Origin of the sequence: Bacteroides sp. DH3716P (assembly GCF_025914115.1) — a bacterium.
In the GTDB taxonomy this organism is placed as follows: Bacteria; Bacteroidota; Bacteroidia; order Bacteroidales; family Bacteroidaceae; genus Bacteroides; species Bacteroides ovatus.
On sequence record NZ_CP083673.1, the window covers coordinates 614,378 to 672,048 of the forward strand.

Here is a 57,671-nt window from a genome sequence, read left to right on the forward strand (position 1 = left end):
TATAAGCTAGCCGGCAAAGATAAGCATAACTTTTAAATAATGAGGAATTTGCATATCACAGCAGGATGAAAGTGGAAATTTGGTGCTGAAAAGTGGAAAAAGAGACAAATGAGTACAAACAGGGGATTATTTCGTCTTTCTCTTAGTGAAGAAGTGAATTATATAATCTATAATATATATCAGAAGAATGAAAAATACCAGATTATTCATGTTTGCGGCATGCACACTTTTTTTGGCAGCGTGTGGCAGGCAAACCGTGAAGATTATGACTCCGCCGGATGCGTCAAATCGTGTTCTGTTTGGTGCGGAGCAGTTACAGACTACCTTGGATAAAGCCGGTTATCAGGTAATGATGCAACAGGGAGACACGACATTCTCCGATCCCGAAATCAAAACGATTCTCTTGACGGAAGTAAATGACACGACGCTCAAGAAAGAAGGTTTTCATATTTCGACGACGGGCAATCTGACCAGAGTGTCCGGCAGGGATGGGAGTGGTGTCATTTACGGATGCCGTGAACTGATTGACCGTGTGAATGATTCGGATGGTAAGTTGAACTTCCCGGAGGAACTGAAAGACGGTCCTGAAATGGTATTGCGTGGTGCATGTGTAGGATTACAGAAGATGACCTACCTGCCGGGACATGGTGTATACGAATATCCGTATACGCCGGAAAGTTTCCCCTGGTTTTATGATAAAGAACAGTGGATTAAATACTTGGATATGCTGGTTGCCAACCGCATGAATTCACTGTACCTTTGGAATGGCCATCCGTTTGCGTCATTGGTGAAACTGGAAGATTATCCGTTTGCACTGGAAGTAGATGAAGAAACTTTCAAAATGAACGAAGAAATGTTCTCTTTCCTCACAGAAGAAGCGGACAAACGCGGTATCTTTGTCATACAGATGTTTTATAATATCATTCTTTCCAAACCTTTTGCTGAACATTACGGACTGAAAACACAGGACCGTAACCGTCCCATTACTCCTCTGATTGCCGATTATACACGCAAGAGTATTGCCGCTTTCATTGAAAAGTATCCCAATGTAGGATTACTGGTTTGTCTGGGTGAAGCGATGTGTACAGTGGAGGACGATGTGGAATGGTTTACCAAAACAATAATTCCGGGAGTGAAAGACGGATTACAGGCATTGGGACGTACGGATGAACCGCCTCTTTTGTTGCGTGCGCACGACACGGACTGCAAACTGGTGATGGATGCTGCTTTGCCGCTCTATAAGAATCTTTATACGATGCATAAGTACAATGGTGAATCGTTGACTACCTACGAACCTCGTGGCCCCTGGTCGAAAATTCATACGGATTTGAGTTCGTTGGGTTCCATTCATATCAGTAACGTACATATCCTGGCAAATTTGGAACCGTTTCGCTGGGGTTCTCCAGATTTCGTACAAAAGGCGGTCACTGCCATGCACAATGTACACGGTGCCAATGCGTTACACCTTTATCCGCAGGCTTCATATTGGGATTGGCCTTATACGGCGGACAAATTACCGAACAATGAACGCGAATTCCAGTTGGATCGTGATTGGATCTGGTATCAGACCTGGGGACGCTATGCGTGGAACTGCCACCGCGACCGTACAGATGAAATGGGTTACTGGAACCATCAGTTGGGCAAGTTCTACGGAACCTCTGACGAAAACGCAAGTAATATCCGTGTAGCATACGAAGAAAGCGGGGAAATTGCTCCGAAGTTGTTACGTCGTTTCGGTATCACAGAGGGAAATCGCCAAACGTTATTACTGGGTATGTTTATGAGTCAGCTTGTCAATCCGTACAAATATACGATTTATCCGGGATTCTATGAAAGCTGCGGACCAGAAGGAGAGAAGCTGATAGAGTATGTAGAAAAAGAATGGAAAAAGCAACCTCATGTAGGTGAAATGCCTTTGGATATTGTTGCTCAAGTAATAGAACATGGAGATAAAGCAGTAGCGGCTATTGATAAAGCAGCAGGTTCCGTCTCTTCAAATAAGGATGAATTTGCACGTTTGCAGAATGATATGCATTGTTATCGTGAATTTGCGTATGCGTTCAACCTGAAAGTGAAAGCTGCCAAACTGGTATTGGATTATCAATGGGGAAAAGAGATTAAGAATCTTGAAGAAGCTATTCCTTTGATGGAACAAAGCCTAGAGCACTATCGCAAATTGGTGGAACTGACGGACGAACATTACTTGTATGCCAACAGTATGCAGACTGCCCAACGTCGTATTCCTATCGGTGGAGATGATGGAAAGAACAAGACATGGAAAGAACTGCTGGTACACTATGAGAAGGAATTGGAGAATTTCAAAGCCAACCTCGCTTTGTTGAAAGAAAAACAGAATGGAAACGCAGTGACTGAAACTGTCGAGATTGCTGCCTGGACTCCTGCAAACGTGAAACTGATCTCTAATTATCCGACAGTGAAAGTAGATGAGGGTATTTCTTTATTTGTGGATGTTCCAGGTAAGATAGAAGCAGTAGCTCCGGAATTGAAAGGAATGAAGGCGCTCCGCTTTAATGGAAATGAGCAGAGAGAGAAAGGCACAAGCATCACTTTCGAAACGGATGCTCCGGTGAAATTGTTAGTCGCTTATTTCAAAGACGACCAGAAAAAGTATGCAAAAGCTCCGAAACTGGAAATCGATGCGTCAGCCAATGATTACGGTCAGGCGGAACCTGTATTGACGAATGCTGTCCGTATCAATGGAATGCCTTTGGCAAATGTGCATGCATATAGTTTTCCGGCTGGAAAGCATACGTTGATGTTACCCAAAGGCTATCTGCAAGTGTTGGGATTCACGGCTGCAGAAACGAAAGTGCGTAATGCTGGGCTTGCCGGGGATGAAGAAACGATGGATTGGTTGTTTTATTAATGAGAATTTATATTTCACCACAGAGGACACGGAGGACACAGAGTTCTTCTCTCTCTTTTCCGCAAGTAAAACAGAGCGATACATACGATTATAAATACGTAAGACTCTTTGTTACTCTATAGTGGATAAAAATAATAAACCTCTGCGTCCTCCGTGTCCTCTGTGGTGAAATATTAAGTATTAAACGATTAGAAAAAGTATCATGAAGAAGTTATTGCTGGCAGTTTTTAGTATAGCCACCACTTTCTCTCTATATGCGCAACGGGAAGTTCCGCAAGAACGAATGGAGCAGATTTACGAGGAAGTAAAGACACCATACAAGTACGGGCTCGCAGTTGCCCCGGCAGACAATTATCATAAGATTGATTGTCCTACCGTTTTTCGCCAGGGAGACAAGTGGCTGATGACTTATGTGGTTTACAACGGTAAAGGTGGAACCGATGGTCGTGGTTACGAAACGTGGATAGCAGAAAGTGATAATTTGCTCGAATGGCGCACTTTGGGACGGGTTCTTTCTTATCGGGATGGAAAATGGGACTGCAATCAGCGTGGCGGATTTCCTGCATTGCCGGATATGGAATGGGGTGGAAGCTATGAGCTTCAGACTTATAAAGGTCGCCATTGGATGACTTATATCGGTGGTGAAGGAACGGGCTACGAAGCTGTAAAAGCTCCGCTTTATGTCGGACTGGCATGGACGAAAGGAGATATTTCTACGGCACATGAATGGGAATCTCTGGACAAACCAATTTTGAGCATCCATGATAAAGATGCCCAATGGTGGGAAAAACTGACTCAATATAAGAGTACCGTTTATTGGGATAAAGATAAAACATTGGGAGCTCCGTTTGTGATGTATTACAACGCGGGCGGGCGTCATCCGGAAACGGATTTAAAGGGCGAACGTATCGGCATTGCGCTTTCCAAAGATATGAAAACATGGAAACGCTACTCCGGAAATCCGGTCTTTGCGCATGAAGCAGATGGAACCATAACAGGAGATGCGCATATCCAAAAGATGGGAGATGTGTATGTGATGTTTTACTTCTCTGCTTTTGAACCTTCGCGTAAATATAAAGCATTCAATACATTTGCCGCCAGCTATGATTTGGTGAACTGGACCGACTGGAAAGGGGCCGACCTGATTATCCCCTCCAAGAACTACGATGAACTGTTTGCTCATAAGAGCTATGTGGTGAAACATGACGGAGTGGTTTATCATTTCTATTGTGCGGTAAACAACGCAGAGCAACGTGGCATTGCCATTGCTACCAGTAAGCCGATGGGACGTTCGGCTGTCCGTTTCCCGAAACCGGAAATCAAGAACCGCCGGCAGATCACTACATTGAATGAGGGTTGGAAAACCTGGATTACAGAGGCAACTCACTTGAAAGGTAATTTTATGATGCCTGCAAAAATAGTGAATATTCCTCATAATTGGGACGATTATTATGGATACCGTCAGTTGACACATGGAAACCTGCATAGAACAGCTATGTATGTGAAAGATTTCACGGCAGATGTAAAATCCGGGAAACGGTATTTCCTTCGTTTTGACGGAGTGGGTACATACGCCACCATTACAGTGAACGGAAAGAATTTCGGTCGCCACCCCATAGGGCGCACCACATTGACTTTGGATGTCACAGATGAATTAAAACAGGGAGTAAATCGCTTGGAAGTGAAAGCCGAGCATCCTGAAATGATCGCCGATATGCCTTGGGTATGCGGGGGATGTTCATCGGAATGGGGATTCAGTGAAGGTTCCCAGCCGTTAGGTATCTTCCGTCCTGTGGTATTGGAAGTTACAGATGAGATTCGCATAGAACCTTTCGGTGTACATATTTGGAATGACGAAAAAGCTGCTAACGTATTTGTTGAAACAGAGATAAAAAATTATAGTAAAACAACAGAAACGGTAGAGTTAGTCAATAAACTAAGCAATGCCGATGGAAAACAAGTTTTCCGTTTGGTTGAGAAAGTTACTTTAGCTCCGGGAGAAATGAAAGTGATTCGCCAGCAGGCTCCTGTTGAGAATCCTGTCTTGTGGAATACGGAAAATCCGTATCTCTATAAATTGGCTAGCATGATTAAGCGTGATACGAAGACGACGGATGAAATTTCGACACCCTTCGGTATTCGTACCATTAGCTGGCCGGTAAAACGAAACGATGGAGACGGACGTTTTTACCTGAATGGGAAGCCCGTGTTTATCAATGGAGTATGCGAGTATGAGCATCAGTTCGGACAAAGCCATGCGTTCAGTAATGAACAGGTTGCCGCAAGGGTAAAACAGATACGTGCAGCCGGTTTCAATGCGTTCCGGGATGCTCATCAGCCCCATCATCTCGATTATCAGAAGTACTGGGATGAAGAGGGGATCTTGTTTTGGACACAATTTTCCGCCCACGTGTGGTATGACACTCCGGAGTTTCGTGAGAACTTTAAAAAGTTGCTTCGCCAATGGGTGAAAGAACGTCGTAATTCTCCGTCAGTGGTGATGTGGGGATTGCAGAATGAAAGCACTTTGCCTCGTGAGTTTGCACAAGAGTGCAGTGACCTTATCCGGGAGATGGACCCGACTGCCAAGACAATGCGTGTCATAACAACCTGTAATGGTGGCGAGGGTACAGACTGGAATGTGATTCAAAATTGGAGTGGTACGTATGGAGGAGATGTGACGAAATACGGCCGTGAACTCTCTCAAGCGAATCAATTATTGAATGGGGAATATGGAGCGTGGAGAAGCATCGGTCTGCATACGGAACCAGGGGATTTTCAAGTGAACGGAGTGTGGAGTGAAGACCGCATGTGTCAGTTGATGGAAACTAAAATTCGTTTGGCAGAAAAGGCAAAAGATAGTGTTTGCGGACAATTCCAGTGGATATACAGCAGTCATGATAATCCCGGACGTCGTCAGCCAGATGAAGCGTATCGCAAAATAGATAAAGTAGGTCCGTTCAATTATAAAGGATTGGTTACTCCATGGGAAGAACCGTTGGATGTATATTATATGTATCGTGCCAACTATGTTCCGGCTGCAAAAGATCCGATGGTTTACCTGGTATCACATACATGGGCCAACCGTTTTGAAAAAGGACGTCGCCGTGCCACTATCGAGGCTTACAGCAATTGTGATTCTGTATTGCTATATAATGATCTGACAAATGAAAAGGCAACCTTCCTCGGACGTAAAAAGAACAACGGAACAGGCACTCATTTTATGTGGGAAAACCGGGATATTCGTTATAATGTGCTTCGTGCTGTAGGATATTATAAAGGTAAACCGGTAGCAGAAGACCTGATCCTATTGAATGGTCTGGAGCAAGCCCCTAACTTCAAACTTCTTTATCAGGATGATAAAAAGATATTGAAAGGAGAGGCAGGATATAATTATCTGTATCGTCTCAACTGTGGAGGGGATGATTATACAGATAGCTTCGGACAGCTCTGGTTGCAGGACAATACGAATTATTCCCGTTCATGGGCGGAGAATTTCAAGGATCTGAATCCTTATCTTGCCAGTCAACGTACCACCAATGATCCGATTCATGGCACTCGTGACTGGACGTTATTCCAACATTTCCGCTTCGGACGTCACCAACTGGAATATCGTTTCCCTGTGGCAGACGGAACATATCGTATTGAACTGTATTTCACAGAGCCGTGGCATGGTACGGGCGGAAGCGCTTCTACCGACTGTGAAGGACTGCGCATATTCGATGTTGCCGTGAATGATTCTGTTGTATTAGATGATTTGGATATTTGGGCTGAAAGTGGTCATGACGGAGTGTGTAAAAAGATAGTATATACCACAGTGAAAGGTGGAATGTTGAAAATTCATTTCCCGGAAGTGAAAGCAGGACAAGCCTTGATTTCAGGCATTGCTATTGCCAGCACAGATCAGGAACTGAAACCGAAGATATTCCCTGCATCCGGTTGGAGCTGGGAAAAGGCGGATAAAGAAGTGATGGAAAAGACTCCGAAAGAGTTGCTTCCGGAAGATAAAAATGCTCGTGTCAGTATATCATACGAAGCGGAAATGGCTGTACTGAAAGGCAAATTCCAAAAGAAAGAACATCGAAAACAGATCGGAGTGTTTTTTGGTAAAGGAAAAGGCAACAGCATTGAATGGAATGTTTCTACCGGGTTGGCACAAGTGTACGCGCTTCGCTTTAAATATATGAACACTACCGGAAAGCCAATACCTGTCTTGATGAAATTCATTGATTCAAAAGGAGTGGTATTGAAAGAGGACATATTGAACTTCCCGGAAACACCGGATAAATGGAAGATGATGAGCACCACTACCGGAACCTTTATCAATGCCGGACATTACAAAGTATTACTTTCGGCAGAAAATATGGACGGTCTGGCATTCGATGCATTGGATGTTCAATAAGTTTTTTAGAAAAACACACATATAAACAGAAAAATAAAAGCGGGACATTAAGAAGTTTGAATATACTTCCGGTGTCCTGCTTTTCATATTTTGATACTTTCTTATAAATAAAATATAGATGTTATTTTTTTAAGATTCGATGTTCTGATTTTAATTATTCGAGGGAGAAACTTCAAATAATCCCTATATTTGAAATCAAAAACAAAATAACACAATGGAGAGTGATTTACCTAATTTTGATTTGCCGTCTGATTATATTGTTGGAGAAGGGTATGGGATAAATTTATTAAAAAGGTATAAAAACTTTCCTTGCAGGGTAAAAGCCGGTTTTTTCATTCTTTGTGTAAAAGGGATAATGCAAACGACAATCAATGGGAATCTTCAAAATATTGGTGAAAATGATTTGATAACCTTACCGCCCGGATATTTTATGGAAATTCTTGATTTTTCACCGGATATTCATATCTATTATGCCGGGTTCTCATCCGAATTCATAGAGGGTATAAATCTAATGAAGTCTACAGAACATCTTCTCCCTATAATTATGGAAAATCCGATAATAAGATTATCTCCATTGCAGGCTTGCAGTTATAAAATGTTCTATGAATCGTCAATTCTTTCGTATGCTTCTCCAAAAACATTGGCAAACAAGGAAATAGTAAAGGCGGTTCTTACCATGTTCCTTCAGGGAGCCACTGAAATTTATAAAATGCAAAATAACTTGTATTTATCTTCCCAGTCAAGAAAGTACGAGATTTATCAGGATTTTTTGCAATTGGTCATGAAATATTATACTAGTCATCACGGAACCTCTTTTTATGCCGAACATCTAGGGCTTAGTTTGCCGCATTTCTGTTCAACAATAAAAAAGGTTGCAGGCAACACTCCTTTGGAAGTCATAGCTTCCATTATTCTGATGGATGCCAAATCCCGGTTGAAGTCAACCAATGAGCCGGTGAAGAATATTGCCTTATCTTTGGGATTTAATAATATCTCTTTCTTCAATAAGTTTTTTAAGCAACATACGGGTGTTACCCCACAGGAATACAGGGGGCATTAAACTTCCACCAGCTGTTTCTCGAGTGGTAATGTAACGGTAAAACGGCTGCCTCTTCCTACTTCCGATACAACAGAAATACTCCCTTGCAGATGTTCTACAATCGTTTTGCAGATAGAGAGTCCCAACCCCGTACCCTGCTTGAAAGTATTGACTTTATAGAAACGGTCGAATATTTCTTTCTGGCATTCTTGGGGAATACCTTCCCCCGTGTCCTCCACAAACAGACAAACTGAATCGTCATTTTCCGGATTAACCATAAAACCAAAATGAATATATCCTTCTTCTGTAAATTTCCGGGCATTATTTATGAAATTGCATATTACTTGTTTCAAGCGTGTAGCGTCAGTAGTTATGTAAATATCATCATCCGGCAAGATTGCTTTTATTTCGATTTCCGGCACATTTTTCACGACCTGCTCTTTCTCTATATCCTTCATTATGGATTTGAGGGAGTAATTGGAATAAGTAAACTTGATAGTGTTTGATTCAATCTTGGACAAATCAAGTATATCGTCAATCAATCGTACTAAATGTTCGCTATTGATGCTGATTAGTCGCACGAAATCGGCACGTTCCTCTTCACTTAACTCATCATAAGTAGAACCTATAACATCAGAAAAGCCGACTATTGCATTCAGCGGCGTACGGATTTCATGACTCATGTTGGCTAAAAATGCCATTTTAAGACGATCGCTTTCTTCTGCTTTTTTACGTGCCTCGATTAAGGTGTTTTCTATGTCTTTATATTCCTGAATACTCAAGCAGATTCCCACTAACCGATAGGGATGACCGGATATGTTTGCAATATAAGTAGACTGCCCTTCAAACCATTCCCAAGTACCATCCCCCCGGCGCAAACGGAATGGAACTGTTTTGTCAAAAGTTGTATTACCACTAAGTTGTACAACAAAGGCGTCAGCCATAGTTTGCCGATCGTCCGGATGAATCATATTCACATATTCCTCCATTGTCAAAGTATTATTCTCTCCGGCTGGAATACCTAAATGTTCAAAATAACGATCATCAAGAGTAAATTCACTACGGCTTATGTCATAATACCAGGGGTATATCCTAGTTCTTTGCAAGGCTGTATTTAATATATATTCTTGTGTCAGTTCCACTGTAATATTACGGAAAAAGAACAAGATGATTTTTTCGCCCTCTTCATTTTCCATTGTAGCAAATTCTCCTCTTATCGGGAATTGTGTATAGTCAACTTGTTCCTGCATAAATGTATGTTCAGGCAGTGAGTATACTTTTTTGCCCTGATGAATTTCTTCCAAAATGGTCGAGAGTATATCTTCTTTCTTATTTAACAGCTTGAATATCTTGTTGGTCGGAAGAGGCATCATCGCATTGACTGACGAATGTACATGGAGTTCCGTAAGAGCTTGCTGATTCAGTTGTATGACTTCTCTATTTATATCCAATATGATAACTCCGTCAGGCAGAATATTCAGCAAATCATCATTGTAGAGTGTTTGTCCGTTCGCTTCCATATTTTGTTATTTTTCGTTCAATGTACAAGATAATAATTAAATTCATAACAAAGAAAGCCATTTTACTGAAGAAAACATTATTTCAACAAACCTTTTGTACCTGTTTATACAGCTATTTTAATTTGCAACACATTGAATGTTAATACGATATTCCTTTTTTAAGATTCGATACTCATTTATTAAGCCTTATTCCGTTTATTTGCCAGTCATTTTTTTCTGTTCCTTCAGTGAAATTGAATGATTGCACAGAAGAAGACAACGGTTCGAATGTGAGTGAAAATTCTGCTTCGCCGCTTTCAGGCAAATAAAAGTGCTCACCGGGGTTAATCCCATCTGCTTTCTTTAAGGTATACGTTTTACCTTTCTCATCTACCAATCTACAATTCGGGCTGACTCGTATCCAGTATTTGGGTATGTAATATGCATAGAAATGAACGATAGTGGCTGTGTCAGTCAATTCTACCTGCTTCACTTCAAGAATATCGGTATTGGTTGATTCAAAACTTGGATGGTTAACGACTTTTCTATTGGTGTCCCCGGTGATACTCATCTCACGCTTTGGCGCATCCAAATATCTACGCATCTTTAATTTCAGGCTGCCTTTACCATAGCCCGACCACATTTTCATGATTTTGCCTTCGGGAGAGATAAGAACATAATTGGGAATACCTCGAACTCCATATTTAGCGTATAATCCGGCTGTTTGTTTTAAGTCATTTAAATTCTGCCAGGTCATTTCATGTTTTGCCGAAGCTGCCTTCCACCTGCTTTTCGTATCGGAGCTTAGACTAATGATAGTAAGACGCTCTTTATATTGTTCTTGAATCTCTTTCATCTCTGGTAAAGCCATAATGCAAGGACCGCAACCGCTACTCCAGAAATCAAGCAATATATATTTTCCATTGAAATCAGTCAGATGATGAATCTTTCCATCCAAATCGAAAAGTTCGGTATCTGCCATTTTATCTCCCTCTTTCACAACTGTAGGCGGGAAAAGATTAACTGTAATTTCCTGTCCTGTTATAGAAGTTTTTTGTGCTTCATTCATTCTATTATACAAAGCCAGTGTTTCATCTTTATAAGAGAAATTTGGATTGTACTTCACCGACATGCTCAATTTATATAGCCTGTCCATCCAAATGTTTGATACAGGAAGTTCCTGCATCAGTTTCATTTCACGTTTGCTGATTAAAGCTGAAATACTGTCTTCTTTCGCACGTAGAGCCTTCCGTTCGGCTTCCGGGGCAGAACGCAGACTTCTTGCTTTGATAGACAAACGTTGATACTCATCCCATAAATCGTGTGAATCTTCAATAAACCTATTATATTCTATTTGTTCCTTTACAGGGCTGTCTACTGTCCACGTATGTATCAAGGTATTCGTTCCGGTTACTTTGATTCTTGCATTAGGAGTTGCATAAATCTCCAGCGACATGGAAGGAAAATCATCATTACGGGTACACATTAGAGATAATTTGTCTAAACCATCTTCTCCGGCATTTCGTTTGAAGAAGAAAGTACCGTTTTGTATGGTATCCATGGCTACTGTACTTCCTACATTTCCGTCAAGTAGAAAAAGAGAAACAAGAGTTCCATCCTTTACACCTTCCACTTTACCTTCAATCGTATACTCGTGTTGTGCTTGTGAAACGAGACTGCCTAATAAAAAGAGGCTGCTAAATAGTAGTTTTTTCATCATCATAATATTAGAAGTAATTATACGCCACAAGGTAAAGCTTTTCTTTATAGAGTGTTACTCCTTTTATTGTTCTTTAATATTTCTGTAAAAGAAAGGGGTACAAAATGCCCTTTCGTTCGTCTACTTGATATGAAGAAAAAAGAACGAATGAAAATATATACTTTACTGCTTGGCGCATTGTTTGTAAGTCCTACACAGGCACAAACAATGCATGATTGGGAGAATCATCATGTTCTCCAGATCAACCGTGAACCGGCAAGAGCTACTTTTACCCCTTTCTCTGTACAGAAAGGAGACGGCTCAATCTCTTTAGACGGAACCTGGAAATTCCGTTGGACTCCCGTTCCCAATGAAAGAGTCGTGAACTTTTATCAGATAAATTTTGATGATAAAGATTGGACGGATTTTCCTGTTCCCGCCAACTGGGAAGTGAACGGATATGGCACGCCTATCTATGTTTCAGCAGGCTATCCGTTTAAAATAGATCCTCCACGGGTGATGGGAGAACCGAGAACTGACTATACCACGTATAAAGAAAGAAACCCGGTAGGGCAATATCGCCGCACTTTTGTATTGCCGACCGGATGGGAAGTGAATGGACAGACTTTTCTACGGTTTGAGGGCGTAATGAGCGCCTTTTATGTTTGGATCAACGGTGAGCGGGTAGGGTATAGCCAAGGCAGTATGGAACCGAGCGAATTTAATGTCACGAAGTATCTGAAATCCGGAGAAAATCAGATTTCACTGGAAGTCTACCGATATAGTGACGGTTCTTATCTGGAAGATCAGGATTTCTGGCGTTTTGGTGGTATTCATCGTAGTATTCATCTGATACATACGCCGGATATTCATGTCCGTGATTATGCGGTACGTACTCTTCCCGCATCTGCTGGTAATTATAAAGACTTTATTTTGCAGATTGATCCGCAATTTAGTGTATATCGAGGGATGACCGGAAAAGGGTATATTTTACAGGGAGTACTGAAGGATGCTTCAGGCAAAGAAGTTGCCACATTGAAAGGCGATGTGGAAGATATGCTTGATTTGAAGCATAAAGCAAGCCGGATGAATGAATGGTATCCGCAGCGTGGCCCGCGTAAGATGGGACGTTTGTCAGCTATTATAAAATCACCGGAAAGATGGACGGCAGAAACGCCCTATCTCTATAAATTACACTTAACTCTCCAAAATGAAGAAAGAAGAGTCGTAGAACAGATAGAACAGGCCGTGGGCTTCCGCTCTGTAGAAATCAAAAAAGGACAACTGTTAGTGAATGGTAATCCGGTTCGTTTTCGTGGAGTGAACCGTCACGAACATGATCCACGGACGGCACGTGTCATGAGCGAGGAACGAATGTTGCAGGATATTCTTTTAATGAAGCAGGCGAATATAAATGCCGTACGCACCAGCCATTACCCCAATGTCAGTCGTTGGTACGAGCTATGCGACAGCTTGGGATTGTACGTGATGGACGAAGCGGATATAGAAGAACACGGATTGCGTGGCACGCTCGCAAGTACCCCCGACTGGCATGCAGCATTTATGGACCGTGCGGTCCGTATGGCGGAACGTGATAAGAATTATCCATGTATTGTAATGTGGAGCATGGGAAACGAAAGCGGTTACGGACCGAACTTCGCTGCTATTTCGGCATGGCTGCATGATTTCGATCCCACTCGTCCTGTACACTATGAGGGGGCGCAGGGAGTGGACGGAAATCCTGACCCGAAGACGGTCGATGTTATCAGCCGCTTTTATACCCGGGTGAAACAAGAATATTTAAATCCCGGTATTGCAGAAGGAGAGGATAAAGAACGCGCTGAAAATGCACGTTGGGAACGGTTGCTGGAGATTGCGGAGCGTACCAATGACGACCGTCCGGTGATGACGAGTGAATATGCACATTCCATGGGGAATGCATTAGGAAATTTCAAGGAATATTGGGATGAGATATATAGTAATCCCCGTATGCTGGGTGGTTTTATATGGGATTGGGTAGATCAGGGAATCTACAAGACTTTACCCGACGGTCGTACCATGGTGGCTTATGGTGGTGACTTTGGCGATAAGCCGAATTTAAAAGCTTTCTGCTTTAATGGATTGCTGATGAGTGACCGTGAAACTACGCCTAAATATTGGGAGGTAAAGAAGGTATATGCACCAGTTGAACTGAAAATGGAAAATGGGAAGCTGAAAGTGACGAACCGGAACCATCATATCGATTTATCATCTTATCGCTGCTTATGGACATTGTCTGTGGATGGAAAACAGAAAGAACAAGGAGAAATTACATTGCCGGAAATAGCTCCAGGAGAAAGTGGAACAATAGATTTGCCGACTTTCCGTTCATTGAATCCTCTTTCCGATTGCCAACTGAAAGTAAGCATTGTTTTGAAATCGGATGCTCTTTGGGCAAAGGCAGGACATGAAGTGGCCTGGGAACAATTCTGTTTGCAAAAAGGAGATTTAGCTTCTGCTGATTTAATTAATAAAGGAACGCTTCAAGTGGAAGAGGATGATAAATCTTTATTGATTAGCGGACGTGGTTTTTCTGTTCAGTGGGAAAAGAAAGTGAACGGAAGTATGACCTCCCTTATATATAAGAACAAAGAAATGCTGGCTCACTCCGATGATTTTCCGGTTCAGCCTGTCACTCAAGTTTTCCGTGCTCCGACAGATAATGACAAGAGCTTCGGAAACTGGTTGGCTAAAGACTGGAAATTGCATGGAATGGATCATCCGCAGATAAATCTGGAATCTTTCCACCATGAAAAACGTGCAGACGGGGCGGCCATTGTCCGGATTCAAACTAGTAATTTATATAAAGAAGGAAAAGTGGTGACTACTTCTGTCTATACAGTCTTTTCAGATGGAACGATTGATCTGAAAACAACTTTCTTGCCACAAGGAGCTCTTCCTGAAATTCCCCGTTTAGGTATCGCATTCTGTCTGGCGCCTGCTTATGATACATTTACCTGGTATGGCAGAGGACCGCAGGATAACTATCCTGACCGCAAAACATCTGCTATGATAGGGCTTTGGAAAGGAAGCGTTGCAGAACAGTACGTACATTATCCACGTCCGCAGGATAGTGGGAACAAAGAGGAAGTGCATTATCTGACCCTGACCGACAAACAGAATAAAGGTATTCGTGTTGACGCGGTAGAAAACGTATTTTCTGCATCTGCCCTGCATTACACCGTACAGGACATCTATGAAGAAACTCACGATTGTAATTTAAAACCACGTGCGGAAATCATTCTTAGTATGGATGCTGCCGTACTTGGATTAGGAAACAGTAGTTGCGGACCGGGTGTATTGAAGAAATATGCCATAGAGAAAAAAGAACATACGCTGCATATCCGCATCAGTAGTAAACAATGATAGCAATAAATAACTAACACAATTATAAAAGTAACAATGAAAAAAGTAACCACTTTATTATCGACCTTAGCGTTGGCAACTACCCTGGCTGCTCAAAACCTTCCACAAACGGAAAGGCAATATCTCTCCGGTCACGGATGCGACGATATGGTTGAATGGGACTTCTTTTGTACCAACGGACGCAATTCCGGCAAATGGACGAAAATCGGTGTACCTTCCTGTTGGGAATTGCAAGGCTTCGGCACTTATCAGTATGGGATCACTTTCTATGGTAAACCATTTCCTGAAGGCGTTGCCAATGAAAAAGGTATGTATAAGTACGAGTTTGAAGTTCCGGAAAAGTTTCGCGGCAAACAGGTCAGTCTTGTATTTGAAGCTTCAATGACAGATACGGAAGTAAAAGTGAACGGACGCAAAGTTGGTTCCAAACATCAGGGAGCCTTCTATCGTTTTTCATACAACGTCACGGATTTCCTGAAATATGGCAAAAAGAATTTACTGGAAGTCACTGTTGCCAAAGAGAGTGAAAATGCCAGTGTGAACCTTGCCGAACGTCGTGCTGATTATTGGAATTTCGGCGGTATCTTCCGTCCGGTGTTCTTGGAGGTGAAACCAGCCGTAAACCTGCGGCACATTGCCATTGACGCAAAGATGGATGGAACTTTCCGTGCCAACTGCTACACAAATATCTCTAATGACGGAATGAGCATCCGTACACAGATTTTAGATAAAAAAGGGAAAAAGATAACGGAAACCACCGTACCCGTAAAAGCTGGAGGCGACTGGACTTCCCTGCAACTGAATGTATCTAATCCCGCATTATGGACAGCGGAAACTCCGAATCTTTATAAAGCGCAATTCTCTCTATTGGATAAGGCTGGTAAGGTTTTGCATAGTGAAACAGAAAATTTTGGTTTCCGCACGATTGAAGTACGCGAAAGCGACGGACTTTATATAAACGGAGTACGTATCAATGTACGTGGTGTCAATCGTCATAGTTTCCGTCCTGAAAGCGGCCGTACATTAAGTAAAGCGAAGAATATCGAAGACGTTCTTTTGATGAAAAGCATGAATATGAATTCTGTCCGTTTGAGCCATTATCCGGCTGACCCGGAATTTTTGGAAGCCTGTGATTCTCTCGGACTTTATGTGATGGACGAATTGGGAGGCTGGCATGGCAAGTATGATACCCCCACCGGAGTACGTCTGATTGAAGGCATGATAGAACGTGACGTGAATCATCCGTCTATTATTTGGTGGAGTAATGGTAATGAAAAAGGATGGAATACCGAATTGGATGGAGAGTTTCATAAATACGATCCCCAGAAACGTCCGGTTATTCACCCGCAAGGTAATTTCTCCGGTTTTGAAACTATGCATTACCGTTCTTACGGAGAAAGCCAGAACTACATGCGCTTACCGGAAATCTTTATGCCTACGGAATTCTTGCATGGTTTGTACGATGGCGGCCATGGTGCCGGATTATACGATTATTGGGAAATGATGCGCAAGCATCCCCGTTGTATCGGTGGCTTCCTTTGGGTATTGGCAGACGAAGGTGTGAAGCGTGTAGATATGGACGGATTCATTGATAACCAGGGAAACTTTGGAGCAGACGGTATTGTAGGGCCACATCACGAAAAGGAGGGTAGCTACTACACTATCAAGCAGTTATGGAGTCCGGTACAAATCATGAATACTTCTATCGACAAGCAATTTGATGGCAAATTCTCCGTAGAAAACCGTTACGATTATCTGAATCTGAATACTTGCCGTTTCCTTTGGAAGCAAGTAAAATTCCCGCTGGCAACAGATGCGTCCAATGCCGCTATTCAAGTGTTGAAAGAGGGTGAAGTGCAAGGCAGTGACGTGGTTGCTCACTCGGCAGGCATTTTGGATATAAAAACAAATATCCTCCCCAATGCAGACGCCCTCTTTCTGATAGCAATCGACCCATACGGCCATGAACTTTGGCGCTGGACTTTCCCGGTCAACAAACTGAATCAGCAGACAGAACAGCTTTCTCCCTTGTCCAGTCGTCCTGCTTATACAGAGACAGAAAATGAGCTTACTGTGAAAGCGAATAAGCGTACGTTCATCTTCTCAAAGAAAGACGGACAACTAAAAGGAGTATCTGTAGATAACCGTAAGATTAGTTTCGCCAATGGCCCCCGTTTCATTGGAGCCCGTCGTGCAGACCGCTCATTGGATCAGTTCTATAACCATGATGATGAGAAAGCAAAAGAAAAAGACCGTACATATAGCGAATTCCCTGATGCTGCCGTATTTACGAAACTGGACGTAAAACAAGATGGAGGTGATCTGATTGTTACCGCCAATTATAAACTGGGTAATTTGGATAAAGCTCAATGGACAATCAACCCGAGTGGGGATTTGGCTTTGGACTACACCTACAATTTCTCCGGTGTTGTAGATTTGATGGGTATTCGTTTCGACTATCCTGAAGATCAGGTAATCAGCAAACGCTGGCTGGGTGCCGGACCTTACCGTGTATGGCAAAACCGTATTCACGGAACGCAATACGATGTATGGGAAAACGACTATAACGATCCTATCCCGGGTGAGACTTTCACATATCCCGAATTCAAAGGATACTTTGGTGATGTTTCCTGGATGAATATCCAAACGAAAGAAGGCACTATCAGCCTGACAAACGAAACTCCCGACGCATATATCGGAGTATATCAGCCTCGTGATGGCCGCGACCGTTTGCTTTATACTCTTCCCGAAAGCGGAATCTCTGTCCTGAACGTGATTCCTCCGGTACGTAATAAAGTAAACTCCACCGATTTGTGTGGTCCCTCTTCACAACCGAAATGGGTAAATGGTCCACAAACCGGACGAGTCATTTTCCGGTTTATGTAAATGAATCATATAAAGGTATCCACATTGCGTTGGATACCTTTTTTATTTGGCCTTCTCACCGATTTTTCAAGGAAAAAGGCTATAAGTGGGGAATAATCATTATTTTTGTTTCGTTTTATACATTCAGATTAATGAATTCTTTCCTATGTACACAATACTAATTATAGAAGATGAACCCCGGGTTGCAAGTTTGCTGATGAACGGACTGGAGGAAAATGGCTATCAGACAATGGTGGCTTATGACGGACTGATGGGATTACGGCTTTTTCAAACGCATACATTTGATCTGGTTATATCCGACATCGTTCTGCCTAAGATGGACGGATTTGAACTGGCGAAAGAAATTCGCAAAACCAATCCCAATATTCCTATATTGATGTTGACGGCATTAGGATCGACGAATGATAAACTGGACGGCTTCGATGCCGGTGCAGACGATTACATGGTGAAACCTTTTGATTTCAGAGAGTTAAATGCCAGAATCAAAGTGCTGTTGAAACGTGTGACAGGTAATGCGCAGGAATTACCGCAGGAACTTGTCTATGCAGATTTGCGTATTGATCTTCAACGAAAAGATGTAGAACGGAATGGTATATCCATTAAACTTTCTCCTAAAGAATACAACCTGTTGTTATATATGGTAGAAAATGCCGAAAGAGTATTGAGCAGGGTTGAAATAGCGGAGAAAGTATGGAACACCCATTTTGATACAGGAACGAATTTCATAGATGTATATATCAACTATCTTCGCAAAAAGATAGACCGGGATTTTGAACCGAAACTTATTCATACCAAAGCCGGAATGGGTTTCATACTGACTGATAAAATATGAAGATCAGGACAACGTTGACTCTACAATATGCAGGGCTTACAGCTGCGGTATTCTTCGTATTTGTGATGGCTGTCTACTATGTAAGTGAACATTCGCGTAGCAATGCTTTCTTTCGTAATCTTCAAAGTGAAGCTATAACCAAAGCACATTTATTCCTTAAGGATCAAGTAGATGCCAAAACCATGCAGTCTATTTACCTGAATAATCAGAAGTTTATTAATGAAGTAGAGGTTGCTGTCTATACAACAGATTTTAAAATATTATATCACGATGCTCTGCAAAACGATATTGTTAAAGAAACGCCGGAGATGATAAAACGTATCCTGAAGCGAAAGAATATCAATTTCTATGTGGACGAATATCAGGCTATAGGACTGGTGTATCCGTTTGAGGGCAAAGACTATGTGGTTACCGCCGCAGCCTACGACGGTTACGGATACGCCAACCGAGATGCGCTAAGAAATATGCTTATTCTCCTATTTATCGGTGGATTGAGCGTATTAGTGGTTGTGGGGTATATCCTTTCTCGAAGCACTTTAAAACCGATACGTAATATAGTGAAAGAAGCGGAGAAAATCACAGCATCGCATATTGATAAAAGATTACCCGTAAAAAATGAACAGGATGAACTGGGAGAATTGAGTACGACATTCAATGCATTGTTGGAACGCCTGGAAAAGTCTTTCAATTCACAAAAGATGTTCGTCAGTAATGTATCTCATGAATTGCGTACCCCCATGGCAGCTCTTACAGCCGAATTGGATTTAGCTTTATTGAAAGAACGGAGCTCCGAACAATATCAGATGGCTATCGGCAATGCACTGCAAGATTCGCGTCGGATTGTTAATCTGATCGACGGATTATTGAATCTGGCAAAAGCTGACTATCAGTCGGAACAGATAACTATGGAAGAAGTCCGTCTGGACGAACTGTTGCTGGACGCCAGAGAGCTGGTACTAAAAGCTCATCCGGATTATCACATCGAATTAGTATTTGAGCAGGAAGCCGAAGAAGATAATGTGCTGACAATAATCGGAAACAGCTATTTACTGACCACCGCTTTTGTGAATCTGATAGAAAATAACTGCAAGTACTCTTCCAACCGGGCTTCATCAGTCCTGATCGCCTATTGGGAGCAATGGGCAATCATTCGTTTGTCTGATAACGGTGTAGGTATGTCTGATACGGATAAAGAAAACCTGTTTAAACTGTTTTATCGTGGAGAGAACAAACATATTGCTCCTGGAAATGGTATAGGCATGGCCTTGACACAGAAGATTATCCACCTTCACAAAGGCGAACTGACCGTATCTTCCCATAAGGATGAGGGCACTACTTTTGTGGTGAAACTTCCGCATATTTAAGAAATTCTAATAGCTTTCTAATACCACTCTAATCATTCTCTAACAGCTTCCCGGTGAAGTCTTCCTTACTTTTGCATCGAATTAACAAATGCAGTTAGTAACTTAAAAAAAATTAGAGAGTATGGTATGGAAGAAAAAACTGCGTTCATCACAGTACATATTCAATTCAGAGAAAGTATTTTTGGTTGCCACACAACCCGGTAAGTCAATCTATTCATACTTACAGACAACAAAGCTTGGATTAACGTTGGGAGAAGTGCAGGAGCGACAATCCGTTTATGGAAGAAACAAAGTGGTGCATGAACAGAAAAAGAATCCGTTTATCCTGTTTATCAAAACGTTTATCAATCCTTTCATTGGCGTTCTGACCGGGCTCGCCATTATATCCTTATTTTTGGATGTATTGATGGCCGATCCCGGAGAGCAGGAATGGACGGGAGTCATCATCATCTCATCCATGGTGCTGTTCAGTGCTATCCTGCGTTTTTGGCAGGAATGGCGAGCAAGTGAGGCTACGGATTCTTTAATGAAAATGGTAAAAACACATGTCTTGCCAAACGTGCGGGAGAGCATGAAGAAGAGATCGAAATTACGGAACTCGTTCCGGGAGATATCGTGTATTTGGCAGCCGGGGACATGGTTCCTGCTGATATTCGGATCATCGATTCGAAAGACCTGTTCATCAGTCAGGCTTCATTGACAGGAGAGTCCGAACCGATAGAAAAGTTTCCGGAGGTACGGGGACAACAGTTTCGGAAAGGAAGTGTCATCGAATTGGACAATATTTGCTATATGGGTTCCAATGTGATAAGTGGTGCGGCAAAAGGAATCGTTTTTGAAACGGGGAACAAAACCTATCTGGGTACTATTGCAAAGAGCCTGGTCGGGCATCGTGCCACTACAGCTTTTGACAAAGGCATTAGCAAGGTTAGCTTCTTATTGATTCGTTTCATGCTGGTTATGGTTCCATTTGTGTTTTTCGTAAATGGCTTTACGAAAGGGGATTGGTTTGAAGCTTTCATATTCGCCATATCCGTTGCGGTTGGCCTTACTCCAGAAATGTTACCGATGATTGTGACTGCCAACCTTTCTAAAGGAGCGATAGCCATGTCTAAAAAGAAAACAATCGTAAAGAATCTCAATGCCATTCAGAATTTTGGAGCGATGGACATACTCTGCACTGACAAAACCGGTACATTGACCTGCGATAAAATCGTATTGGAGAAATATATCAATGCAGATGGCAGTGACGATAACAGTAAACGTATTCTTCGTCATGCTTACTTTAACAGTTATTTCCAAACCGGTTTAAGGAACCTGATGGATAAAGCGATTCTTTCTCATGTAAGAGATTTGAGTCTGGAACATTTGAAGGATGACTACACTAAAGTGGACGAAATACCTTTCGACTTTACGCGCAGAAGAATGTCTGTTGTAATAGAAGACAGGCAGGGAAAGCGGCAAATCATCACCAAAGGAGCAGTAGAAGAGGTTCTCGATGTCTGTTCCTATGCCGAGTTCAACGGGCAGATTCATCCCTTGACTGATGCCTTGAAAATCAAAGCACAGATGATTAGTGAAGAAATGAATCAGCAGGGAATGAGAGTATTGGCAGTTTCCCAGAAAAGTTTTATCGAGAAAGATTGTAATTTTGCCATTGAAGATGAAAAAGAAATGGTACTGATCGGGTATCTTGCTTTTCTTGATCCTCCGAAACCTTCTGCTGCCGAAGCCATTGAACAGTTATATGCGCATGGAGTAGCAGTGAAAATTCTATCGGGAGATAATGATGTCGTAGTGAAAGCGATTGCCCGACAGGTAGGAATTGATACCAGTCATTTTCTTACTGGGATAGAAATAGAGAATATGGACGAAACAACATTGAAAGAAGCGGTAAAGGATACCACTTTATTCTCAAAACTGACTCCATTACAAAAGACGCAAATCATCTCTCTGTTGCAGGAGCAAGGCAATACGGTAGGATTCTTGGGAGATGGAATCAATGATGCAGGTGCATTGCGTCAGTCGGACATTGGTATATCAGTCGATTCTGCTGTGGATATAGCCAAAGAAAGCGCAGATATTATCTTGTTGGAAAAAGATTTGATGGTATTGGAAGACGGAGTGCTCGAAGGAAGAAAGACATTCGGCAATATCAATAAGTACATAAAGATGACTGCCAGTTCCAATTTTGGGAATATGTTCAGTGTGATGTTTGCCAGTGCATTCCTGCCGTTTCTGCCCATGATGCCGATACATCTATTGATCCAGAACCTGTTGTATGACATATCGCAGACCACCATTCCTTTTGACCGTATGGACCCGGAGTTCCTAAAGAAACCCCGTAAATGGGATGCGTCCGATCTAAGTCGTTTTATGATTTATGTAGGTCCCATCAGTTCTATCTTTGATATTATCACGTATCTGGTCATGTGGTACGTATTTAGCTGCAACAGCCCCGAACATCAGACACTGTTTCAGACCGGATGGTTTGTGGAAGGTTTGTTATCACAGACATTGATTGTCCACATGATACGTACCCGCAAGATACCGTTCATACAAAGCCGTGCCACATGGCCTGTGATGGGACTGACCTTCTTAATCATGGCAATAGGTATTCTTATTCCTTTCACCACTTTCGGGCGTTCCATCGGATTGACAGCTCTTCCTTTGAGCTATTTCCCCTGGCTGGTTGGGATTTTGCTCTCTTATTGCATTTTGACGCAGATCGTGAAGAATTGGTATATTAAGAAGTTTGTGCGCTGGTTATAATCCACAGTATCATATTTTATTCAGAAATCATTAAGCGATAAATATCTAATATTTTCTTATATAGAATATTCTAACCTACAAAAAAGACAAGGTTGATATTAACCTTGTCTTTTTTGTAGCTCTCTCATTAATTCATCTACAATATATGCATCGCTCATGAGATATAGATCTCCAAGTCGGTGGACAATGCGCTGGTAGCTTTCGCTATTATAAAATATATCAAGTGCCTGTAGACTGGAAATATGCAGACGGGTAGCAAGAAGTTCTACAATGCTGTAATATTTGCCTTGCATTACAATATCAGCATTGGGGATTTCTTTTGAGAGAGATGGGAAAGGCAAAAGTATAGCATCCACAAAATGTAAGTGTTCATCAATTACTTTTTGGTTCGTAATACAAATTTGATTGTTAGGCTCTTGATGAATCAAACGTGACAACGCTTCTTCACGAGTGTAATCACCACGCATATAAAGGTCAATAGTACGTATCACACGGTCATCTGCTATACCGCCTTCTATTATGTCATAATCCTGCCATATAACATTCCCTTGTCGACATGCTACAACAAAATCCAGCCAATGTGCATCGTAAGTGGTAAAGTGCAAATAATGAAAAGAAGAGTTACGGCAGGCATCTATATCCAATGAATAAATATTGAGCCATACACTTTTTTCATGGCGAATATCAGCTGTGCGAAGAGCCCAACGAATAGCCTGATCCTTTAAATCAGTAAGATAAAAGCCCACTCCGAAATCAAGATTTGGTCGGCATACTCCAGCTAATGGTTGTTCTACACGGTAAGTAGAACCATGATAAACAGTTAACATGACTTATCTCCTTTTTGCTGTGTCGAAACTTGAAAAGGACGATAATCTTTCGGTAACCATTGTGGATCACGATGATAGATATATTCTAATAAAGAATCTACTATGTAGGCTTTGCCTTGGGTATGCAAAGTATCATAAAAAGCATTTATATAGCCGTCTATAGCACCTAATTCTTTTAGTTTATTATATACATCCGCACTATAGCGTCCTAACCGTTCAGCTGTATTCTCTATACAATAGATAATAAACTCTAATTGTTTTTCTTTGAGGGTCATATTATTTTCTCCTTTCTTATCTTAATCCATTAGCGAAAAAGATTAATATTAGCAAAGATAGAAAAGTTCCTTCTTTCTTCCAATTAATTAGTATAGTATATCACGTTTCCTTATGGAATATTAAATCAAAATCAATATACTTTCATTATAGTTTTATAGCTTTTTCTTCTTTCACCAATTTCCTCCATCTTTGAAATGCCCTCATCAGCGTTTCTTCCTGTACCAGTCCTACCATTTCGTAGTGCTCTACGAATTGTTCTATTGACTTTTTAAACATCACTCCTTTATTAAACTTATTATCCAATAGAAAAGAGTATAATTCCGCTTTCATCTCCGTTTCTATTTCCTTTTCTATAATCAATGCACTATCGTTTCCGATATAGTTATAGACTTCCGGATTCTTCCCATTACGCGGTTTGGGCAGTACAAAGCAAATATTTCCAATTTCTTTCCATGAAGTATTTTGCGGATGAGGGACAGATAGTTGATGAAGGAAGTGATAAACTGGAGTAATGTGGGAGAGATGGATAGGGATAAGTCGTTTGGCAGAAGAAGGAGAGGAGGAATGAGACTGGTTCTCTGGATCGGGTTCTAAACTTTGTCGATATCGGACATACATATATCCAGCCAAATATGGCTTGATATTAATTGTAACTGTAACCATGGGATTTTTTTTAAAGTTTGTAATAAAAAAGTATGTATATACAGCCCCTTGGACTGTGAATTCCGTTTGGTTTATTGAGAATATTCCCATGGTTATCGGGACGGAATTCTTCTTTTTATAATAAATTGATATACAGTGTATTATAGATACTGTTTTTTGGTTTAAAACCAAGGAGCCGTTCCTTTTAAAGGAACGACCTGTTTCTCACCGAGGAACGCCTTGTTCCTTTTAAAGAAACGGATGGTCCCTTAAAATCCGGGAACAAAACTAGCTGTAATATTCTGATCTTTCAAAACGCATAGTTGAAATACCACAAGTAATATGTAAATATAAATAATCATTCTTATACATCGTTTGTTTTGCGCGTGTATAAACGTTCAGTATGTCACAAAAGATAATTGAATAAGTTGGATAATAATTTAACAATGTTTATCCGATAAGTCCTTTTTATAGTTATCTAACCCTCATTTAAGTGATTTATAGAACTATTTTGAACGAAACTTCGGAATCCATGTGCAATTTCAGAACGTTTTACTTTAATATATATTTATTTTGTAATTTCGCATTCGATAATCATTTATTAACGCAAGCAAAAGCAAAATATTCAATATACGCATCTGATGAAAATACAATATATAGCAATTCTACTTTTGATATGTTGGGGAAGCATTTTAAAATGTTCGGCCCAAAAGGTAGCAGTAAAAACAAACCTGTTCTACGGTGCATATTCAGGTACTCCTAACTTGGGAGTAGAGTGGGGACTTTCTCCACGCACTACAATAGAACTTGGCGCCGGACTTAACTGGTTTACACCCAATAAAGCATCTTCAAATAAAAAACTGGTGCACTGGCTCGGTACAATGGAATATCGTTATTGGACATGTGAAAGATTTAGCGGACATTTTTGGGGGATACACATAATAGGAACACAATATAACATAGCCGGTCATCACTTGCCACTTTTATTCGGGGATAATTCCAGCCATTACCGATATGAAGGATGGGGAGCAGGAGGAGGCATCTCGTATGGTTATCACTTCCTTCTTAGTAATCGTTGGAGCCTTGAAGCAAATATAGGTGCAGGATATGTGCGGCTACATTATGACAAGTTCCGGTGTAAGACTTGTGGTGAAAAGGTCGGAACAGAAAACCGCAATTATTTTGGACCAACTAAAGCTGCAATCTCACTTATATTTCTTATAAAATAATACAACCATGACAAAATTAAGATCATTCCTATACCTGTTAATCATATTCCTGACCATTTCTTCTTTATCATACGGAGAAGAAAATCCCAAGAAATGGTATACAGGAATTATACAGCCAACAGCTCTTGAACTACAGCAAGCGGGAGATTCATTACATATTCAAATACTTTACAACTTTGATAATATACAAGTCAGCTCCAATCATTCTATAGAACTGATACCAGTATTGATTGCTGCAAACCATCAGATGGAATTGCCGGAAATATCCATTAAAGGTCGTAAGAACTATCAGAATCTGAAACGTAAACTTGCTTTGATGAATACGCAGGAACATGCTTTTTACCAGTCAGAAGCTCCATACTCCATATTAAAAGGGTATGGAATGACTGGAAAAGAACAGATTCGGTACTCGTTGACAATTCCATTCGAGCCATGGATGAAGGATGCATATCTGAATGTAAAGAAAGAAGTGATGGGCTGTTGCAGGCCAGGCAGGTTACTATCAGCTATTCCTCTTTTTAGTGCTGTTACTTTGGAGAAACTTCCCGTCCCTTATCAAATCACTCCACATATTAGTTACGTACAGCCAAAAGTTGAACCAGTCAAAAGTCGTGAGATGTCATGTGAAGCATTTCTGGACTTTGTCGTATCAAAAACCGACATTAAACCGGACTATATGAATAATCCGATTGAACTAAAAAAGATATCCTCCATGCTTGCCGAAGTGAAAAATGATACAGCCATTACCATTCGTGGAATATCAGTCATTGGTTATGCTTCACCGGAGGGTTCTGTCCTTTTTAACAAACAGCTTTCCGAAGGACGTGCAAAGGCACTTGTTAATTACCTTCTCCCTCGTTTCCCTTTCTCTAAAGAATTATACAAGGTGGAATATGGTGGCGAAAACTGGGAAGGACTACGTAAAATGGTTGCAAGGTCTGACATGGCAGAAAAGGATGGAATTCTTCATATTATAGATCACATACCAGTTGAAATAAACTACCGAACGAATACCAGTCGCAAGAAATCGTTGATGTTATATAAACATGGCAATCCTTATCGGTTTATGTTGCGTGAGTATTACCCACATCTGCGTAAAGCAATCTGTAAAATAGAGTACGATGTTCAGAATTTTAATATAGAACAAGCAAAAGTGCTGATTCATAGTCGGCCACAAAATTTGAGTCTGAATGAAATTTATTTGGTTGCTCTAACTTACAAAAATGGTTCACCAGAGTTTATCGAATTATTTGAAACAGCCGTTAGCGTCTTTCCTGATGATAAGATTGCCAATCTGAATGCCGCTTCGGCTGCACTTTCACGTAAAGACACTCTTTTGGCAGAAAAATACTTAAAGAGAGCAGAGACTTCCACACCGGAATACGAAAATGCCGTGGGAGTATTACATCTGCTAAGAGGTGACTATGAACAAGCAAAGTTACATCTAAATAAGGCTGCTGAATCCGGATTGAAACAAGCAAATCTCAATCTGGAGGAATTAGCCAAAAAAGAAGAGAATATCGAATTGATGAGTAAACTAGATTATTGATTTTTTATATATTATAATTATCTTTTTATTTACAACATTTAAACATTTAACAATGATGAAAACAAGAAGTTTTCTATTATCTACATTGGCAGTTTTTATATTTGCCGGCTGTAGTAGTGAAGATGCCCGGGAAGGGAATATTCCGGGTGGTGAACTGGATGGCAAAGCGTATCTGTCGCTTTCGCTGCAAAGTCACACAGCTACTTCAAGAGCAGTGAATGTAGAAGAAAAACCGGGAAGTTCTGGGGAAAGTAAAGCAGGGGCCGTCAAAGTTTTATTATTTGACGAGGATGATGTGTGCCTTGATGTGGCTGATTTTGATGGTTTGACCGTTGGGAATAGCGGAGGAGAATCCGGTGGAACAGGGACCCCGGAAGCTGTAGCTAGCGATGCAAAATTAGTACCAGAGAAAACAAAAAAAGTATTTGTGGTTATCAATCCTTACACCGACGGGAGCAAAGGGTGGAATTTAACTACGGATGCTGTAAAAGGTAAACCTTGGTCTGCAATTAACACTGCTATTGAAGCAGTTATTGCCAACATCGCTACCAATGATAATTTCATGATGGCGAGTGCAGGCGAAGGAGCTGGCATAGAAGGAGCATTGATGGGAGTAACGGTGCATAAGCCGGATGGATATACCCAAGACAAAATAGATGCGGCAAAAAAAGAAGCAAAAGACCATCCTGCAGAAATCTCTGTGGATCGATTGAGTGCAAAAGTAGAACTTGCGGTTAAGGATCCTTTTTCTACAAAACCTGACGGTGCCAAATTTACTTTTGGCGGTTGGGAATTAAGCGTTACCAATAAAAGTGTGAAACTGTATAGCGAACTTATCACTTACGATAATGCCACGCCTGGAGCGGTTTATCGTCGGGATAAGAACTATTTAAAGAGCGAACAACCTGATATTAGTGATAATAGTACTATGGAAACTAATATGGATGCAGCTTTCAATTATCTAAAAAATATAGATAGCGAAAGTGAGGAGATGCCTGCTGTTGCACAGAGTAAGGGAACAAGTCTGTATTGTCTTGAAAATACAATGGAAGCTAAGGCACAACAATTAGGATTCACTACCAAGGTGGTAGTAAAGGCACAGTACACTCCTAATAGTTTGACTGAAAATAGTAGCTATTTTTCTTGGAAAGGAAACTATTATACATTAGAACAGCTTAAAACTGAATATAAAAACACTCCTAGTGGCGGACTAAAAACAGACTTACCTATATTCTTAAAGAAAGCAAAGCTCGTGGCTGGAGATGCCGATCAAAGCACTATAGACAATTTTATTACAAACCTTCAAGCGAACGGACTTACTGCGAAAACTGGTATCATCGGACGTTTTTGTGCCGTGCGTTACTATCATGAATCTGTTTGCTATTACGATGTCCTGATCCGTCACGATCAGAATGTAACCGAAAAGATGGCTTTAGGCCGATACGGAGTAGTGCGTAACAACTGGTATCACCTTGAACTTCAAAGCGTGAGCGGCCCCGGAACACCGTGGATTCCCGATCCGTCTGATCCTGACAATCCTACACCTCCGGGTACCGATGATGATGAAGCAGATGCATATATTTCTGTAAAAATCACTATCAATCCATGGACTTATTGGACACAAGGTGTTGATTTGCATTGATAAATGGGAATTAAAAGACACATAAAGAAATACAAAATAATCCTTGCCGCTTTTATAGTGGCAGGGATTACCGGTTGCGATGTCCTTCATGACGACCTTGATCAATGTGACCTCTTTCTAAAATTCCGATATGACTATAATATGGCAAATGAAGATTGGTTCGCCGAACAGGTGGAAGAAGTAAAGGTTTTCGTGTTCGATACGCAAGGAAAATATATACAGACACTTACTGATAATGGCCATTCGCTAAAAAGTCCGGACTATCGTATGCTGATACCCTATCGTTTGAAAGGCTGTACAGCTGTTGTATGGGCTGGAAAAACGGATAAATTCTATCAGCTTCCGACAATGGATACAGGTGATCCAATAAATAAATTAACGCTGAAATATGAGCCGGAAAACAACATAAGTAACAACCATCTTGATGCATTATGGCATAGCGGTCCTCTATTAATGTTTTCTTCGGAAAATATCAGTAATACAGAAAATGTCAGCTTGGTGCGCAATACTAATGATATAACGATAGGCATTACGCGAGGAAATAATCCGGTGGATGCTTCAAAATATGACATACAACTAATAACTGCAAACAATTTTTATGACTATAAAAATAATGTAGGTGAGAGCAGCAAGAATATAATTTACCATCCTTGTTCAGTTGAAGAGGAAGACAGTAAGACCGCCCTACAAACCCGCCTCCATACTCTTAGATTTATTAAGGATGCTGATACGACTTTTTCTATCACCGAAAAAGCGTCAGGAAAAACAATAGACATCGGAGGAAAAACAACTATAAACCTTATTGACTACCTGTTGATGAGCAAACCGAAAATGATGGGCGATCAAGAATACCTCGACCGCAGATACGAATGGGATATCAACATTCGAATCGGAGATAAGGAAGAGAATGGCTACATTGCATTAAGTATAACCATCAATAATTGGACCTACTGGTTCCAACCAACAGATATGTAAATCGTTTTTTGAAACGGAATTATGGCACGATTAAGGATGAATATAACTATCAACATAAAATTTTCGGCAAATATCCTGCTTTTGACAATGTTTGCCCTGTTTACTTACTCTTGTACAAAAGAGAACGAAGTAACAGGCGCACGTATTTACGAAGGAGAAAAGATACCGATGAGTATTAAAATGGGAACGCGCAATGCTACCACCGACAAAGATGAAGTCATAAATTCCGTACGTGCAATTGTGTTTAATGACAAGAACGAGCTGGTATACAACGACGTTTCTGATGCTTCCATAAATGTCGATAGCACATACACCGCTTCTATAAGAGCGGCACGGGGATATAACAACATTTATATCATCTGCAATGAAACATCGGAGCTTGCCGAAAAGCTCGCTGCTATTACACTGGAAAATGAAATAGAAAAAGTGACATTCTCTGCCGTAGGTATCGTTGCTCCTCCGCCCATGTATGGAAATGTGGCACGTGCCTATGTGGAATCCCGCAGTGACGGAAAAAACGCCACAGTAACAATTAATAATATTAAAATGACGGAATTGCCTGTTAGCGTAACCCGCATGGTATCCCGCATCAGCTTTACAGCTATTAAAAATATAACTAATCCGAATGAGGATTTCAAAGTAACCAAGCTCACTGTTAAAGTATGTCGTATGCCGGCCGCCACTCCTATAGAAGAAGGGCGGGCATATACGGAAGATATTTGGTCGGATGACCTTACGATATCAGGAACAGGCGAGCTTGACAAAAATGGCGATTATATTATAAAAGATAATAACTATACTATTCCTGACACAGTGGATTTTATAACAATTCCTGCCACATATATTCCTGAACACTTGCTATCCCAACCTGAAAATGCTTCTCAGGCAACCTACCTTAAGATTGACGCGCAGTGCGTACTTAAAAACGGAAGTTCTCAGGTGCTGAACTGCGTTTACCTCTTGAATATCGGTCAAGAGCCTCCCAAAAACTATAATCTGACACGAAACAACCATTATCAGATATACGCCACCATTACCGGTATGGGTGCAATGGGGTTATATGCGGAAATAGTGGCAATGGAGGAACATGATATCACCATCAACTGGAAACCTATCGACGGACTGGTCATAGTGAGTGACAAGGCAGCAGATTATGACGCGGTTGCCGATACATCCAGAAATGTGAATATCTGGAATGATGTCAGCGTTTATTCAGGTATACTGAAAGCATATCATTCGGAGACGGGATATAAGGATGTATTGTTCAAATATGGCAGCCTGATAGCCGTGCACAGCGGCACAAGTGCGGGTGAGGGTTTTATAGCTCCTACCAATGCCAGTGCATTGAACGATGTACTCTGGTATCCCGGTTCATACGATCCCTTAAGCATCAGCGGGTGGACAGATATTCCCTACCTAAACACAGACGGAATTCCTGCAAATAACACCGTAGACCAAGTTAAAGCCGGGGTGGGAGATCCCTGCAAGTTGGCCGGACTTTCCGAAACCCAGATCAAGGCTCAAAACATTGTGGATAACGGGCAGTGGCACATGGCTACTCCGAATGAAAACCAAGCCCTGATAGCGGCATCGGATAACGAGAATAATTCATACGGTTATCCTTCTTTCCATTGGCTGCTTTCCCCGCATAACCGGTATAGAGACGCGGGCGGTGTATCTCAGGGGGACCGTTCCAATGGATGGTATTGGAACGACGACGCTTCGGTATTCGAATTCTCCGGTAATTCATCGGGTGCAAGTTTCCAAAGTGGCAAGGACAGGCAAAGTGCCTATATGATTCGCTGCGTGCGCAATGAAATACCGGAAAGCAAGATGGAGGCGGGTGCCATCTCCAGTCCTACTTATCAGGGAACCGAAAAAGGTGTAAAAGCTTATTTCGGTATAAAATCCAATGTGCCTTATTGGACGGCAACGCTTGTCACGGGAGAAGGTGCGGGAACAGCGGAGCCTACTGATTTCTCGTTCGCATCGGATGGCACCATCGTACATACGACCCACGGAAGCAATACGGAAAATATCCCTGTATACGTCAAACGTAAAGAAAGTGCTTCACCGCGTTCATTCAGAGTGAAGGTGGAAGGAGTCGGTTTGGACGGACAGACAAGGAGCATACTGCTCACCGTCTCGCAAAGCGGATATGATTTACGTGCTACTACCGGATTAAGTAGTCTGGGTAATATATCTCAAACGGGAGGTACTTATACGGTGAGTATCCAGCTTACTCCGACGGATATCTCCATACCTGCCGGAAAACTGTTTTTGCAGGTTATTTATGGAGGCGTCCAAAAGTGTCTCAGTACTAAAGTGAATACTGAACCGAATACGTATAGTTATTCTGTCTCGATAGAAATTCCAGAGAACAGCAGTCCGAGTTCTATCAATCTTACTGTTAATATTCTACTGGCGAAAGATACCGGAGTGACAGTTCCTCTCGGCAGTCCGTCAATTACGCAAAACGGCTACTGATGTCCTCTCCTTGGATGAAAATTTGATAATAAACATATACGATATGAACCTAAGAACAAAATATAAAAGATATTTCCGGGCAGCCTGCACCACCTTGCTGTTGCTGGCGTTCGTGGGCTGTGCAAAAGATAAACTGGTAGAGTACGGTCCCGGTGACGCTACCGGTAAGGTGGTTATGGTCAGCCTGAAAGTCGGTATTCCCCCCGCTGTAGAGCCTGCATCAACGAGCGGATATTCCGCCGCTAAGTCGCTTTTTAGGGATAGGAACGATTCCGGGTTGTCGTTTACAGTGGCTTTGGAACAAGGACAAGAACCACATGAGGTAACTACCCGGGTATCTGACGGCACGACCAAGTTACACAACCTTTGGCTTTTCCAATTCGATGAGCACGGTTCCATTAAGGGAAATCCTCATAAACTGAGTGATGCAGTAACAGCCATAAATGATTTGATGACGATAGACGTCCCCCTCGTAGTATCAGAGAATCAAACCTTGTACCTGTTGGTATTAGGCCCTAAACTTAACTATGATATGAGCGGAGTGAGCACTCTTGATGAACTCAAGAATTGGAGTTTTGACTATCTTATTAATGTAGAAGGGCATACCCAATCGCTTATCACCGCAGATGATGAAGTACCGCTGGCCGGAGAAGTGTCAGGTGTCACTGTGGTGGACATCGACGGTGGTAAGCGTGGTCTGGTAGAATACAACAAACCGGCCGGGTTTGTAGGAGGCATCGAAATCGAGAGGTTGATGGCACGCGTTACCTTACGTTACAAGTTCGAGGTGGAAAATTACCGGTTACAAGGTTTGAAATTGCTGAATGTGAACAATACTATCCGGCTCACCAATCTTAAAAAAAATACCGATGCGGATACATACGCCACATTTGAAATGGATCAGTTGGGTGAGCCCGATTCCAATGGCTATTACTCGGCAACATGGTATGTAGCGCAGAATCGGCAAGGGACGGTTACAACTATTCTAAGTGAAAGCCAGCGCTACTACAAAGTGGTCAATAAGGTGCCTTCAGGTGCTGCGCCGCCACTGGGCACGCAGATAGAGGCATGGGCATACCCTACTACCGGAACAAATGAATACGCGATCTACCAGATATATGTTGGGAATAATAACACCAATAACTTCGATGTGGAACCCAACCATTTTTATAATTTGCGTACTGCCATAAACGCAGAGATAAACTCGGCGAAGAACGATGAACGGATCAGGGCATATACCATCAGCCAGTATGTGGAATTTTTTTCCAGCCTTAACGTAAAGGCTTCTGGGGCGTCATTCAGCACCCTGTACAACAAAACGGGTGCCACTTATGACCTGGATGCAGCTTATAGTGTCCGCCCGATAGTTATACAGACTCAAGGAAGGAAAGTGGAAGTGGAAATATATACTGACGAAGATTGTACGCAGAGAGCCGATAAGGGAAGCAGTTGGCTCCTCCTGTCTTCCTCTTCCAACTATACGGATGCATTCAATAATGTTAAAGAGCCATTGGATACCCGTGTTACGGCAAGTTCCATACTTCCCACTCAGGTGAAGTTTTATCTCTATAATAAGGAATACATTTATGATGATGACGGCAAACTGGTTGACCCGGGTGAATCCGATAAATTAGGAAAGCGTTCTTTATACATTAAAGTAACTACTATGCCAGAGGGTGAAGGAGAAACATTGCAAACTTTCCATATATTCAGACTGGACCAGCGCCCGGCAGTATATGCCGGGTGTTTTGGAGGAGAAAGAGACACTGACGGAAACTATACAATGGGATTGGTGCATGACAGACCGCAACGTAGTGTATACCAGTATGACGTATCATCGGGTAAAGTGGAATATGGTTACGATGGGATTGTGACAGCTGCTCATTCATACGGGACGGATGACGTGTATTATGGAAAAAACGCGACGGTAAACCTGGCCGAGAATATAAAGAACCTTACTTGGAGTGGTAATATACCTGTCCCGCAGAAAGATGCTTCCGGACATATATTGCTATATCAATATCAACACCCGGCTAGTACGTTTAGTGCAAGGGCTTGCTATGATAAGAACCGGGATGAAGATGGAAACGGACGAATAGAAGGGGAGGAGTTAAAATGGTATTTACCGGCATCCAATCAACTGATTGGCCTCTATATCGGCAGTCTATTAGATGCCAGCAGCGGGCAAACAATTACAGAAGATGGAGGTACTTCTGCCAAAAGGTGGTATTACGGGCTTAACTCTTACTATAAGACTGAGGGTGGTGCAAGGTGTGTAAGAGACATCCCTCTCCCTTCCGTTACTTATTAATGATAAAATGAAAATATAAAGAATAAAATGAAAAGAATAACTGTCATAATCTTCGCATCCCTTTTTATCTTGCTAAAGGGATATTCCCAGACAATAGAAGTCTATGAAGATTTAAGAGGAAACAAGTATGCGGCTATTAATTCGAAAGATTTGCCTAAACAAAGGATCAGAGATAAAAGTGCTGTCTTTTATAACAACATTCAATTATACGAGTACACCTCGACTGGTCAAAATACGAATCCTATTACCGATAGTGAGGGCAACCCTGTTTATACAGACAGGATTATCCGGCATATAGATAGCATGTCTGAGGCAGGCAAAATCAATAAGACTGTATCTGCATTTTTTATAGTCTCTCCGGATATCGTATATAGCGATGGCAATGATAGCGAGGGAAAAGACAGTGGAACGCAAACAATGAATTGGGCTACGGCAAATGGCTATCTTGCTACGGCAAACAGTAATAGTTATAGTACGGAGAAGAATATTGCTGTTCCCAAGGGATGCGCAATGTATCGGGGGAAAGACGGTCAGGACGCTCCGGGAACATGGCGGATACCTACACTGCGTGAAGGAAGCCTGATTATGATTTATTATAAGGAATTAGAGGCCACAGCTACCCAAGGTACCGATTGTAAAGCATTTGCCTTATCTGACATAAAACCAACCACCTATTGGTTAGCGACGGAAAATACAACTTCTTCTCAAGCATGGTCAATGACAATTTATCCTGATGCGACAAGAGTGAAATATAAGTCTGCCAGAGATCTCAAGGCAAGCTCCTATTATCTCCGTTGCATCCGGGATATTCCATAGAATAGAAATATAAGTTTGCTCATTCATTTACAAAAGATACAAAATAACTGATCAATCAAATGAAAACGATAAAAGCCGAAATATTAATGATTGAAGGAGCGCCGTTTCCTGTCATCAAAGAAATATATGATCCTTCAAATGAAAGGCGTAATGGGAACATTACACCGGAAGCTCCCATTGTTATCACCGGTCACAATCTGGATATGTTGACATGGGAAAGTACCAATCTATATCTTGTCTCTTCCGTCAATGACAGAATGTTGATAGAATGTGGCGATATCCATAAATATTCGGACGATAAGATTTATATGACAGTTCCTGATATTAATGAAGGTGAATATTTCCTGGCACTGATGATTTTGATGAAAGATAAAGAAAGTTTTTTATACATCTTTCCCATATCTTTGGTGGTACAGTTTGCTCAATCGAAATGGCACGACTGACATCCGTATGATAAAAATAACGGCAAACAACATAATTGATAAATAGCAGTCCATGGAAAAGAACCAACCATATAAGCAGGATAAAGTATTCGATAATATATTGGAAACAGAAGAGTTTAACGTCTATACTAAAATAGACGATTTACCTCTTGATGAAAATCCTATGTATCTTGAAGAAGGGATAAATGGGATATGCACGGGAGGAAGTGCGTTATTCAATGTTTTTGGTAATAAACGACGGATTGTTTCCAATGATCTGGTAGTCATTTTCCCTTTTCAGCTGGCTTCTGTCACGGAGATTAGCAGTGACTTTTCAATGACGTTTCTAAAAGTACCCAAAAGCCTGTTTATGGATACAATAAGCGGGATATGTATACCTACGCTTGATTTCTTTTTCTATATGCGGAAAAATTTCAGTACTCCGCTATACGATGAAGAGTGCCAACGTTTCATTCACTTTTGCAATATTTTGATTTTTCGTATCAACTTACCCCGCAACTTATTCAGACGGGAGTCTATCATGCAGTTATTACGTGTTTTCTACTGGGATATATATGTGGCTTATAAAAGAAATCCGAAAGCTGCCGAATTAGTAAAATACACCCGTAAGGAAAAACTTTTATTCGACTTTTTTTGTTTGGTGATCGAATTTCATACCGTAAGTCGGGATGTTGCGTTTTATGCGAAAAAGATGTGTGTGTCCGCCAAGCATCTTACAATGGTAATTACAGATATGAGCGGTCGTTCGGCAAAAGACTGGATTATAGATTACTCCCTTCTTGAAATAAAGGCTCTTTTACGGGATTCTGACCTTGAAATAAAAGAAGTGGCCTCACGCACGAACTTCCAGTCGAACTCTGTTATGACAAGATTCTTTCGTGAACATACCGGTATGACTCCGTCTGAATACAGGGAGAGAATTTACGTTAAAAATGAAATTGAGTTATAATTAGTTGAGTTATATATGAAATACCGCCTGTGAAGGTCGTCTATTGTTTGTTTTGTTTGTGTGGTGCACCTTCTTCCAAGAGTAGGAAAGGAGGTGCACCTTTTTTTATAGCTAAAAAAGAATAGATTAAAATGTGGAATAAATAGCTTAAAATGCTATATTTGCAAAATAGTCGCATTTTTAATATATTGGAGTATGATTTTAGAGTTTAAATTTAGAAATTTCAGATCAGCTAAGGATTGGCAGATATTAAGTTTTGAAGCCTCTGCAGATAAGATTTCAGAAGAATATTACTGTACCACTATCAACGATACGAAAGTATTAAAACTCGGTATCCTCTATGGAGCTAATGCTTCAGGAAAGACTAACGTATTGCTAGCACTTGATTTCATACGAAAAATAGCCATTTCGCCTAAGATAAACAAGATGCAGCCTATCGGGTTTACTCCGTTTCTCTTGGATGATACGACAAAGAAAGAATGTGGAGTATTTGAATTGACTTTTTTTGTAAACAATATGAAGCATCTCTATTATCTTGAAGTAGATAATAGTGCTGTCCTAAAAGAAACACTTAAATATTATCCTGGTAAGCAACCAGCCGAAATTTTCTCCCGAGAGACCATTAATGGAATCACTCATATCCGATTAGGAAGCAAAGTCAAACTCAATGTGGCCGAGCAGGAAAAGTTGCAGGTAAATACGCTTAGTAATATGAGTGTTGTTTCAGCTTATGCTACAGCTAACTTTATGTTTCCTGAATTAGAACGTGTCTATAACTATTTCTTGAAGCAGTGGTTGCCTATACTCTTGCCCCAAACGGATTTGAAAACATGGACAACAGGAGAAATGGAAGCAGAGAAGGAGAATAAATCCTTTTTATTAGATTTACTGCACCGTGCAGATTTTAATATATCCGGTTTTGATGTTCAACAAAATGAGAAAAATAAAAAAGATACGGATTTGATATTTGAACATACGATTGTAGCCAATGGAACATCTTCTGTTCATTACCTGCCTGATATACTTGAATCAGCAGGAACAGTGCGCTATTATGGTTTGGGAACTATTCTGAATATATTGCTTGAAAGAAATGCTATCATACCTGTTGATGAACTTGAGAATTCGCTGCATCCGGATTTATTTGCCCATTTCATCAACTTATTTTTGGTTAATTCGACTTATTCGCAGCTGATTTTCAGTACGCATAATCTCCAATCATTAGACACCGAGGATTTACGTAAAGATGTAGTCTGGTTTACAGAAAAAAAGGATGATGGTTCAACAGACCTGTTTTCACTTGATGACTTCAATATCCGCAATGGCGTTTCGTTTCTCAATGCATATAATGCAGGGAAATTTGGCGCCAAACCAACACTGGGCGGTATTTTTATTCCTAAAAAACGATAAGTATGGCACGCGAAAAAAGAATAAAAGAAATATCTCCATTGATATAAACAATCCGCACACTTCATATTCAAGGGTATTTGAAGTGTTTGAAGAACTATTACAGAAGAGATAGATAAACTATCGTTTCAATTCTATCAGACAAATTAAATAGCTTAATTTAATTTGAGTCAGGAAAATACAGTGAGTACAAAACAGAATGTTTTTCGTCTTATCTATAAGTAAAAATATAGACTGGAATGAAAAGCCGACTGAAACAACGAATATTTGCACTTTCTCTATTAGCATGGACAGCCGTATGCCCTGCCGATGCACAGCAAACACGCTCGCTTCGCGATCAATTCTTAAGTCCTTCCGATGAAGCAAAACCCTGGACTTTTTGGTATTGGATGTATGGTGCCGTGTCTAAAGAAGGGATTACAGCCGATTTGGAGGCAATGAAACGTGCCGGATTAGGAGGTACTTATCTGATGCCGATTAAAGGTATTCATGAAGGCGCCCAATACGATGGCAAGGCGCAGCAGCTAACTCCCGAATGGTGGGAGATGGTGCGTTTCAGCATGGAAGAAGCAGATCGTTTGGGACTGAAATTGGGAATGCACATCTGTGATGGTTTCGCATTGGCGGGAGGCCCTTGGATTACTCCTGAAGAATCTATGCAAAAAGTGGTTTGGAGCGATACGATTGTAAACGGAGGAAAGCTGATGGCTATTCGCTTGCCACAACCGAAAGCCTATGAAAACTATTATGAAGATATTGCATTATTCGCTTTGCCGGTAGAAGACGCAGCGGATGAGATGCAGGCAAAAATCACCTGTGTCAACCTAGCTACGACAGGAAACGTAAAAGCTGCTCAAACAGTGAATATGGATGCGGCGGGAGTGATCCGTTCTTCATATCCTTGTTATATCCAGTATGAATACGAACAACCCTTCACTTGCCGGAACATCGAAATCGTTTTAAATGGTAATAATTATCAGGCACACCGCTTGAAAGTAATGGCCAGTGATGATGGAGTGAATTATCGTTTGGTTAAGCAGTTGGTCCCTGCCCGTCAGGGATGGCAGAATACGGATGAGAATTCAACTCATAGTATTCCTCCAACTACCGCCCGTTTCTTCCGTTTCTACTGGACTCCTGAAGGGAGCGAACCGGGAAGTGAAGATATGGATGCTGCCAAATGGAAGCCCAATCTGAAAATAAAAGAATTACGCCTGCACCGGGAAGCCCGTCTGAACCAATGGGAAGGAAAAGCCGGACTGGTATGGCGTGTTGCTCAAGCGACTAAAGAAGAGGAAGTCGGGAAACAGGATTGCTATTCACTTTCACAAGTCATCAATCTAACAAAGCAATATACCGGTCATTCGAATGGAAAAACATTGACCGCCACTCTCCCCAAAGGAAAATGGAAATTACTTCGCATGGGACATACAGCTACCGGGCATACCAATGCGACAGCGGGAGGTGGAAAAGGATTGGAATGTGATAAGTTTAACCCGAAAACGGTACGGAAGCAATTCGATAACTGGTATGCGCAGGCATTTGTAAAGACCAATCCCGAAATAGCTCGTCGTGTACTGAAATATATGCATGTCGACAGTTGGGAATGTGGCAGCCAAAACTGGAATAAACGTTTCGCTATTGAATTTCAGAAACGTCGTGGCTACGATTTGATGCCTTATCTACCTCTATTGGCAGGTATTCCGATGGAAAGTGTCGAACAAAGTGAAAAGATTCTGCGAGACGTACGTACTACCATATCAGAACTCGTCGTAGATGTGTTCTATCAGGTATTGGCGGACTGTGCAAAAGAATATGATTGCCAGTTCTCGGCAGAATGTGTAGCTCCGACGATGGTAAGCGATGGTCTACTACATTATCAAAAAGTAGATCTTCCGATGGGTGAATTTTGGTTGAACAGTCCCACACATGACAAACCGAATGATATGCTCGATGCTATTAGCGGAGCACATATCTACGGAAAGAATATTATTCAGGCTGAAGGATTCACCGAAGTGCGTGGCACGTGGGATGAATACCCCGGAATGTTGAAAGCCTTGTTGGATCGTAATTATGCATTAGGAATCAACCGCCTTTTCTACCATGTATATGTACATAATCCCTGGCTGGACCGCAAGCCCGGCATGACATTGGATGGCATCGGACTTTTCTTCCAACGGGATCAGACCTGGTGGGATAAAGGGGCAAAAGCCTTTTCCGAATATGCTACCCGTTGCCAGTCGTTGTTGCAATATGGGCATCCGGTAACAGACATCGCAGTCTTTACAGGTGAAGAAGTGCCGAGGCGTTCGATATTACCGGAACGATTGGTTCCCTCTCTGCCGGGAATCTTCGGTGCGGAACGAGTGGAAAGTGAACGCATCCGTCTGGCCAATGAGGGACAGCCTTTACGTGTACGTCCGGTAGGTGTTACCCATTCAGCTAACATGGCTGATCCGGAGAAATGGGTGAATCCGCTTCGTGGATATGCATACGATAGTTTTAATAAAGATGCAATCCTTCGTTTGGCGAAAGCAGAAAACGGACGAATAACGTTGCCAGGTGGAGCAAGTTATAAAGTGTTGGTACTACCTCTTTCGCGTCCTATGAATCCCGAACCTGTGTTGTCATCGGAAGTGCAGAAGAAAATCAATGAACTAAAAGAAGCTGGCATTTTGGTTCCTTCTTTACCATATACAGAAGAAGATTTTTCCGTGTATGGCTTGGAACGCGACATGATTGTGCCGGAAGATATTGCCTGGACGCATCGTCGTGGCGAACTTGGTGAACTCTATTTCGTCGCCAACCAAAAGGACGAAACACGCACGTTTACTGCAAGTATGCGTATTAACGGTAAAAAACCGGAATGTTGGAATCCGGTGACGGGTGAGATGAATATTCATCCTTCCTATCATATCAACGGAAACCGGACGGAAGTTACTCTCACATTGGCTCCTAACGAGTCCGCATTCATCGTATATCCTGCGGAGGGAGTACATGAAGGCTATGGAGAATCCTCTCTCCAACTGCAAAAGGAGAAAAAAGATACAGCCAAAGCGCCTTTAAACATAGCGTTGGAAGCAAAGGAATATACTATAACTTTTGTAGCTAACAAAAAAACGCTCACACGAAAAGAACTCTTCGACTGGAGCCAAGAATCGGACGAACAGATACGTTATTATTCGGGGACAGCGACCTACAAAACCACTTTTCGCTGGAAAAATAAGCCGAATAAAGACCAACAGATTTATCTGAATCTGGGAACAGTTTATAATTTGGCAACTGTTCGTGTGAATGGTGTAGATTGTGGCACAATCTGGACAGCTCCTTATCGTGCAGATATTACAGGTGCCTTGAAAAAAGGAATTAATGAGCTTGAAATAGAGGTTACAAATACATGGGCGAATGCACTGGCAGGAGCTGATGAAGGAAAAGCGCCGTTTGATGGCATTTGGACTAATGCAAAATATCGCAGGGCAGAGAAAACGCTGCTTCCGGCAGGATTACTCGGACCTTTGAGTTTTTCTACCACAGAATAAAATAGATTTTTAAGGCACGGATTACGCGGATTACACGGTTTATGAGAATCGTATTACATAAAGTAACAGCGCAATCCATGTAATCCGTGCCCAATTCATTATAATATAGCTAAAGTATGAAAAGTTCAATTATTAAAACAGGTACAATGTTGGCAGGTTTTCTGCTTGCTGCCTGCCTGTCAACACACGCAGAAGTAAAGCTACCGGCTATTTTTTCTGATGGCATGGTGATGCAGCAACAGACCAATGCAAACCTTTGGGGGACAGCGACTCCTCATAAAAAAGTAACAGTGACCACTAGTTGGAATGGAAAACAATATGCAGCAACAGCAGATAAAAATGGGGCATGGAAACTGACAGTAGCTACTCCCGAAGCGGGAGGTCCTTATACTGTGACCTTTGATGATGGAACCAAAAAGACACTGAATAATATTCTGATAGGCGAACTTTGGCTTTGTTCTGGACAAAGTAATATGGAAATGCCGATGAAAGGATTCAAAAACCAACCGGTAGAAAATGCCAATATGGACATTCTTCACAGCAAGAATCCGCAAATCCGTCTGTTTACGGTGAAACGTACTTCTACATTTACTCCGCAGAATGACGTTGTCGGTTCCTGGAAAGAAGCCAATCCGGTTAGTGTCCGTGATTTCAGTGCAACAGCCTATTATTTCGGGAGACTGGTAAATGAAATATTAGATGTTCCGGTCGGATTAGTTGTAGCAGCCTGGGGTGGTTCCGCCTGTGAAGCATGGATGACGGCAGACTGGCTGAAAGCCTTTCCGGAAGCGAAGATACCTCAAACGGAAACCGACATAAAATCTAAAAACCGCACTCCGACCGTGCTTTATAATGGTATGTTGCATCCATTAATCGGTATGACCATGAAAGGAGTGATTTGGTATCAGGGTGAAGATAACTGGAATCGTGCCCATACGTATGCTGATATGTTTACCCGATTGATTAACGGTTGGCGTGCCGAATGGAAACAGGGAGATTTTCCTTTCTATTATTGCCAGATAGCTCCGTATGATTACGGGATTATTACCGAAAAAGGAAAGGAAGTGATAAATTCGGCATATCTCCGGGAGGCACAAGCAAAAGTAGAACATCGTGTAGCTAACAGCGGTATGGCTGTATTATTGGATGCAGGAATGGAAAAAGGTATCCATCCCGCAAAGAAACAGGTTGCAGGCGAACGCCTGGCACTTTTGGCTTTAACTAAAACGTATGGAGTGGAAGGCGTGAATGGCGAAAGTCCTTATTATAAAAGCATTGAAATAAAGAACGACACCGTAGTTGTCAGCTTCGAACGTGCCAATATGTGGATTAGCGGCAAGAACTGTTTCGAATCGAAAAACTTTCAGGTAGCCGGCGAAGATAAAGTTTTTTACCCGGCCAAAGCATGGATAGAACGTAGTAAGATGCTAGTGAAAAGCGATAAAGTGCCGCACCCGGTAGCTGTTCGATATTGTTTTGAAAACTATGTGGAAGGAGATGTATATTGCGACGGATTGCCTTTAGGGTCTTTTCGTTCAGATGATTGGTAATCGCAAATAAACAAGGTAAAATATGAAAAATATATGAAGAGATTTTATCTGATTATAACCATACTGTTTGTTGGCGTGTCGGCTCTTTGGAGTCAGCATGCCAATGTCATTTGGAATACTCCCAGTCATAATTCTTCTGAATCTATGCCCTGTGGCGGTGGAGATATCGGGATGAATATATGGGTAGAAGACGGTGATGTTATGTTCTATGTGAGCCGTAGCGGCACATTCGACGAAAAAAACTGCCAGTTAAAACAAGGGCGTGTACGTCTCCGCCTGTCGCCCAATCCTTTCAAAGACGCTAAAGATTTTCGTCAGGAGTTGAAGCTGAAAGACGGATATGTAGAAATCGCGGCAGGAAACACACAGATACAATTTTGGGTAGATGTTTTTCATCCGATTATACATGTAGAGGTAACAAATGCACAACCGTTGCAGACTGAAGTCTTTTATGAAAATTGGCGCTATCAGGAACGACCTGTCAGAAAAGGAGAGGGGCAACAGTGTTCCTACAAATGGGCTCCCCCGAAAGGTACTGTGACGGAGTCCGACTTTATTTCTTTAGACAAAATTACTGATTCAACAGGAAAGGCTGAAACAAATAGGACTTCAATAAAAAGGAACCAACTTCTGTTTTATCATCGCAATCCCGAACAGACCGTTTTTGATGTAGTTGTAGCTCAACAAGGAATGAACGAAGTCAAATCTCAAATGATGAATCCTTTGAAAAACTTGACTTTCGGAGGAACTCTTTTGGGTGAAAACTTAGAATTTGCAGGCACTGCGGATGATGTATATGCCGGCACAGACTATCGTGCCTGGAAGTTTCGTTCTTCCAAAGCAGCCCGGAAAGAACATATCTGTATTGTGTTACATACAGACCAGACAGAAACAATAGAAGAATGGGAGCAGGGACTACAAACTGCTTTGCAAAGAATAGCCCCCAAAGGTAAAGTTTCATCGAAGACTATCATACAGGATAAAAAACAGACCCGTTCGTGGTGGAATTCCTTTTGGCAACGCAGTTTTATCGAAGCAGAAGGGGAAGCAAAAGAAATAACTAGAAACTACACCCTTTTCCGCTATATGCTAGGATGTAATGCTTATGGCAGCGTACCGACTAAATTCAATGGCGGACTATTTACCTTTGATCCTTGCCATGTCGATGAAAAACAATCTTTCACTCCCGACTACCGGAAATGGGGAGGTGGCACAATGACTGCACAGAATCAACGTTTAGTATACTGGCCGATGCTGAAAAGCGGAGACTTTGATATGATGCCTTCCCAGTTTGATTTTTATAACCGCATGTTGAAAAATGCAGAACTGCGAAGCCGTATATATTGGCAACATGATGGAGCTTGCTTTAGCGAGCAGATCGAAAATTTCGGTTTGCCGAACCCCGCAGAATATGGTTTCAAACGACCGGACTGGTTCGACAAAGGATTGGAATATAATGCCTGGCTGGAATATGAATGGGATACGGTTCTTGAATTCTGCCAAATGATATTGGAAACAAAGAACTATGCAAATGCTGATATTACCCCTTATTTACCTCTGATCGAAAGTTCGCTGACATTCTTCGACGAACATTACCAGCAACTAGCTTCCCGCCGAGGACGGAAAGCGTTGGATGGCAACGGACATCTGATTCTTTTCCCGGGTTCTGCTTGTGAAACATATAAAATGACCAATAACGCAAGCAGCACCATCGCCGCCCTGAAAGTGGTATTAGAAACATACGGAGAGAAAGAGGAGATGCTAAAAGCAATACCTCCGATTCCATTGCGATACATAGAAATAAAAGATACGTTGAATCCGACTATTGCTCCGGTCTTGAAGCAAACAATTTCGCCCGCCGTAAGTTGGGAACGAATTAATAATGTTGAAACGCCACAACTTTATCCAGTGTTTCCATGGCGTATTTATGGAGTAGGAAAGGAGGATCTGGATATAGCCCGTAATACCTACTTTTATGACCCGGATGCCATCAAGTTCCGTTCGCATACCGGATGGAAACAAGATAATATATGGGCTGCCTGTTTAGGCCTGACCGAAGAAGCAAAGAAACTATCTTTAGCCAAATTATCGAATGGACCGCATCGTTTCCCCGCATTTTGGGGACCGGGATATGATTGGACACCCGATCACAACTGGGGAGGTAGCGGCATGATAGGACTTCAGGAAATGCTATTGCAAACCAATGGAGAACAAATACTCCTTTTCCCGGCATGGCCGAAAGAATGGAACGTACATTTCAAACTTCATGCTCCGGGCGAAACAACAGTAGAAGCCACTCTCAAAAACGGAAAAGTGACGGACTTGAAAGTTTTACCGGAAAGTAGAAAAAAGGATATTGTTATAATGATTGAAAAGGAAAAATGATAATTTTGTGGAGTGCCCTGAAAGGGCTTAATTATATAGCGTAGGGCAACGCCCTACGCTATATAATTAAGCCCTTTCAGGGCATCCCAATAAATATATAATTGTAAGGCTTTCAGCCTAACCGATAAATTCTCATTTAACTGCAAAATTCCCATTTTAACCGATAAATTCCCATTTAACGAATGAAATATATAAATAAAGAATTATGAATAAAAGACCATTTATCATCTTATCAGCTTTTCTGTTGCTATTTTCCTTGATAGAAAAAGGGCAGGCTACAGAAACTTACCGTCCCGAGACATCGGTTGCCGGATTCATCCAGCTTCCCGGTAGCGGGCGACAAGTCTATAATTTCAATCCGGGATGGCGCTTTTTCAGAGGCGATGTCCGGGGAGCAGAAGCGGTAAACTTCGATGACCGTTCCTGGAATGTCGTTTCCACCCCTCATACCGTAGAGTTGATGCCGGCCGAAGGAAGTGGATGCCGCAATTATCAAGGACCGGCTTGGTACCGTAAGCACTTTGTCCTCCCCGCCGAAACAAAAGGGAAACGGGTAGTGCTTCATTTTGAAGCAGCTATGGGCAAACAGATTCTTTATCTGAATGGTAAACGCATCCAGGAACATCTGGGAGGTTATCTGCCTTTTACTTTAGACTTGACCGCCAATGGCGTACAAGCCGGAGACTCCTGTCTGCTCGCTGTTTTCACGGACAACAGTGATGACAAATCCTATCCTCCCGGAAAACGTCAATATACATTAGACTTTGCTTATCATGGTGGCATTTACCGTGATGTATGGATGATTGCCAAATCTCCGGTAGCTATTACTGACGCTATTGATTCACAAATCGTTGGCGGTGGAGGTGTATTCGTTCATTTTGATAAGATCAGTGAAAAGAGTGCGCAGGTATATGTAAACACCGAAGTTCAGAATGACGACGCCCGTTCCGAGTCAGTCACTGTAGAAACGACTTTGACAGATGCGGATGGAAAAGTAATCAAACGCAGTTCAGGAAAACTTTCTTTAAAGCCGGGAGAGAAGAAATCCATCCGTCAACAGATGGAAGTAAAGAATCCTACTCTTTGGTCACCGGATACACCTTATTTATATAGGGTACAATCACGTATTAAAAAAGGAAATAAATCCATTGACGGAGGCATTACCCGTGTCGGTATTCGTCTGGCAGAATTCCGTGGTAAAGACGGATTCTGGCTGAATGGCAAACCTTTCGGACAACTGGTAGGAGCCAATCGCCATCAGGATTTTGCATACGTAGGCAATGCTTTGCCGAACTCACAGCAATGGCGTGACGCCAAACGTCTGCGTGATGTCGGATGCACCATTATTAGGGTAGCCCATTATCCCCAAGACCCTGCCTTTATGGATGCCTGTGACGAGCTCGGTCTGTTCGTGATTGTCGCTACTCCGGGATGGCAGTACTGGAACAAAGACCCGAAATTCGGAGAGTTGGTTCATCAGAATACCCGCGAAATGATTCGTCGTGACCGTAATCACCCTTCTGTATTGATGTGGGAACCCATCTTGAATGAAACCCGCTATCCGCTCGATTTTGCCTTGAAAGCTCTTGAGATTACCAAAGAAGAATATCCCTATCCGGGACGTCCAGTAGCGGCTGCCGATGTCCATTCGGCCGGAGTGAAAGAGCATTATGACGTTGTTTATGGCTGGCCGGGTGATGATGAAAAAGAAGACAAGCCAAAGCAATGTATCTTTACCCGTGAATTCGGGGAGAATGTAGACGACTGGTATGCTCACAACAATAATAACCGTGCCAGCCGCAGTTGGGGAGAACGCCCGTTACTGGTACAGGCTATGTCCTTGGCAAAGAGCTATGACGAGATGTACCGCACGACCGGTTTGTTTATCGGTGGCGCTCAATGGCATCCGTTCGATCATCAGCGTGGTTACCATCCGGATCCTTATTGGGGTGGTATTTATGATGCTTTCCGTCAGAAGAAATATGCGTATGAAGTATTTCGCAGCCAGTCGCCGGCCAGCCTTCAACACCCATTGGCAGAATGTGGCCCGATGATATTCATTGCTCATGAAATGTCACAGTTCTCCGATAAGGACGTAGTTGTATTCACAAACTGTGATTCAGTCCGTCTTTCTATTTATGATGGAACGAAAACCTGGACGAAACCGGTGGTTCATGCCAAAGGGCACATGCCGAATGCTCCCGTTATATTCGAGAATGTCTGGGACTTTTGGGAAGCACGCGGATATAGCTATACTCAAAAAAACTGGCAAAAAGTGAACATGGTTGCCGAAGGAATCATCAACGGAAAAGTGGTATGCACTCAAAAGAAAATGCCTTCCCGACGTTCCAGCAAACTACGTCTTTATGTAGATACTCAAAAAGTGAACCTGATAGCTGATGGCTCCGACTTTATCGTCGTAGTTGCTGAAGTAACCGATGATAGTGGAAATGTGCGCCGTCTGGCAAAAGAGAATATCGTTTTCACGGTAGAAGGTGAAGGAGAAATCATCGGAGATGCTACTATTGGCGCTAATCCCCGTGCGGTGGAGTTCGGCTCTGCTCCGGTGTTGATTCGTTCTACCCGGAAAGCCGGAAAAATAAAGGTGAAAGCCCGCGTACAGTTTGAGGGCACTCAAGCTCCGACAGCTACTGAAATTGAACTGGAAAGCGTTCCTGCAGAATTTCCTTTCTGCTATGAGGAACAGACTTATGAAATACAAAGGACAACACCGTCCACTCTCAATGTAAACCCGAGCAAAGAATCATCTGAAGGAAAAGTGCAACTGACAGAAGAAGAACGCCAACGAGTGTTGGATGAAGTAGAACGTCAACAGACTGAATTTGGAACTGAAAAATAGTACGATAAAGTGATTAGCAGGTTAGTGATTAGTGATTAGCGGGGTGACCTGCCAACTTGTTTTTTATATGTTACTAAAGCACTATTCAAAAAAAAAGACTATCTTTGAGTACGTTTAATTCCAATTATAGCCATCAATGAGAAAACGGAATATTCTAATACTATTACTATCCATGATAGGCATGTATGCTTTTGCCTATCCAAATATGATTGTAGAACACTACACGGCTGAACGTGGTTTGCCTAATAATATCGTAAACTGTACATTAAAAGGACAAGACGGATTTATCTGGTTTGGTACCTGGTATGGACTATGTAGCTTTGACGGAAGTAAATTCCGTTCCTACGATAATCATGACGGCTTTTATTCCACAGATATTCCGCCGCGTAAAATTCAGCGTATCGTAGAAGATAAGAATGGTTTTCTGTGGATTAAAACTATCGACCGTAAACTCTATCTGTTCGATAAACGGCATGAGAGCTTTCATGCCGTCTACGACGATGTGAAAGAATATTCCGAAAACATTCAGATTATCAAGATTCAGACGACCGAAGACGGCGACGTATTGTTGCTGACAAAAGATAAAAGCCTTTTGCGTGCGTACACCGACAAGGAAGGTAAAATAACGATGAAACAATTGCATGATTCGCGTCCTAACGTGAACGTGTACGACATGCGTCTGAAACACAACATATTCTGCGAAACAGCCGAATTTATCAATTGGATCGGTATGGATTATCAGATTCTGTCCCTACGGAAAGGGGAAGCGCTGAAAGACAAACCTGCCGACTTTATACAGAAAAAGGTATCTGCTAACCCGGATCAGTTTACTTGTGCCTCCTATAATTCTAAATTCTTATGGTTGGGAGACAAGAAAGGGCATATTTATAGCATTGATCCGCAAAACGGAGTTGTCAACCGTTACGAGATACCGGAAATTAAACAGCCGGTTTCTAATTTGCTGGTAACGGAATCCGGTCTGATGTACATTACCACTAACGAAGGAGCATACGAGTATAATATCGGCTACAAGCAGTTGACCAAGCTCCCCTTTACCATCCCCGAAAAGGACAATGGAATTATATTCTATGATAAATATGATAAGGTATGGTTTCAGGAGGGTAACCAGGCATTGACCTATTATGATCCCCTGAACAGGAGCCATCACCGCTTTACATTCCCCAATCAGAACGCAATCGGCAATTTTGAAATGCAGGATGCCGGCGAACAGGGCATGTTCTTTATGACTCCGGGAGGAGAAATTCTTCTATTCGACAGGGAGAAACTGGAAATGACCCGTATCAACCAATTGAAGCCTTTCTCCGACGATCTTCCCAATCAGCTTTTCTTCCATCTTCTGCTGGATAAAGATGGCATCCTTTGGCTGGCATCTACAAGCAGCGGAGTATACCGGCTTAATTTCCCCAAGAAGCAATTCCAACTGCTGACAGAAGTTTCTCCATCTCCGGTAGTGCCCGAAAGATCGACTTCCTGGAACCAGGGAATACGTGCTCTCTTCCAGGCGCAAAATGGGGATATTTGGGTAGGAACCCGCTGGCAAGCTCTGTATCGCCTGGATCGTAACGGACAAGTGAAACAAATCTTCTCGGATAAGAACTATCTGTTAGGAGCCGTATATCATATTATGGAAGACAAAGACGGTAATCTTTGGTTTTCCACCAAGGGAAACGGGCTTGTTAAAGCCGAACCGGACATGAATTCACCGCACGGGTTGCGTTTTACCCGTTATATCAATGACCCCAAGAATCCGAATTCTATCAGTAACAACGATGTGTACTTTACCTATCAGGACAGCCAGGGACGCATTTGGGTAGGATTACTGGGAGGAGGTCTGAATCTAATTTCCGAAGAGAACGGAGCAATTACCTTTATACATAAATACAATGGCTTGAAACAATATCCTGCATACGGTCTTTATATGGAGGTACGTACCATGACGGAAGATGAAGACGGACGTATTTGGGTAGGAACAATGGATGGCCTGATGTCTTTCGACGGACATTTCACTACCCCCGAACAGATCCAGTTTGAAACGTACCGCCAAGTCAGCGAAAATTCAAACGTAGCGGATAACGATATTTATGTACTCTACAAAGATACTGATTCGCAAATCTGGGTAAGTGTATTCGGAGGCGGTTTGAATAAATTAGTCCGCTATGATAAAGAAAAGCGTGAACCGATCTTCAAATCATACGGCATACGCGAAGGAATGAATAATGATGTAGTCAAATCCATCGTAGAAGATAAAAACGGCAACTTGTGGTTTACAACGGAAATTGGCTTGTCCTGCTTCAATAAGGCTACCGAACAGTTTCGTAACTACGACAAATACGACGGTTTCCTGAACGTAGAACTGGAAGAGGGTAGTGCCCTCCGTACCTTGAATGGAGACTTGTGGATTGGTACCCGGCAGGGAATCCTGACATTCTCTCCCGACAAACTGGAAACATTGCATACGAACTACGATACACGTATTGTTGACTTTAAAGTTTCCAACCGCGATCTGCGTAGTTTCCGCGAATGTCCGATTCTGAAAGAATCCATCACATACGCCAAAGCAATCGAACTGAACTACAATCAATCCATGTTCACGATTGAATTTGCCGCATTGAATTTCTATAATCAGAACCGGGTATCTTATCGATATATACTTGAAGGATATGAAAAAGAATGGCATTATAACGGAAAGAACCGTATAGCTTCTTACACTAACGTACCTCCCGGCGACTATACATTCCGTGTAGAAACCGTAGATGAAGCCAATCCGGAGCTGGTTTCCAACTGTACACTGGCCATCACTATCCTTCCACCGTGGTGGTTGAGCTGGTGGGCAACCCTTATATATGTAATTCTAGGTTTGGCAGCTCTCTATTTCAGCCTGCGCCTGGCTTTCTTCATGCTCAAAATGAAGAATGATATTTATATCGAGCAGAAGGTATCGGAGATGAAAATCAAGTTCTTTACCAATATCTCCCATGAATTGCGCACTCCTTTGACATTGATAAAAGGTCCGATACAGGAACTAAGAGAACGCGAAAAGCTCTCTCCGAAAGGATTGCAATATGTGGATCTGATGGAGAAGAACACCAATCAAATGCTGCAATTAGTGAATCAGATCCTTGATTTCCGGAAGATTCAGAACGGCAAGATGCGTTTGCATGTGTCATTAATTGATTTTAATGAGATGATAGCTTCTTTCCAGAAAGAATTCCGGGTACTTTCCGAAGAAAACGAGATCAGTTTTACTTTCCAGTTGCCGGATGAACCGATTATGGTATGGGCGGACAAGGAAAAAATGAGCATTGTTATCCGCAACATCATATCCAACGCATTCAAATTCACTCATTCCGGAGGAAGTATTTATATAACTACCGGATTGACAGACGACGGTAAACGTTGTTATGTACGGGTGGAAGATAACGGAGTAGGTATTCCACAAAATAAACTGACCGAGATTTTCGAACGCTTCTCGCAAGGAGAGAACGCGAAAAACTCCTATTATCAGGGCACGGGTATCGGATTGGCACTTTCAAAAGAGATCGTCAATCTGCATCACGGACAGATTCGTGCCGAAAGTCCCGAAGGACAAGGAGCGGTGTTTATTGTAGAACTCCTGATGGATAAGGAACATTACCGTCCGTCAGAAGTAGACTTCTATGTGGGAGATACGGAGACAGCCCCTGTTTCGGTAGAACAAGATCCTGTTGCAAATGCCATATCCGAAGACGGTACGGAAGAAGAACCGGAAATCGACGCTTCATTACCGACCCTTCTGTTGGTGGAAGATAACAAAGACCTTTGCCAGTTGATAAAGCTTCAGCTGGAAGACAAGTTCAATATCCATATTGCTAATAACGGAGTGGAAGGTTTGAAGAAAGTACATCTGTATCATCCGGATATTGTGGTGACCGATCAGATGATGCCCGAAATGGATGGGCTTGAAATGTTGCAATCCATCCGCAAAGATTTCCAAATCAGTCATATCCCTGTCATTATCCTGACTGCGAAGAATGATGAAGGCGCCAAGACCAAAGCGATCACTTTAGGGGCGAACGCCTACATCACCAAACCTTTCAGTAAGGAATATCTGTTGGCACGTATCGACCAGTTGCTTGCCGAACGGAAACTGTTCCGTGAACGAATCCGTCAGCAAATGGAAAACCAGACGACGACCGAAGAAGACAGCTACGAACAATTTTTGGTAAAGAAAGACGTACAGTTCCTCGAAAAGATACATCAGGTCATTGAAGAAAATATGGACGACAGTGACTTTAACATTGACACCATAGCATCCGGTATCGGATTGAGCCGTTCGGCATTCTTCAAGAAACTGAAGAGTCTTACTGGCTTGGCACCCGTTGACCTGGTGAAAGAGATTCGTTTGAATAAATCTATCGAGCTGATTAAAAATACGGATTTAAGTGTTTCCGAAATTGCTTTTGCTGTCGGATTCAAGGATTCGGGATATTATAGTAAGTGTTTCCGGAAAAAATATAATCAGTCCCCTCGCGAATATATGAATGAATGGCGGAAAGGAGAGAGATAACCGATTACAAAATGCTTTCTTAATCGTCCTTTTAGAAACCTAATTAAGATTCGAAAGAATGAACAACATTAAGAAAGTATTATCAGCGTGGATGCTGGTTGCCTGTGTACTACCTGTGGCAGCCCAGTATCCTGTAATTCCGGACTCGGTAAAAGCAAGAGGAGCAAAACAAGAAGCGGAGTTTGAACGGAAATCGGATGCGGCATGGGAAAAAGCTTTGCCGACAGTGTTAGAAGAAGCAAAGAAAGGTCGTCCCTATAAGCCTTGGGCCTCCAAACCCGAAGATTTGATAAAAAGTAATATCCCGGCTTTCCCCGGCGCGGAAGGCGGAGGTATGTATACTCCCGGTGGTCGTGGCGGTAAAGTGATCGTAGTCACTTCGCTGGAAGATTCCGGTCCCGGAACATTACGCGAAGCCTGCGAAACGGGAGGTGCACGTATTATTGTATTCAATGTAGCGGGAGTGATTCGGTTGAAAAGCCCGATTAGCGTACGTGCCCCTTATGTAACGATTGCCGGACAAACAGCTCCCGGAGATGGTATCTGCGTCACCGGACAATCTTTCCTGATCGATACACACGATGTCGTGATTCGCCACATGCGCTTCCGCCGCGGTGCGCAGGACGTAGCTTTCCGTGATGATGCAGTAGGAGGGAATGCGGTTGGAAATATCATGATTGACCATTGCTCCGCCAGTTGGGGATTGGATGAAAACATGTCTATCTACCGTCATGTATACAACAGAGGGGCAGACGGACACGGGCTGAAACTTCCGACAGTAAACATTACCATCCAGAATTCTATTTTCTCTGAAGCATTGGATACCTACAATCATGCTTTCGGTGCAACCATCGGTGGGCATAACAGTATGTTCTGTCGTAATCTCTTTGCTTCCAACATCAGCCGGAATAGTTCGGTAGGTATGGACGGCGACTTTAACTTCGTCAATAATGTTGTTTTCAACTGGTGGAACCGTTCCGTAGACGGAGGCGATCACAACAGTTTCTACAATATGATAAACAACTACTTCAAACCCGGTCCGATCACTCCGATAGGTAAACCGATTTCTTATCGTATTCTCAAACCGGAAGCAGGACGTGACAAAAACAGGCCGCTTTCATTCGGAAAAGCATACGTAAATGGAAATATTATCCATGGCAATGCCAAAGTTACAAAAGATAACTGGGACGGAGGCGTACAACTTAAAGAAGAGGTGGACGCCACAAAGTTCTTGCCGCTAATTAAATCGGACGAGGCTTTCAAAATGCCATCGGTAACTGTAATGGATACCAAAAAAGCTTATACCTTTGTATTAGATAATGTAGGAGCTAATTTTCCGAAACGTGACGCAGTAGATGCACGTGTCATTAAAACCGTACAAACAGGAAAGGCCATTTATGCGAAAGATGCACCGGAGTTTGTCTCTCCTTACGTGAAGAGACGGTTACCGGCTGATTCTTACAAGCAAGGTATCATCACAGATATTCGTCAGGTAGGCGGACTGCCCGAATATAAAGGTAAAGCGGTAGTAGACTCGGACGGCGACGGTATGCCGGATGCTTGGGAAATAGCTAACGGATTGAATCCGAATGACCCGACCGACGCCAACATGGACTGCAACGGTGACGGATATACCAATATTGAAAAATACATCAATGGTATAGACACCAGAAAGAAAGTGGACTGGACAGACTTGAAGAACAATTACGATACATTGTCTAAACGGAAAAGTCTGTTGTAACCGGATGAAAAGAGATTAAAGTTTATTGTAATGAATATACAAGTAAGAACGATCCTTTTAGGATTATTGAGCATTGGGTTTGTGCAAAGTTATGCGCAAACCTTTGCTTTACAGGTTAAGAATGACCAGATCACTTACCTGAATGATGATCGGGGAAACCGGATTCTCGATTTCTCTACATGCGGATATAAATCCTCCGAACAGGATATTCCTTCTGTCCGTAATGTGGTGTTTGTACCCTGGAAAGCCGGAGATAATACTGCGCGTATTCAACGTGCCATTGATTATGTAGCTTCGCTGACTCCTGACGCTTCCGGTTTTCGGGGAGCCGTATTACTCGATCAGGGAGAATTTTCCCTGTCCGGCAGTATTCGTATCTCCGCATCCGGAATTGTATTGCGGGGTACGGATAAAGAAAAAACAATACTGCTGAAAAAAGGCGTAGACAGAGGTGCGCTTATCTACATGGAAGGAATGGACGACCTGAATGTGCAAGACACATTGAAGGTGCTTTCCCACTATGTTCCGGTAAACGCGAGAACATTGGAAGTTGCTTCGGGTGTTTCTCTGAAAAAAGGAGATCGCGTCATGGTTACCCGTCCTTCCGGCAAAGAATGGATTGCCTCTTTGGGTTGTGATATTTTTGGAGGAGGTATCAGTGCTTTGGGATGGAAAGAAGGTGACATGGATCTGACTTGGGACAGAACAGTCTGCGAAGTAAACGGCAACCAGGTAACACTGGATGCTCCGCTGACCGTAGCTTTGGATGCCAACTATGGAACTTCTTCCCTGTTGACTTATCAATGGAACGGACGTATTCACGATTGTGGCGTAGAAAATATGACACTGATTTCTGATTACGACAAACGTTATCCTAAAGACGAGGATCATTGCTGGACAGGTATCTCCATTGAAGATGCGGAAAACTGTTGGGTGAGACTGGTTAACTTCAAGCATTTTGCAGGAAGTGCTGTAATTGTTCAGCGTACAGGTTCCAAAATTACCGTTGAAGACTGTATCTCGAAAGAACCCGTTTCAGAAATCGGAGGGATGCGTCGTTGCACTTTCCATACGTTGGGACAACAAACTTTATTTCAACGCTGCTATTCGGAACAGGGTATTCATGACTTTGCTGCCGGATATTGTGCAGCCGGTCCCAATGCTTTTGTACAATGTGATTCGTATGAATCTTTGGGATTCAGCGGTTCTATTGATGCCTGGGCATGCGGACTGTTGTTTGACGTAGTAAATATCGACGGTCATAACCTGACTTTCAAGAATTTGGGACAAGATAAAAACGGAGCTGGTTGGAATACGGCAAACAGCTTGTTTTGGCAATGTACCGCAGCGGAAATCGAATGTTATGCCCCGGCAAAAGATGCGATGAACCGTGCATACGGTTGTTGGGCACAATTCTCCGGTGACGGTGAATGGGCACAGTCCAACAATCATGTACAACCTCGTAGTATTTTTTATGCTCAATTGGGAGAACGATTGAACAAAGAATGTGCAGAACGTGCACGTATTCTGCCCAGAAATACAAGTGCAACCAGTAGTCCTACAGTGGAAGTAGCTATGGAACTCGCTAAAGAAGCATATAAACCACGATTGACGTTGGAACATTGGATCGGCGATAACAAGTTTGCTCCTTCGGTGGCATCAGCCGGAGTAAAATCAATCGATGATATTAAAGAGAAAAAGAGCACTGCACTTGCAAATTCTTCTTCTTTTTCTGCTGCTAAATTATTAACCCAACCGGAAGTAACTGTAACCAATGGACGTATTCAGATGGACGGAGCTCTATTGGTTGGAGGTAGTCATACCACCCCTTGGTGGAACGGAAAGCTCAAAACCAATTATCTGAAAAAGGCAAGTCCGGCCATCACCCGCTTTGTGCCGGGACGAGAGGGATTGGGATTAACCGACCGCATTGATTCTGTAGTCGACTTTATGAAACAGAAAAACATTCTTGTTTTCGATCAGAATTACGGTCTTTGGTATGATCGTCGCCGGGATGACCACGAACGGGTTCGCCGTCGGGATGGTGATGTATGGGGACCTTTCTATGAACAGCCATTCGGTCGTAGCGGTCAGGGAACAGCATGGGAAGGATTGAGCAAATATGATTTGAAACGCCCTAATGCATGGTACTGGAGCCGCTTAAAAGAATTTGCAGAAAAAGGAAATAAGGACGGACTGCTGTTGTTCCATGAAAACTATTTCCAGCACAATATATTGGAAGCCGGTGCGCATTGGGTAGATTCTCCATGGAGAAGCAGCAATAACATCAATCAGACCGGATTTCCTGAACCTGCTCCATTTGCCGGAGACAAACGAATCTTTGTGGCGGATATGTTCTATGATATCAGTCATCCTGTCCGTCGTGAACTGCACAGACAATATATCCGCCAATGCCTGAATAACTTCGCGGACAATTCGAATGTTATTCAGTTGACAAGTGCCGAATTTACAGGCCCGTTGCACTTCGTACAATTTTGGTTGGACGTGATAGCTGAATGGGAAACTGAAACCGGGAAGAAAGCGAAAGTGGCATTGAGTACAACGAAAGACGTACAGGATGCAATCCTTGCAGATCCTAAACGCGCTGCCGTAGTAGATATTATTGATATCCGGTACTGGCATTATAAAACAGATGGAATCTTTGCGCCAGAAGGCGGAAAAAATATGGCGCCA

29 protein-coding genes and 1 pseudogene (1 of these 30 cut by a window edge) are annotated in these 57,671 nt (G+C 42.2%); 25 read left to right on the forward strand and 5 right to left on the reverse strand.

What is annotated here, in order from left to right:
* Positions 1–187: 187 nt before the first annotated feature.
* From KQP79_RS02075 to KQP79_RS02085, 3 genes are all read left to right on the forward strand, one after another.
* Positions 188–2,887 carry a hypothetical protein gene (locus tag KQP79_RS02075; protein WP_061448336.1) on the forward strand — a complete coding sequence of 900 codons (2,700 nt, stop codon included), beginning with the start codon at positions 188–190 and terminating at the stop codon, positions 2,885–2,887.
* A gap of 202 nt (positions 2,888–3,089) precedes the next feature.
* Positions 3,090–7,289 (forward strand): malectin domain-containing carbohydrate-binding protein, encoded by a 4,200-nt coding sequence (locus KQP79_RS02080; protein WP_061448337.1) that lies wholly within the window; start codon positions 3,090–3,092, stop codon positions 7,287–7,289.
* A 214-nt stretch (positions 7,290–7,503) separates the two neighbouring features.
* Positions 7,504–8,349: a helix-turn-helix domain-containing protein gene (locus KQP79_RS02085; protein WP_008647450.1), complete on the forward strand. Its 846-nt coding sequence runs from the start codon at positions 7,504–7,506 to the stop codon at positions 8,347–8,349.
* Here the strand turns inward: KQP79_RS02085 and KQP79_RS02090 are convergent.
* Entirely contained in the window at positions 8,346–9,848 is a 1,503-nt protein-coding gene (locus KQP79_RS02090; protein ID WP_061448338.1) for an ATP-binding protein, read from the reverse strand. The two genes, KQP79_RS02085 and KQP79_RS02090, sit on opposite strands and share 4 nt — an antisense overlap.
* Before the next feature lie 172 nt (positions 9,849–10,020).
* Positions 10,021–11,550: a TlpA disulfide reductase family protein gene (locus KQP79_RS02095; protein WP_055235026.1), complete on the reverse strand. Its 1,530-nt coding sequence runs from the start codon at positions 11,548–11,550 to the stop codon at positions 10,021–10,023.
* Positions 11,551–11,676: 126 nt separating this feature from the next.
* On the opposite strand from KQP79_RS02095, the gene KQP79_RS02100 reads away from it, so the two are divergent.
* The 5 genes and pseudogenes from KQP79_RS02100 (at position 11,677) to mgtA (ending at position 22,785) form a co-directional block, all read left to right on the forward strand.
* A complete protein-coding gene (locus tag KQP79_RS02100) occupies positions 11,677–14,931 on the forward strand; it encodes a glycoside hydrolase family 2 TIM barrel-domain containing protein (protein ID WP_234120575.1) in 3,255 nt (1,084 codons plus the stop codon).
* Between the two features lie 36 nt (positions 14,932–14,967).
* A complete protein-coding gene (locus KQP79_RS02105) occupies positions 14,968–17,817 on the forward strand; it encodes a glycoside hydrolase family 2 protein (RefSeq protein WP_061448339.1) in 2,850 nt (949 codons plus the stop codon).
* A 145-nt stretch (positions 17,818–17,962) separates the two neighbouring features.
* Positions 17,963–18,649 carry a response regulator transcription factor gene (locus tag KQP79_RS02110; RefSeq protein ID WP_004312802.1) on the forward strand — a complete coding sequence of 229 codons (687 nt, stop codon included), beginning with the start codon at positions 17,963–17,965 and terminating at the stop codon, positions 18,647–18,649.
* Entirely contained in the window at positions 18,646–20,013 is a 1,368-nt protein-coding gene (locus KQP79_RS02115; RefSeq protein ID WP_009039601.1) for a sensor histidine kinase, read from the forward strand. Before KQP79_RS02110 ends, KQP79_RS02115 begins: the two co-directional genes overlap by 4 nt.
* Before the next feature lie 121 nt (positions 20,014–20,134).
* Positions 20,135–22,785: pseudogene (mgtA, locus tag KQP79_RS02120) on the forward strand (magnesium-translocating P-type ATPase).
* 98 nt (positions 22,786–22,883) lie between these two features.
* Here mgtA and KQP79_RS02125 read toward each other — a convergent pair.
* The 3 genes from KQP79_RS02125 to KQP79_RS02135 form a co-directional block, all read right to left on the reverse strand.
* Positions 22,884–23,612, reverse strand: coding sequence for a DUF3990 domain-containing protein (locus KQP79_RS02125; protein ID WP_117808881.1), 729 nt, complete (start codon positions 23,610–23,612; stop codon positions 22,884–22,886).
* Complete coding sequence (locus tag KQP79_RS02130; protein WP_008775716.1) at positions 23,606–23,887, reverse strand: DUF3791 domain-containing protein; 282 nt, start codon at positions 23,885–23,887, stop codon at positions 23,606–23,608. The genes KQP79_RS02125 and KQP79_RS02130 overlap by 7 nt, the downstream gene beginning before the upstream one ends.
* Before the next feature lie 145 nt (positions 23,888–24,032).
* Positions 24,033–24,551, reverse strand: coding sequence for a hypothetical protein (locus KQP79_RS02135; protein ID WP_138343198.1), 519 nt, complete (start codon positions 24,549–24,551; stop codon positions 24,033–24,035).
* Between the two features lie 620 nt (positions 24,552–25,171).
* Between KQP79_RS02135 and KQP79_RS02140 the strand changes: the two genes are divergently transcribed.
* From KQP79_RS02140 to KQP79_RS02220, 17 genes are all read left to right on the forward strand, one after another.
* Positions 25,172–25,759, forward strand: a complete 588-nt coding sequence (locus KQP79_RS02140) for a DUF3575 domain-containing protein (RefSeq protein ID WP_004314797.1) — start codon at positions 25,172–25,174, stop codon at positions 25,757–25,759.
* A gap of 7 nt (positions 25,760–25,766) precedes the next feature.
* Positions 25,767–27,308 carry a DUF3868 domain-containing protein gene (locus KQP79_RS02145; RefSeq protein WP_015531082.1) on the forward strand — a complete coding sequence of 514 codons (1,542 nt, stop codon included), beginning with the start codon at positions 25,767–25,769 and terminating at the stop codon, positions 27,306–27,308.
* A 55-nt stretch (positions 27,309–27,363) separates the two neighbouring features.
* Entirely contained in the window at positions 27,364–28,950 is a 1,587-nt protein-coding gene (locus KQP79_RS02150; RefSeq protein ID WP_138343205.1) for an Mfa1 family fimbria major subunit, read from the forward strand.
* Between the two features lie 3 nt (positions 28,951–28,953).
* On the forward strand, positions 28,954–29,925 hold the full coding sequence (locus KQP79_RS02155; protein ID WP_004314794.1) for a FimB/Mfa2 family fimbrial subunit: 972 nt from the start codon (positions 28,954–28,956) through the stop codon (positions 29,923–29,925).
* A 21-nt stretch (positions 29,926–29,946) separates the two neighbouring features.
* Positions 29,947–32,412: a fimbrial protein gene (locus KQP79_RS02160; RefSeq protein WP_008015971.1), complete on the forward strand. Its 2,466-nt coding sequence runs from the start codon at positions 29,947–29,949 to the stop codon at positions 32,410–32,412.
* Positions 32,413–32,455: 43 nt separating this feature from the next.
* Positions 32,456–34,723: a DUF4906 domain-containing protein gene (locus tag KQP79_RS02165; protein WP_008022261.1), complete on the forward strand. Its 2,268-nt coding sequence runs from the start codon at positions 32,456–32,458 to the stop codon at positions 34,721–34,723.
* 27 nt (positions 34,724–34,750) lie between these two features.
* Complete coding sequence (locus tag KQP79_RS02170; RefSeq protein ID WP_008022262.1) at positions 34,751–35,539, forward strand: hypothetical protein; 789 nt, start codon at positions 34,751–34,753, stop codon at positions 35,537–35,539.
* Positions 35,540–35,598: 59 nt separating this feature from the next.
* On the forward strand, positions 35,599–35,982 hold the full coding sequence (locus KQP79_RS02175) for a DUF4469 domain-containing protein (protein ID WP_004310750.1): 384 nt from the start codon (positions 35,599–35,601) through the stop codon (positions 35,980–35,982).
* 52 nt (positions 35,983–36,034) lie between these two features.
* A complete protein-coding gene (locus tag KQP79_RS02180) occupies positions 36,035–36,931 on the forward strand; it encodes an AraC family transcriptional regulator (RefSeq protein WP_008640313.1) in 897 nt (298 codons plus the stop codon).
* Positions 36,932–37,126: 195 nt separating this feature from the next.
* A complete protein-coding gene (locus KQP79_RS02185; RefSeq protein WP_055235011.1) occupies positions 37,127–38,338 on the forward strand; it encodes an AAA family ATPase in 1,212 nt (403 codons plus the stop codon).
* Positions 38,339–38,574: 236 nt separating this feature from the next.
* On the forward strand, positions 38,575–41,874 hold the full coding sequence (locus KQP79_RS02190; RefSeq protein WP_055235009.1) for a glycosyl hydrolase: 3,300 nt from the start codon (positions 38,575–38,577) through the stop codon (positions 41,872–41,874).
* A 116-nt stretch (positions 41,875–41,990) separates the two neighbouring features.
* Positions 41,991–43,424 carry a sialate O-acetylesterase gene (locus KQP79_RS02195; RefSeq protein ID WP_055235007.1) on the forward strand — a complete coding sequence of 478 codons (1,434 nt, stop codon included), beginning with the start codon at positions 41,991–41,993 and terminating at the stop codon, positions 43,422–43,424.
* 33 nt (positions 43,425–43,457) lie between these two features.
* Positions 43,458–45,809 (forward strand): DUF5703 domain-containing protein, encoded by a 2,352-nt coding sequence (locus KQP79_RS02200; protein WP_055235006.1) that lies wholly within the window; start codon positions 43,458–43,460, stop codon positions 45,807–45,809.
* Between the two features lie 205 nt (positions 45,810–46,014).
* Entirely contained in the window at positions 46,015–48,669 is a 2,655-nt protein-coding gene (locus KQP79_RS02205) for a glycoside hydrolase family 2 protein (RefSeq protein ID WP_055235004.1), read from the forward strand.
* A 136-nt stretch (positions 48,670–48,805) separates the two neighbouring features.
* Complete coding sequence (locus KQP79_RS02210) at positions 48,806–53,236, forward strand: two-component regulator propeller domain-containing protein (RefSeq protein WP_004309752.1); 4,431 nt, start codon at positions 48,806–48,808, stop codon at positions 53,234–53,236.
* Between the two features lie 58 nt (positions 53,237–53,294).
* Positions 53,295–54,977: a hypothetical protein gene (locus tag KQP79_RS02215; RefSeq protein ID WP_061448352.1), complete on the forward strand. Its 1,683-nt coding sequence runs from the start codon at positions 53,295–53,297 to the stop codon at positions 54,975–54,977.
* 30 nt (positions 54,978–55,007) lie between these two features.
* Positions 55,008–57,671, forward strand: partial view of a DUF6298 domain-containing protein gene (locus tag KQP79_RS02220; RefSeq protein ID WP_061448353.1) — the 5' portion only. The gene runs 459 nt beyond the window's last position; only the first 2,664 of its 3,123 coding nucleotides appear in the window; the start codon lies at positions 55,008–55,010; its stop codon lies beyond the right edge, outside the window.

Coding starts and splice junctions, on each gene's coding strand:
- KQP79_RS02075 (WP_061448336.1), top strand. CDS start 188: ATGAAAAATACCAGATTATTCATGTTTGCGGCATGCACACTTTTTTTG.
- KQP79_RS02080 (WP_061448337.1), top strand. CDS start 3,090: ATGAAGAAGTTATTGCTGGCAGTTTTTAGTATAGCCACCACTTTCTCT.
- KQP79_RS02085 (WP_008647450.1), top strand. CDS start 7,504: ATGGAGAGTGATTTACCTAATTTTGATTTGCCGTCTGATTATATTGTT.
- KQP79_RS02090 (WP_061448338.1), bottom strand. CDS start 9,848: ATGGAAGCGAACGGACAAACACTCTACAATGATGATTTGCTGAATATT.
- KQP79_RS02095 (WP_055235026.1), bottom strand. CDS start 11,550: ATGATGATGAAAAAACTACTATTTAGCAGCCTCTTTTTATTAGGCAGT.
- KQP79_RS02100 (WP_234120575.1), top strand. CDS start 11,677: ATGAAGAAAAAAGAACGAATGAAAATATATACTTTACTGCTTGGCGCA.
- KQP79_RS02105 (WP_061448339.1), top strand. CDS start 14,968: ATGAAAAAAGTAACCACTTTATTATCGACCTTAGCGTTGGCAACTACC.
- KQP79_RS02110 (WP_004312802.1), top strand. CDS start 17,963: ATGTACACAATACTAATTATAGAAGATGAACCCCGGGTTGCAAGTTTG.
- KQP79_RS02115 (WP_009039601.1), top strand. CDS start 18,646: ATGAAGATCAGGACAACGTTGACTCTACAATATGCAGGGCTTACAGCT.
- KQP79_RS02125 (WP_117808881.1), bottom strand. CDS start 23,612: ATGTTAACTGTTTATCATGGTTCTACTTACCGTGTAGAACAACCATTA.
- KQP79_RS02130 (WP_008775716.1), bottom strand. CDS start 23,887: ATGACCCTCAAAGAAAAACAATTAGAGTTTATTATCTATTGTATAGAG.
- KQP79_RS02135 (WP_138343198.1), bottom strand. CDS start 24,551: ATGGTTACAGTTACAATTAATATCAAGCCATATTTGGCTGGATATATG.
- KQP79_RS02140 (WP_004314797.1), top strand. CDS start 25,172: ATGAAAATACAATATATAGCAATTCTACTTTTGATATGTTGGGGAAGC.
- KQP79_RS02145 (WP_015531082.1), top strand. CDS start 25,767: ATGACAAAATTAAGATCATTCCTATACCTGTTAATCATATTCCTGACC.
- KQP79_RS02150 (WP_138343205.1), top strand. CDS start 27,364: ATGAAAACAAGAAGTTTTCTATTATCTACATTGGCAGTTTTTATATTT.
- KQP79_RS02155 (WP_004314794.1), top strand. CDS start 28,954: ATGGGAATTAAAAGACACATAAAGAAATACAAAATAATCCTTGCCGCT.
- KQP79_RS02160 (WP_008015971.1), top strand. CDS start 29,947: ATGGCACGATTAAGGATGAATATAACTATCAACATAAAATTTTCGGCA.
- KQP79_RS02165 (WP_008022261.1), top strand. CDS start 32,456: ATGAACCTAAGAACAAAATATAAAAGATATTTCCGGGCAGCCTGCACC.
- KQP79_RS02170 (WP_008022262.1), top strand. CDS start 34,751: ATGAAAAGAATAACTGTCATAATCTTCGCATCCCTTTTTATCTTGCTA.
- KQP79_RS02175 (WP_004310750.1), top strand. CDS start 35,599: ATGAAAACGATAAAAGCCGAAATATTAATGATTGAAGGAGCGCCGTTT.
- KQP79_RS02180 (WP_008640313.1), top strand. CDS start 36,035: ATGGAAAAGAACCAACCATATAAGCAGGATAAAGTATTCGATAATATA.
- KQP79_RS02185 (WP_055235011.1), top strand. CDS start 37,127: ATGATTTTAGAGTTTAAATTTAGAAATTTCAGATCAGCTAAGGATTGG.
- KQP79_RS02190 (WP_055235009.1), top strand. CDS start 38,575: ATGAAAAGCCGACTGAAACAACGAATATTTGCACTTTCTCTATTAGCA.
- KQP79_RS02195 (WP_055235007.1), top strand. CDS start 41,991: ATGAAAAGTTCAATTATTAAAACAGGTACAATGTTGGCAGGTTTTCTG.
- KQP79_RS02200 (WP_055235006.1), top strand. CDS start 43,458: ATGAAGAGATTTTATCTGATTATAACCATACTGTTTGTTGGCGTGTCG.
- KQP79_RS02205 (WP_055235004.1), top strand. CDS start 46,015: ATGAATAAAAGACCATTTATCATCTTATCAGCTTTTCTGTTGCTATTT.
- KQP79_RS02210 (WP_004309752.1), top strand. CDS start 48,806: ATGAGAAAACGGAATATTCTAATACTATTACTATCCATGATAGGCATG.
- KQP79_RS02215 (WP_061448352.1), top strand. CDS start 53,295: ATGAACAACATTAAGAAAGTATTATCAGCGTGGATGCTGGTTGCCTGT.